The sequence below is a fragment of the Stenotrophomonas sp. STEN054 genome, from assembly GCF_056854535.1.
Genome location: NZ_JBXFWG010000036.1, coordinates 1 through 44,889, shown reverse-complemented (window position 1 = coordinate 44,889; position 44,889 = coordinate 1). Strand labels below are relative to the sequence as shown.

40 protein-coding genes are annotated in these 44,889 nt (G+C 67.9%); 21 read left to right on the top strand and 19 right to left on the bottom strand.

The window, feature by feature from the left end:
* Positions 1 to 326: 326 nt before the first annotated feature.
* From AC1VXD_RS14350 to phbB, 3 genes are read left to right on the top strand one after another with little or no spacing between them, the layout of a single operon-like run.
* Positions 327 to 1,463: an OprO/OprP family phosphate-selective porin gene (locus tag AC1VXD_RS14350; protein WP_482992603.1), complete on the top strand. Its 1,137-nt coding sequence runs from the start codon at positions 327 to 329 to the stop codon at positions 1,461 to 1,463.
* A 60-nt stretch (positions 1,464 to 1,523) separates the two neighbouring features.
* Positions 1,524 to 2,852 (top strand): CitMHS family transporter, encoded by a 1,329-nt coding sequence (locus tag AC1VXD_RS14345; RefSeq protein ID WP_482992602.1) that lies wholly within the window; start codon positions 1,524 to 1,526, stop codon positions 2,850 to 2,852.
* 25 nt (positions 2,853 to 2,877) lie between these two features.
* Positions 2,878 to 3,618, top strand: coding sequence for an acetoacetyl-CoA reductase (gene phbB / locus AC1VXD_RS14340; RefSeq protein ID WP_482992600.1), 741 nt, complete (start codon positions 2,878 to 2,880; stop codon positions 3,616 to 3,618).
* 104 nt (positions 3,619 to 3,722) lie between these two features.
* Here phbB and AC1VXD_RS14335 read toward each other — a convergent pair whose 3' ends face one another.
* The 3 genes from AC1VXD_RS14335 to rsgA all read right to left on the bottom strand — a co-directional run bounded on the left by AC1VXD_RS14335 (position 3,723) and on the right by rsgA (position 8,946).
* The gene (locus tag AC1VXD_RS14335; protein ID WP_482992599.1) at positions 3,723 to 6,011 is read right to left on the bottom strand and encodes a TonB-dependent receptor; all 2,289 of its coding nucleotides are present in this window, start codon (positions 6,009 to 6,011) and stop codon (positions 3,723 to 3,725) included.
* A gap of 469 nt (positions 6,012 to 6,480) precedes the next feature.
* A complete protein-coding gene (locus tag AC1VXD_RS14330) occupies positions 6,481 to 7,734 on the bottom strand; it encodes a flavohemoglobin expression-modulating QEGLA motif protein (protein ID WP_482992598.1) in 1,254 nt (417 codons plus the stop codon).
* A gap of 102 nt (positions 7,735 to 7,836) precedes the next feature.
* Positions 7,837 to 8,946, bottom strand: a complete 1,110-nt coding sequence (gene rsgA / locus AC1VXD_RS14325; RefSeq protein WP_482992601.1) for a ribosome small subunit-dependent GTPase A — start codon at positions 8,944 to 8,946, stop codon at positions 7,837 to 7,839.
* 113 nt (positions 8,947 to 9,059) lie between these two features.
* Here rsgA and AC1VXD_RS14320 point away from each other — a divergent pair, with 113 nt between their 5' ends.
* Genes AC1VXD_RS14320 through AC1VXD_RS14310 form a run of 3 tightly spaced genes read left to right on the top strand, consistent with a single transcriptional unit; the run spans position 9,060 to position 11,677 of the window.
* Positions 9,060 to 10,334: a pyridoxal phosphate-dependent aminotransferase gene (locus tag AC1VXD_RS14320; RefSeq protein WP_482992597.1), complete on the top strand. Its 1,275-nt coding sequence runs from the start codon at positions 9,060 to 9,062 to the stop codon at positions 10,332 to 10,334.
* Between the two features lie 2 nt (positions 10,335 to 10,336).
* Positions 10,337 to 10,954: an SGNH/GDSL hydrolase family protein gene (locus tag AC1VXD_RS14315; RefSeq protein ID WP_482992596.1), complete on the top strand. Its 618-nt coding sequence runs from the start codon at positions 10,337 to 10,339 to the stop codon at positions 10,952 to 10,954.
* Positions 10,955 to 10,957: 3 nt separating this feature from the next.
* A complete protein-coding gene (locus tag AC1VXD_RS14310; RefSeq protein ID WP_482992595.1) occupies positions 10,958 to 11,677 on the top strand; it encodes a methyltransferase domain-containing protein in 720 nt (239 codons plus the stop codon).
* 130 nt (positions 11,678 to 11,807) lie between these two features.
* On the opposite strand, the gene AC1VXD_RS14305 is transcribed toward AC1VXD_RS14310, so the two are convergent.
* Positions 11,808 to 12,587: a polysaccharide deacetylase family protein gene (locus AC1VXD_RS14305; RefSeq protein WP_482992594.1), complete on the bottom strand. Its 780-nt coding sequence runs from the start codon at positions 12,585 to 12,587 to the stop codon at positions 11,808 to 11,810.
* A gap of 60 nt (positions 12,588 to 12,647) precedes the next feature.
* Here AC1VXD_RS14305 and grxD point away from each other — a divergent pair, with 60 nt between their 5' ends.
* Entirely contained in the window at positions 12,648 to 13,574 is a 927-nt protein-coding gene (grxD, locus tag AC1VXD_RS14300; protein WP_108769965.1) for a Grx4 family monothiol glutaredoxin, read from the top strand.
* A gap of 138 nt (positions 13,575 to 13,712) precedes the next feature.
* On the opposite strand, the gene AC1VXD_RS14295 is transcribed toward grxD, so the two are convergent.
* From AC1VXD_RS14295 to AC1VXD_RS14285, 3 genes are all read right to left on the bottom strand, one after another.
* On the bottom strand, positions 13,713 to 14,252 hold the full coding sequence (locus AC1VXD_RS14295; RefSeq protein ID WP_482992593.1) for a DUF924 family protein: 540 nt from the start codon (positions 14,250 to 14,252) through the stop codon (positions 13,713 to 13,715).
* A 43-nt stretch (positions 14,253 to 14,295) separates the two neighbouring features.
* A complete protein-coding gene (locus AC1VXD_RS14290; protein ID WP_482992592.1) occupies positions 14,296 to 15,072 on the bottom strand; it encodes an AMP nucleosidase in 777 nt (258 codons plus the stop codon).
* Between the two features lie 151 nt (positions 15,073 to 15,223).
* Positions 15,224 to 18,613 carry an autotransporter domain-containing protein gene (locus AC1VXD_RS14285; protein WP_482992591.1) on the bottom strand — a complete coding sequence of 1,130 codons (3,390 nt, stop codon included), beginning with the start codon at positions 18,611 to 18,613 and terminating at the stop codon, positions 15,224 to 15,226.
* 248 nt (positions 18,614 to 18,861) lie between these two features.
* On the opposite strand from AC1VXD_RS14285, the gene AC1VXD_RS14280 reads away from it, so the two are divergent.
* The 6 genes from AC1VXD_RS14280 (at position 18,862) to AC1VXD_RS14255 (ending at position 24,188) form a co-directional block, all read left to right on the top strand.
* Positions 18,862 to 20,268: an amidohydrolase gene (locus AC1VXD_RS14280; RefSeq protein ID WP_482992590.1), complete on the top strand. Its 1,407-nt coding sequence runs from the start codon at positions 18,862 to 18,864 to the stop codon at positions 20,266 to 20,268.
* The gene (locus tag AC1VXD_RS14275) at positions 20,268 to 21,530 is read left to right on the top strand and encodes an amidohydrolase family protein (protein WP_482992589.1); all 1,263 of its coding nucleotides are present in this window, start codon (positions 20,268 to 20,270) and stop codon (positions 21,528 to 21,530) included. The genes AC1VXD_RS14280 and AC1VXD_RS14275 overlap by 1 nt, the downstream gene beginning before the upstream one ends.
* 18 nt (positions 21,531 to 21,548) lie before the next feature.
* Positions 21,549 to 22,181, top strand: coding sequence for a DsbA family protein (locus AC1VXD_RS14270; protein ID WP_482992588.1), 633 nt, complete (start codon positions 21,549 to 21,551; stop codon positions 22,179 to 22,181).
* A gap of 92 nt (positions 22,182 to 22,273) precedes the next feature.
* Positions 22,274 to 23,215: a DegV family protein gene (locus tag AC1VXD_RS14265; protein ID WP_482992587.1), complete on the top strand. Its 942-nt coding sequence runs from the start codon at positions 22,274 to 22,276 to the stop codon at positions 23,213 to 23,215.
* A 69-nt stretch (positions 23,216 to 23,284) separates the two neighbouring features.
* Positions 23,285 to 23,623 (top strand): hypothetical protein, encoded by a 339-nt coding sequence (locus AC1VXD_RS14260; RefSeq protein WP_324809724.1) that lies wholly within the window; start codon positions 23,285 to 23,287, stop codon positions 23,621 to 23,623.
* Between the two features lie 190 nt (positions 23,624 to 23,813).
* Positions 23,814 to 24,188: a DUF3916 domain-containing protein gene (locus tag AC1VXD_RS14255; RefSeq protein ID WP_482992586.1), complete on the top strand. Its 375-nt coding sequence runs from the start codon at positions 23,814 to 23,816 to the stop codon at positions 24,186 to 24,188.
* 294 nt (positions 24,189 to 24,482) lie between these two features.
* Here AC1VXD_RS14255 and AC1VXD_RS14250 read toward each other — a convergent pair whose 3' ends face one another.
* The 4 genes from AC1VXD_RS14250 to AC1VXD_RS14235 form a co-directional block, all read right to left on the bottom strand.
* Positions 24,483 to 25,895 (bottom strand): efflux transporter outer membrane subunit, encoded by a 1,413-nt coding sequence (locus AC1VXD_RS14250; RefSeq protein ID WP_482992585.1) that lies wholly within the window; start codon positions 25,893 to 25,895, stop codon positions 24,483 to 24,485.
* Positions 25,892 to 26,929 carry an HlyD family secretion protein gene (locus AC1VXD_RS14245; RefSeq protein ID WP_482992584.1) on the bottom strand — a complete coding sequence of 346 codons (1,038 nt, stop codon included), beginning with the start codon at positions 26,927 to 26,929 and terminating at the stop codon, positions 25,892 to 25,894. Before AC1VXD_RS14245 ends, AC1VXD_RS14250 begins: the two co-directional genes overlap by 4 nt.
* Before the next feature lie 23 nt (positions 26,930 to 26,952).
* A complete protein-coding gene (locus AC1VXD_RS14240) occupies positions 26,953 to 28,467 on the bottom strand; it encodes an MFS transporter (RefSeq protein ID WP_482992583.1) in 1,515 nt (504 codons plus the stop codon).
* Between the two features lie 238 nt (positions 28,468 to 28,705).
* Positions 28,706 to 29,611 carry a LysR family transcriptional regulator gene (locus AC1VXD_RS14235; RefSeq protein WP_482992582.1) on the bottom strand — a complete coding sequence of 302 codons (906 nt, stop codon included), beginning with the start codon at positions 29,609 to 29,611 and terminating at the stop codon, positions 28,706 to 28,708.
* Positions 29,612 to 29,750: 139 nt separating this feature from the next.
* Here AC1VXD_RS14235 and AC1VXD_RS14230 point away from each other — a divergent pair, with 139 nt between their 5' ends.
* Positions 29,751 to 30,194 carry a universal stress protein gene (locus tag AC1VXD_RS14230; protein ID WP_482992581.1) on the top strand — a complete coding sequence of 148 codons (444 nt, stop codon included), beginning with the start codon at positions 29,751 to 29,753 and terminating at the stop codon, positions 30,192 to 30,194.
* A 45-nt stretch (positions 30,195 to 30,239) separates the two neighbouring features.
* Here AC1VXD_RS14230 and AC1VXD_RS14225 read toward each other — a convergent pair whose 3' ends face one another.
* Entirely contained in the window at positions 30,240 to 31,685 is a 1,446-nt protein-coding gene (locus AC1VXD_RS14225; protein ID WP_482992580.1) for a GGDEF domain-containing protein, read from the bottom strand.
* Between the two features lie 196 nt (positions 31,686 to 31,881).
* On the opposite strand from AC1VXD_RS14225, the gene AC1VXD_RS14220 reads away from it, so the two are divergent.
* Complete coding sequence (locus tag AC1VXD_RS14220) at positions 31,882 to 32,742, top strand: PA4780 family RIO1-like protein kinase (protein WP_482992579.1); 861 nt, start codon at positions 31,882 to 31,884, stop codon at positions 32,740 to 32,742.
* A gap of 75 nt (positions 32,743 to 32,817) precedes the next feature.
* On the opposite strand, the gene fghA is transcribed toward AC1VXD_RS14220, so the two are convergent.
* From fghA to AC1VXD_RS14205, 3 genes are read right to left on the bottom strand one after another with little or no spacing between them, the layout of a single operon-like run.
* Positions 32,818 to 33,648, bottom strand: a complete 831-nt coding sequence (fghA, locus tag AC1VXD_RS14215) for an S-formylglutathione hydrolase (RefSeq protein ID WP_482992578.1) — start codon at positions 33,646 to 33,648, stop codon at positions 32,818 to 32,820.
* A gap of 48 nt (positions 33,649 to 33,696) precedes the next feature.
* A complete protein-coding gene (locus AC1VXD_RS14210) occupies positions 33,697 to 34,806 on the bottom strand; it encodes an S-(hydroxymethyl)glutathione dehydrogenase/class III alcohol dehydrogenase (RefSeq protein WP_482992577.1) in 1,110 nt (369 codons plus the stop codon).
* 59 nt (positions 34,807 to 34,865) lie between these two features.
* Positions 34,866 to 35,141, bottom strand: a complete 276-nt coding sequence (locus AC1VXD_RS14205; RefSeq protein WP_079223297.1) for a metal/formaldehyde-sensitive transcriptional repressor — start codon at positions 35,139 to 35,141, stop codon at positions 34,866 to 34,868.
* Positions 35,142 to 35,329: 188 nt separating this feature from the next.
* Here AC1VXD_RS14205 and AC1VXD_RS14200 point away from each other — a divergent pair, with 188 nt between their 5' ends.
* Positions 35,330 to 35,749, top strand: coding sequence for an Imm70 family immunity protein (locus AC1VXD_RS14200; RefSeq protein ID WP_482992576.1), 420 nt, complete (start codon positions 35,330 to 35,332; stop codon positions 35,747 to 35,749).
* Positions 35,750 to 35,767: 18 nt separating this feature from the next.
* On the opposite strand, the gene AC1VXD_RS14195 is transcribed toward AC1VXD_RS14200, so the two are convergent.
* Positions 35,768 to 36,676, bottom strand: coding sequence for a LysR family transcriptional regulator (locus tag AC1VXD_RS14195; protein WP_482992575.1), 909 nt, complete (start codon positions 36,674 to 36,676; stop codon positions 35,768 to 35,770).
* 128 nt (positions 36,677 to 36,804) lie between these two features.
* On the opposite strand from AC1VXD_RS14195, the gene AC1VXD_RS14190 reads away from it, so the two are divergent.
* The gene (locus AC1VXD_RS14190; RefSeq protein ID WP_482992574.1) at positions 36,805 to 37,908 is read left to right on the top strand and encodes an alkene reductase; all 1,104 of its coding nucleotides are present in this window, start codon (positions 36,805 to 36,807) and stop codon (positions 37,906 to 37,908) included.
* 102 nt (positions 37,909 to 38,010) lie between these two features.
* Here the strand turns inward: AC1VXD_RS14190 and AC1VXD_RS14185 are convergent, their stop codons facing one another.
* On the bottom strand, positions 38,011 to 38,688 hold the full coding sequence (locus AC1VXD_RS14185) for an SMI1/KNR4 family protein (RefSeq protein ID WP_482992573.1): 678 nt from the start codon (positions 38,686 to 38,688) through the stop codon (positions 38,011 to 38,013).
* Between the two features lie 87 nt (positions 38,689 to 38,775).
* Between AC1VXD_RS14185 and AC1VXD_RS14180 the strand changes: the two genes are divergently transcribed.
* Positions 38,776 to 39,219, top strand: coding sequence for a VOC family protein (locus AC1VXD_RS14180; protein WP_482992572.1), 444 nt, complete (start codon positions 38,776 to 38,778; stop codon positions 39,217 to 39,219).
* A 48-nt stretch (positions 39,220 to 39,267) separates the two neighbouring features.
* On the opposite strand, the gene AC1VXD_RS14175 is transcribed toward AC1VXD_RS14180, so the two are convergent.
* Positions 39,268 to 40,152, bottom strand: coding sequence for a LysR family transcriptional regulator (locus tag AC1VXD_RS14175; RefSeq protein WP_482992571.1), 885 nt, complete (start codon positions 40,150 to 40,152; stop codon positions 39,268 to 39,270).
* A gap of 104 nt (positions 40,153 to 40,256) precedes the next feature.
* Here AC1VXD_RS14175 and AC1VXD_RS14170 point away from each other — a divergent pair, with 104 nt between their 5' ends.
* Complete coding sequence (locus tag AC1VXD_RS14170; protein WP_108769985.1) at positions 40,257 to 41,309, top strand: NAD(P)-dependent alcohol dehydrogenase; 1,053 nt, start codon at positions 40,257 to 40,259, stop codon at positions 41,307 to 41,309.
* A gap of 89 nt (positions 41,310 to 41,398) precedes the next feature.
* Here AC1VXD_RS14170 and AC1VXD_RS14165 read toward each other — a convergent pair whose 3' ends face one another.
* Entirely contained in the window at positions 41,399 to 42,763 is a 1,365-nt protein-coding gene (locus AC1VXD_RS14165) for a glutamate--cysteine ligase (protein ID WP_482992570.1), read from the bottom strand.
* Positions 42,764 to 42,914: 151 nt separating this feature from the next.
* Here AC1VXD_RS14165 and AC1VXD_RS14160 point away from each other — a divergent pair, with 151 nt between their 5' ends.
* A complete protein-coding gene (locus tag AC1VXD_RS14160) occupies positions 42,915 to 43,619 on the top strand; it encodes a VIT1/CCC1 transporter family protein (RefSeq protein ID WP_482992569.1) in 705 nt (234 codons plus the stop codon).
* Positions 43,616 to 44,440 carry a helix-turn-helix transcriptional regulator gene (locus AC1VXD_RS14155; RefSeq protein ID WP_482992568.1) on the top strand — a complete coding sequence of 275 codons (825 nt, stop codon included), beginning with the start codon at positions 43,616 to 43,618 and terminating at the stop codon, positions 44,438 to 44,440. The genes AC1VXD_RS14160 and AC1VXD_RS14155 overlap by 4 nt, the downstream gene beginning before the upstream one ends.
* The last annotated feature ends 449 nt before the right edge of the window (positions 44,441 to 44,889 follow it).

The window sequence follows — 44,889 nt, the reverse complement described above, 5'->3', positions numbered from 1 at the left end:
GGGCCCGTGTGGGGGATCGGGGGCCGCTGCGCGGGGGGCCCCGGGGGGCGGGGCGCCGAGGGGTTGGGGGGGGCTTGGCGCGGCGCTACCGGAGGGCGCGGCGCCGACGCATCCCGGGGCACCGCCGCAGTGGTAGCGCCGGGCCATGCCCGGCGAGCGCAGCGGCTCGCTTTACGCTGCACCGCACAAACCGCTGACAGGACGATGACAGCTACCGCAAACCAGACTGCGGCCGCGCACCATCCGGTGCCCACGATTGCCGCGCGCCCGGCGCGCACCTGGGAGGGTTTGTGGAACTGAAGTTTGCCTGGCAGCGCCCCGCCGCCATGATGGCCCTGGCTGCGCTGGCCGCGCCGGCCTTTGCTGAAGACGACCGGCCGGTCACCGCCACCGTCGGCGGCCGCCTGCACCTGGATTTCGCCACGTTCGACAACGACGACCGTGGCACCCCGAACAAGGACGATACCGAGATCCGCCGCGCCTGGGTGGACGTGTCGGGCAAGTTCTTCGTGGTCGACTACAAGGCCGAAGCGGACTTTTCCGGCGACCGCGTCGAGGCCAAGGACGTCTACCTCAGCCGCAGCTTCGGCAAGGCCGGCAAGCTGACGATCGGCCAGTTCAAGCAGTATTTCTCGCTGGATGACCGCACCAGCTCCAACTACGGCAGCTTCCTGGAGCGCGGCAACGCCGGCACCACGCTGGCGCCACTGTACCGCCTGGGCGCGTCCTGGCAGGCCAATCCGGGTGATTTCACTTGGGCGGCCAGCCTCTACAGCCTGGAAAGCATCGATGCCTGGCAGGTGAAGGGCCGCGCCGCCGGTGGCCGCGTCACCTGGGCCCCCTCGGCCAGCGACGGCGACGTGCTGCACCTGGGCCTGTCGCTGGCCCATGAGGCCTACGACAACCCCGGCAGCAACGGCACCCCCGGCCTGAAGATCCGCCCGCGCCCGGCCGGCCACCTGTCCGACGAAAGCCGCCTGACCCTGGTCGACTTTTCCGCCGGCCGCGATACCGACGTCAACAAGTGGTCGCTGGAATACGCGCAGGTGCGCGGCCCGCTGTCCTGGCAGGGCGAGTTCAGCGGCGCCACCTTCGACGACGGCGCCCAGCGCGGCGAGGTGATGGCCGCCTACGGCATGCTCAGCTGGTTCGTCACCGGCGAAAGCAAGGCCTACGACCGCAAGACCGGCCGCTTCGCACGGGTCAAGGACATCCGCCACAAGGCCGGTGCCTTCGAAGTGGCGCTGCGCTACGACCAGATGTGGGGTGCGCAGCACCTCGATGGCGCGCCGGACCTGCGCCGCGGCAGCACCGCTGCATGGACGCTGGGCGGCAACTGGTACCTGCGCGACAACCTGCGCTTCATGCTCGACGTGATCGAAAGCCGCAACCGCGACCGCCTGGCCGGGGTGACGCTGGACCGCACGCGCGCGGTCACCGGCCGCCTGCAGTTCGACTTCTGAGCCACGCACTCCCTCCCCCTCCCCCCTCTTCAACCGCAGTACGCAAGGAGTCCGCAGATGATGCTGAGCATCCTCGGCTTTGGCATGGTCATTACGTTCATGTACTTGATCATGAGCAAACGACTGTCGCCGCTGGTCGCCCTGATCACCATCCCGATCATCTTCGCCCTGCTCGGCGGATTTGGCGCCAACATCGATGAAATGATGCTGGAAGGCATCAAGAAGATCGCGCCGACCGGCGTGATGCTGATGTTCGCCATCCTCTACTTCGGCGTGATGATCGATGCGGGCCTGTTCGACCCGCTGGTGCGCATCATCCTGCGCTTCGTCAAGGGTGATCCGATGAAGATCGTGCTCGGCACCGCCGTGCTGGCGATGCTGATCTCGCTCGACGGCGATGGCTCGACCACCTACATGATCACCGTCTCGGCGATGCTGCCGCTGTACCAGCGCCTGGGCATGAACGCGCTGAACATGACCTGCGTGACCATCCTCGCCGGCGGCGTGATGAACCTGACCCCGTGGGGCGGCCCGACTGCACGCGCAGCCACCGCGCTGCACGTGGATCCGGCCGATGTGTTCGTGCCGCTGATCCCGTCGATGGTGATCGCCTGTGCCGGCGTGCTGCTGCTGGCCTGGTACCTGGGCATGAAGGAACGCCGCCGCCTGGGCGTGGTCACCCTGCCGCAGGGTGGCAGCTGGATGGACAACAGCGTGTCCGATGACAACAACGCGCTGCCGTCGGTGGAAGACGCCGAGGACATCAAGCGGCCGAAGCTGCTGTGGGTGAACCTGGCACTGACCCTGGCCCTGATGGGTGCACTGATCGCCGGCGTGCTGCCGATGCCGGTGCTGTTCATGGTCGGCTTCGCCATCGCCCTGGTCATCAACTACCCGAACCTGGCCGAACAGCGCCGCCGCGTGGTCAACCACGCCGGCAACGTGCTGTCGGTGGTCGCGTTGATCTTCGCCGCGGGCATCTTCACCGGCATCCTCAACAATACCGGCATGGTCGAGGCGATGTCGCACAGCTTCCTGGCGATCATTCCGGAATCGTGGGGCCCGTACCTGGCCGTCATCACCGCCATCGCGTCGATGCCGTTCACCTTCTTCATGTCCAACGACGCCTTCTACTTCGGCGTGCTGCCGATCCTGTCCGAGGCTGCCGGCACCTACGGCATCACCCCGGTGGAGATGGCCCGCGCGTCGCTGGCCGGGCAGCCGGTGCACCTGCTCAGTCCGCTGGTGCCCTCCACCTACCTGCTGGTGGGCCTGGCCAAGGTCGAATTCGCCGACCACCAGAAGTTCACCCTGAAGTGGGCGATCGCCATCTCGCTGCTGTTGATGGTCGGCGGCCTGCTGTTCGGCCTGTATCCCTTCGCATCCTGACCCGGACACCAAGGAGCCTTCTGCAATGACGCTTCGAATCGCTTACGTCACCAGCGGCATGGGCAGTGTCGGCACTGCCATCTGCCAGAGCCTGGCCCGTTCCGGCCACACCGTGGTCGCCGGCTGCGCCCCGAACTCGCCACGCAAGGCCAACTGGCTGCGCGAACAGCGCGGACAGGGCTTCGACTTCATCGCCTCCGAAGGCAACGCCACCGACTGGGCCTCGACCACGGCGGCGTTCGCCAAGGTGCGTGCCGAGGTCGGCGAGGTGGACGTGCTGGTCAACAACTCCGGCGGCAGCCGTGACCTGTTGTTCCGGCAGATGACGGTGGAGGACTGGAATGCAGTGATCGCCTCCAACCTCAACGCGCTGTTCAACCTGACCAAGCAGGTGGTCGACGGCATGGCCACGCGTGGCTGGGGCCGCATCGTCAACATCGGTTCGGTCAGCGCGCACAAGGGCCAGATCGGCCAGGTGAACTACGCGACGGCGAAGGCGGCGATGCACGGTTTCAGCCGTGCGCTGGCCGCCGAAGTCGCCTCGCGCGGCGTCACCGTGAACACCTTGTCGCCGGGCTACATCGCCAGCCAGGCGATCAGCAGCTTCCCGCCGGACGTGCTGGACCGGTTGGCCGCCTCGGTACCGGTGCGTCGCCTGGGCCGGCCGGAAGAAGTCGCCGGCCTGGTGGCCTGGCTGGCCTCGGACGAAGCCTCGTATGTGACCGGTGCGGATTACCCGGTGAATGGTGGGTTGTACATGGGTTGAGGGATATCCACGCATGGCGTGGATCTACCGGTTCATGCACGTGGCGTGGATCTACCGGGTTCCAGTAGATCCACGCCATGCGTGGATGCTCGAACGCAGGCGTATCAGAAGTCCGCCGCCACCGTCATGAACACCTGGCGCGGTGCGCTGGCATGGATGGCGTAGCGCGTGCCGTTCGGGTCGGTCGGCGCGAACGAACTCAGCTGACCCGCATACCGCTTGTTGGTCAGGTTGGTCGCGTTCAACGACACGCGGATGTTGCGCAGGCCCATGCCCGGCCCGAAGTCATGACCGGCGCCCGCATCGAAGGTGGTCACGCCCGGCACCGACTGGTCGTTGGTGTAGGTGTAATAGCGCTTGCCGGTGTACTTGGCGCGCAGGCTGGCGAAGAAGCCATCGCGGTTCCAGCTGATTTCGCTGGACGCCATGCGCTGCGGCGTGTCCACGGTGATCTTGCCGGCCACCGGCACGATCTCGCCACCCGAGGTGTAGTTGTCCTCATAGGTGGTCTTGTTCCAGGACAGCGCGTTGTACCACTGCAGGCCGTCGATCGGCTTGAGGATGAAGGTCAGCTCCGCGCCGTGGCTCTTCACCGAACCCACGTTGATGAAGCGGGTAACACACTCCGGGCGCGTGCCGACTTCAATGCTCGAGCACGGGTTGAGCGACAGCAGGCGGTTGTCGAACGTCACGTTGTAGGCGGCGATGGACGCCTGGTACTTCTCGCCAAAGGTACGGAAGCCGGCTTCCAGGCTCTTGGACTTTTCCGGTTCCAGCCCGGCGCTGGCCGCGAACGATTCCGGCGAGACCTGCAGCGGGCCACCGCTGCCGCCACCGACGAAAGCGGCGATGTTCTCGGCATACGAAGCGAACAGCTCGTTGTTGGCATTGAGCTTGAAGCCCACGCCGACCTGCGGCAGCACCGGTTCCTTGGCGGTCAGCGTGCCCGAAGCGATGCGGGTTTCCACGCCGCCCTTGGCGGTGGCGCGCATGCGCGTTTCCGGGCTCTTCAGGCCCACGTCCACGGTCAGGCGCTGGTCGAGGAAGCGCATGCGGTCCTGCACGTAGAACTGCTGCGTGCGGATGTCGAAGTCCTGGTTGAACAGCAGGCGGTCCGGGTTCTTCAGGTACAGATCATCGAGGAACGGGCCGCTGATGTAATAGAAATTGCGCGACACGTTGTGGTCGTTCTGTTCGTACCACAGGCCGGCTTCCAGCTCGTGGATGCCCACCTGCCACAACAGCGCGGCAGTCAGGCCGTCGCGGTTGATGGTGTAGTTGGTGCTACGGATGGAGATCGGCAGCATCTGGTCGGTGCCCGGGTAGGACGGCTGGCCCGGCGCCCACCAGTGACCCTGGCCACGGTTGTCGTGGTGGTAGGCCACCAGCTTCAGGCGGCCCTGCTCGCCCAGGCGCAGGTCGGCGTCGACCGAGTACAGGTTGTCATCACGCAGCGCGCGGCTCTGGTAGTAGGCATCGTCGATGCTGTTGACGCCGCCACTGAACTGGCACTTGGCCGGATCACGCGTGCCCGGCGCGCAGTAGGCGGCGGCGACGGCGCGATCCCAGTCCGGTGCGTAGATGTTCCAGTCCCAGCCCAGGCCGCGGTCCAGCATGGCCTTCGACAGGTAGGCGTAGTTGGCCTGGCTGGCGCGCGAGGTGGCCACGAACGCGCCGAAGCGATGGTCGCCTACGTTCCACACGGCCTTGGCGTTGAACTGGCGGGTGGTCTGGTTCTGGTACGGCGCGGCCCACATGTCCTGGTCCTGGTGCACGCCGGAGACATAGGCCGAGAAGCCGTTGATGTCGCCCGTATCCACGCGCAGGTAGCCGCGGCGCTGGTTGTTGTCGCCGGCGGTGACGCTGGCACGGCCGCCGAGTTCAGTGGACGGGTCCATCGAGAAGTACTGGATGGTGCCGCCGAGGTTGCTGGTGGAGGCCACCCCCAGCGAACCGATGCCCTGCGACAGTTCGGCGCCGGCGAGGTTCTCGGCGATCAACGCGCGGGCGATGCTCAGGCCGTTGTAGTTGCCGTAGCTGTTGTCGCCCAGCGGGATGCCGTCGAGCGTGTAGCCGAGGCGGCTCTTGTCGAAGCCGCGCAGGCTGATGGTCTGCGATTCTTCGTTGGCGCCGAAGGCATCGTTGGACTGCACCGACACGCCGGGCAGGCGGTCGAGGATCTTCTGGCCACTGGTGCCCGGCGGCAGCACCTGCTTGTCGGCGGCGGTGATGCGCTGCACCTGCCGGGTTTCGCCTTGGCCGATGACGGACACGGTATCGAGCGTCTGTGCGCTCAGCGCGGCGTCAGCGGTGGCATCGGTGGTTTCAGCGGCATGGGCGCTGGCGGCGGAAAGCGCGATCGCGACGGCGATCGTGAGGTGTCGGGTCTGCATGAGGATCCATTGCATGGGGGGAGTCCGCCGCGACTCGGCACGGCGCGCCGCCACTATGCGAATGGAAGATGAAATGTTCTTTACGAAGTGACGCGGGTGTTGCGGGCAGTGACGCGCGTCTCGTTCGTGGGGTCTTGTCGGCAGGGCTGCGCCCTGCACCCGCTCGATGCAACGTCAACGTCAACGGCGAGAGCGGCTATCCGTGGGATGGCGGGGTGGGTCCGGTTGCGGGGGACGCTGCAAGTACGTCCATGTAAGCTCGGTCGCCGCATCCATGCGGCTCACGCCCCCGCAACCGGACCCACCCCGCCTTCGACAGATTCACGCGGCTGTTGGAACCTGCTGCTGATGGTGGGTGCCGACCGCTGGTCGGCACGGGGTCGGATCCCGTTGCTTCGCAACGGGCTCTGACCCCGGTTCTGTTTTTGATTTTTGCGACTGTATTCGGTGGGGCTTCCACCAACACCTTTTACTCCGGCGCCAGCTGGTCCATCCGGATGCGGTTGGCGAACAGCGAGAACGCCAACATGCCCGCCAGGCCATTCGCCCTGCTCACCCAGTGCGGCAGCCAGCGCGGTGGCTTCAGTACGCCGCTCTCGAACAATGGTGCGAAGGCGATCGCATCGGTCAGGCTCATCTTGCCGGCGAACAACCAGCGGCAGATCTGCAGGCGATCCTCGGCCAGCATGTGGCGGAAGAACGTGTGCACCGACACCAGCCCGCGCAGGTACACCGTGTCCTTGGTGAAGGCCAGCCCGCCGCTCGGTGGCACGCCGCGGAACACGCGCTGCGCCGAGGCGAAGCTTTCCTCCGGGTTCTGCCCGGCATCGCAGAAGTAGCGGTACACCTCGATGAAATCCGCACCTTCGCGCGCCATCGCGATGGCTTCGGTGCGCAAGCTGATGCGTTTGAGGCGCTCGATGTCGATGCTGCCGGTGATCTGCTCGGCAAACGTGGCCAGGCCTTCCTGGGTGGCGGTCACCCGTGGCGAGGACAGCGCCAGGCTCGGCAGCACCGGTTGTTCGCGGCCGTTCAAGGCGGTCAGTGAATGCACCAGCGCTTCGTGGTGGAACAGCTGCGCACGGTCGTAGGCGCTGAAGCGTGCACTGGTGCGGAGGCGGATGCGGGTCGGGCCGGCGGCAGCCTTGGACACCAGCTCCGGGTCCAGCTGGACTTGGATGATGCGCGATTCGAAGAAACCATCGAGGTCGTTCTGCAGCTGCAGCTGCAGGGCGATGGCGGAGACGGGCACCTGTTCTTCCGGGGCCAGCAGTTCGCTGTCGAGCTCGCTGGCAATCTGGATGAAGTGGCGGGCGGCCTCGCGCGTGCTCGGGCCGTTCCCGGGCAATGGCTGCTCCGGCGCACCGAACAGCTGCACGGAACAGCGATCGACAGCCGCCGTGCCCAAGCCTTCCAGCAACTGCGCGGCCAGGTCCCAGCTCTGCGCGGACTGCTGCACGTAATGGCCCAGCGGATGGCTGGGATCACACTCGGCGGCGATGGCGGCCAGCGCGCGGCGTTCCTCGCTGAAGTCCAGTTTCGGATAGTCCACCTTCGGCAGCACCGGCTGGCCGCGGGCCACGCTGTCCAGAAACGGTGCCTGCACCGTTGCCGGCCAACTGGTCAGCCCCAGCAGACGGATGCCGCCCACGGCCTCGACCAGTCGCGCGTCGAGCGCCGCATGGTGGGCCACGTCATGGTCCAGCGTCGCGGTCGTTTCCATGGGCGGACTATAGCGCCCTGCCGTGTCCGGCGCTGCGCGCCGCCGTCCGAGCATCGGCTCGGGCGCTACAGGAAATGACTCCGCCGCGGACCCGCTGCTGTGCTACCGCCGGCGGTTCTTGCTCGCCGGGCGGAACTGCTGGCCCTTGCCCTTCTTGCCGCCGCGCTCCTGTGCGGTCTCGGCCTGGCGCACGGCCAGCTTGGCAGCGGCAGCCGCCACTTCTTCCTTCAGCTTGAAGTAGTTCTGCAGCCGGCTCTCTTCGATCTCACCGGCATCGATGGCCGCGCGCACGGCACAGCCCGGTTCCTGCTGGTGCATGCAGTCGTTGAAGCGGCACTGCGCCGCCAACGCTTCGATATCGGCGAAACCGCCTTCGGCCAGCGTCTCTTCGCCGGTCGGCTTCAGCTCGCGCATACCCGGCGTATCGATCAGGCACGCACCCATCGGCAGCGGCATCAGCGCGCGGTGGGTGGTGGTGTGGCGGCCGCGCGAATCGTTGGCGCGCACCGCGTTGGTCTTCATCCGCTGCTCGCCCAGCAGGGTATTGGTCAGCGTGGATTTGCCGGCACCGGACGAACCGACCAGCACCACCGTGCGGCCCGGGCCCAGCCACGGTTCCAGCACGGACACGCTGCCGGCATCCAGGCCATTGATCGCGTGCAGCGCGATACCCTGCATCTCCAGCTCCTCGAGCACCGCCAGCGCGTCTTCGCTGTACTCGGTCTGGTCGGCCTTGGTCAGCACCACCACCGGCTCGGCACCGCCACCGCCGACCAGCAGCAGGTAGCGCTCGATGCGGCGCGGGTTGAAGTCGGCATCCAGGCCACAGACGATGAACACCGTATCGATGTTGGCCGCGATCACCTGCTGGTGGTAATGCTCGCCGGCAGCGCCACGCTTGATGGCGGTACGCCGCGGCAGCAAAGCGACGATGCGGATGCCGTCCAGCAGCACCCAGTCGCCCACTGCCGGCCTTTCATGGCTGGGGAAGCGCGGACGCTGCCATTCCGGCAGCGACTCGGCCTTGATCGAGGCCTCCGGGCCATCGGCCACCACGTAGTGGGTGCGGTGCTGTTCGATCACCCGCGCCGGACGGGCCTGCGGGTGCTCGGCCATCGCGGCCTGCCAGTCGGCCTGCTGCGGCGGGCCCGGCCAGGGCCAGCCGATGGTCTGCAGTGCGTTGAAATCGGGGGTCTGGGTCATCGCCGTCATTCTAACCGGCCCGATGCCCTGCCAGCCCAACAACGGCAGGCCCTGGGGCCTTGCCATGCACTGCAGCAATTCCGGTAGGATGGAAACCCCACGCCTTTTGACGGCCCAGCCCCATGTCCCCCCCCTCGCACAAGCCCCTGGCCACCCGCGAGCGCCTTTCCGAAGTGCGCTACGAGATCCGCGGAGAGCTGGCCCGGCGAGCGCGGGAGCTGGAGGCGCAGGGCCGCAGGCTGATCAAGCTGAACATCGGCAACCCGGGCAACTTCGGCTTCCGTGCGCCGGCACACCTGCAGCACGCCATCGCCGATGACATGGGCCGCACCGATCCCTATACCCACCAGCAGGGCCTGCCGGTGGCCCGCGAAGCCATCGCCGCCGCCTATGCACGCCGTGGTGCGCCCGATGCGCACCCGGACCGCGTGTTCATCGGCAACGGCGTCAGCGAGCTGATCGACCTGTCGCTGCGCGCCCTGCTGAACCCGGGCGACGAAGTGCTGGTGCCCTCGCCGGACTACCCGCTGTGGTCGGCCGCGGCCATCCTCAACGACGGCCGCCCGGTGTACTACCGCTGCGCGCCGGAGAACGGCTTCCAGCCCGACCCGACCGAGATCGAGACGCTGGTGTCCTCGCGCACCCGCGCCATCGTGCTGATCAACCCGAACAACCCCAGCGGCGCCAGCTACCCGCGCGAGCTGCTGGAGCGCGTGGTCGAGATCGCCCGCCGCCACAACCTGCTGCTGCTGGTCGACGAGATCTACGACCAGATCCTGTACGGCGACGCGGTGTTCCAGCCGGTCGCGCCGCTGGCCGGCGATCATCCGTGCCTGACCTTCAGTGGCCTGAGCAAGGTGCACCGCGCCTGCGGCTGGCGCGTGGGCTGGGCCCACCTCACCGGCGACGATGCGCGCCTGGGTGAGTTCCGCGCAGCGCTCGATCTGCTCAGCGCGCTGCGCCTGTGCGCCAATGTGCCGGGCCAGTACGCCATCGACGCCGCGGTGAATGGCCCGGACACCATTTCCGAACTGTGCGCCCCCGGCGGCCGCCTGTATGAAACCCGCCGCGCGGTGATCGAGGCCTGCAACGCCAGCGAGCACCTGTCGCTGGTCGCCCCAGCCGGCGCGCTGTACGCGTTCCCGGCCGTGGTCGGTGCCGCCGCCAAGGGCTTCGACGATCACAACTTCGCGCTGGACCTGATGAATGACGAGGGCGTGCTGGTCGTGCCGGGCTCGAGCTTCAATGTGCCCTACCGCCACCACTTCCGCGTGACCCTGCTGCCGGAGGCCTCGGTGATGCGCGATGTGTTCGCGCGCATCGACCGCGTGCTGGCCCGCCGCGCCGAAGACGCCACCAAGGTCGTGCCGCTGAAGCCGCGCCGCTCGGTGGCCTGAGCGTGGCGCTGTCCTATCTGGCGCTGGGCGATTCGTACACCATCGGCGAAGCGGTCGCGGTCGAAGGCCGCTGGCCGCACCAGCTGGCTGCCGCGCTGCGTGCGCAGGGCGTGTGCTTGGCCGACCCGCAGACCATCGCCACCACCGGCTGGACCACCGATGAGCTCGACGCGGGCATCGATGCGGCCGCACCACAAGGTCCGTTTGCCTTCGTCAGCCTGCTGATCGGGGTCAACAACCAGTACCGCGGGCGCCCGCTGAACGAATACCGCCACCAGTTCGAGGCGCTGCTGCAGCGTGCGATCGGCTTTGCCGGTGGCGATGCCGGACGCGTGCTGGTGCTGTCCTTCCCCGACTGGGGCGCGACCCCGTTCGGTGCCGGCAGCGGCCGTGACCTGGCCCGCATCGGGATCGAGACCGACGAATTCAACGGCGCCGCCAAGGTCATCAGCACCCAGCAGGGTGTGGCCTTCGTCGACATCACCGACATCAGCCGCGCGCATGGCGCCGACCCGACGATGATCGCCGAGGACGGCCTGCATCCCTCCACGCGGATGTATGCGTTGTGGGCCGGACGCGCCCTGCCCGTGGCCACGCGCCTGCTGCAGCGAACGGACTGAGCGATGGAGGGCCTGCCAGGGAACGGCACACCACTGAACTGTTCGCCGCTGGAGCGCGGCCAGGCACGGGCCATCGCCGAGGCGTTCCGGCCGATGCAGGCCTGGGGCAACCGCCGCGACTACTACTACACGCGCGGCAAGCTGGGCAGCGATCCGCTGTACGACGGCGTGCTGCAGCACCTCCCCGACGATGGCCTGCCGCTGCTCGATCTGGGCTGCGGGCTGGGCCTGTTCGCCCACGTACTGCGCCAGCGCGGCCGCGGCCAGCCCTACCTGGGCGTGGACGTGGATGCGGGCAAGATCGCCCGCGCGCAACGGGCCGGTGGCGACCTGGAGGATGTGAGGTTCGACTGCCTGGACGTGCAGGCGCCCCTGCCTGCGCAGGCCGGGCACGTGCTGCTGCTGGACGTGCTGCAGTACCTGGATGTGCAGCCGCAGCTGGACCTGCTGAAAGCGGCCAGCGCGCGGGTGGCGCCCGGCGGCAGCCTGCTGCTGCGCACGCCACTGGCCACCGGCGGCCGCCGCGACCGCACCACGCGCGTGGCTGATCGTCTGGCCTGGCTGGTCGGCTGGATGGGTACGCGGCCGCGGCATTACCCCGACCCGGCACTGCTGCGGGCGACGCTGGCCGGGGCCGGATTGCAGGTGGGCGAGGTGCGGCCGCTGCACGGGCGCACGCCGTTCAACAGCTGGCTGCTGGTAGCGCAGCGATCCCCTGTGTAGAGCCGAGCCCATGCTCGGCTGCCTTTACGGCGCGTTGCGCCGCCGCCCGAGCGTAGGCTCGGGCGCTACAGGTGGTCCCACCGCTACGGCGCGTTGCGCCGCCGCCCGGGCATGGACCGGCGCTACCACGCTAGAGGGAGGGCAACCGAGCGTTCAGCCCGCGCTGGTCCAGCACTTGCAGCACGCGCTCGATGATGGCCAGGTTGTGGCCATGTGCGGCACCTTCATGCAGCAACACGATGGCACCGGGCTGCAGGTCCGGCAGCAGGCGCGCCATCACGCCGTCGGGCGTGCAGCCCACGCCGTCATAGCCGCGCGCGGTCCAGCCCACCCGCACCAGCCCCAGCGCGGCCAGCACCGGCGCCACGAACGGGTTGGTCATGCCCACCACCGAGCGGTACCAGCGCGTCGGGCGGCCGCTGACCGCCTGCAGGGCCTGGTGGCAGCCTTCGATCTCGGCACGCATCGCCGCCGGGCCCAGCCGCCAGAAGCGGGTCTGCGGGTGGGTATGGCTGTGGTTCCCGAGGTCGTGGCCGCGACGCAGGATCTCTTCCACCAGGGCCGGATGCGCCAATGCGCGCTCGCCAACCAGGAAGAAGGTCGCCTTCGCCTGGTGCCGGTCGAGCAGATCCAGCAGCGCCGGGGTCTCCTCGCTGGGACCATCGTCGATGGTCAGCCAGACACTGTTCCCCGCATCGGGCAGGCGGTCCAGCACCGGCGTGTAGAAGCGGCTGTTGGGCAGGAACACCGGCACCATGAACAGTGCGTGGCTGACCACCATCAGCGGAAGCCCCCAGTGCCAGCCGGCCAGCACCCAGACCAGGATCACCGCTACCTGCGACGCCACCAGCCAGTGCAGCCAGCGCCACGGCCGGGTCGGGTTGCGATGCAATGTTCCTGCGTTGGTCATGCCCCATGATGCCATGGGGCGTAGAATGAGTGATTCGAATTTACGGACCCTACATTGCCCATGTCCCTCGATCCCGCCCTGCGTTCGCGCATCGAATCCCTCCTCAACGACAACCGCGTCGTGCTGTTCATGAAGGGCCAGCCGTCGATGCCGCAGTGCGGCTTCTCGGCCAAGGCCGTGGGCGCCCTGCAGGACCTGGGCGTCGATTTCGCCCACGTCAACGTGCTGGCCGACCAGGAAATCCGTGAAGGCATCAAGGCCTATGGCGACTGGCCGACCATCCCGCAGCTGTACATCGACGGCGAACTGGTCGGTGGCAGCGACATCATCCTGCAGATGGCCGCCAGCGGCGAACTGAGCACCGTGCTCGGCCTGGCCGCACCGGACCGCACCCCGCCGCGCATCACCGTCACCCCGGCCGCGGTCGAAATGCTGAAGGGCGCGCTGGCCGATGCTCCGGGCGCTTCGCTGCAGCTGACCATCGATGCGCGTTTCCAGCCGAACTTCCAGCTGGCCCCGCACGATGACAGCGCGATCGCCGCCGAATCCAACGGCCTGCGCGTGCAGTTCGACCTGTCCAGCGCGCGCCGCGCCGACGGCATCACCATCGACTGGGTCGATGACATCCGCGGCAAGGGCCTGGCCATCGACAACCCGAACGCGCCCAAGCCGGTGCAGGAAATCAGCGTGCGTGACGCCGACGACCTGGTGCGTGCCGGCAACGTGACCCTGGTCGACGTGCGCCCGGCCGACGAACGCGCCATCGCCGCGGTCGGCGTGCCGTTCAAGAGCTTCGACGGCAACGGCCGCGCCGAGCTGGAAGGCCTGCCCAAGGACACCCCGCTGGCCTTCCTGTGCCACCACGGTGGCCGCAGCGCGCAGGCTGCCGAGCAGTTCCGCACCTTGGGCTTCACCAAGGTGTTCAACGTCACCGGCGGCATCGACGCCTGGTCGGACGAAGTGGACAACGGCGTGCCGAAGTACTGATCGGCCAGCCCACGGGCACGAAAAACGCCGGCAGACGCCGGCGTTTTTTTTATCCACGCATGGGGTGGATCTACTGGCCGCAACGCGCGGCAGCGTTCCGGGCAGATCCACGCCATGCGTGGATGGCGCGGTCTCCGGCTACCCCGCAAACCCGCCTTCGGCGAGGAAATCCAGTTCTTCCGGGCTGGGAATGCGGCCCAGCACTGCGTTGCGGTGCGGGAAGCGGCCGAAGCGGCGGATGACGTCGCGGTGGACTTCGGCGTACTGCAGGTATTCCTTGTCGCCCAGCACGTCGAACATGGCGACCGAACGATCCTGGTCGAACGGATCTTCGGAATGCTCGAACGGCAGGTAGATGAAGGCGCGCAGCTTGGGCACCAGCTGCAGGTCCAGGCCTTCCTCGATGGCGCGCATGGCGTAATGCCGGGCCAGGCCATCGGTGGCGAAGGAATGGGCGGTACCGCGGAAGCAGTTGCGCGGGAACTGGTCCAGCAGCAGCATCAGCGCCAGCGCGCCTTCGGAACTGCCCAGCCAGTGTTCGCGCCCACGCGACGCCGCCGCGTAGTGCTCCTCCAGGAACCGCTCGCGGAACCGCGCGTCGAACGCGTCATCGCGGGCGAACCACTTCGACGGGCCCGCCTCGCTCCAGAATTCCACCACTTGCGCGGCAACGTCCATCACCTGCTCTCCAGGGCCAGCGCGCGGCGCCAGACCATCATCATCATTCGTCAAAGCGCAGGTGGCGGACCGACTTGCCGTTGCGCCGAATAAGCTTAAGCGCCTCGATACCGATCTGGATATGGTTTTCCACGAACTGGGAGCTGACCTTGGCATCGGAGGCCTCGGTCTTGACCCCGTCGGGAATCATCGGTTGGTCGGACACCAGCAACAGGGCCCCGCTGGGGATGTGGTTGGCGAAGCCGGCAGCGAACACCGTGGCCGTTTCCATGTCGATGGCCATGCAGCGCATCGCCCGCAGCCGTTCCTTGAAGGCCTCATCATGCTCCCAGACCCGGCGGTTGGTCGTGTAGACCGTGCCGGTCCAGTAGTCGTGGCCGAGGTCGCGGATCATCGTGGACACCGCCCGCTGCAGGGCGAAGGCCGGCAGCGCCGGCACTTCCGGCGGCAGGTAGTCGCCCGAGGTGCCCTCGCCGCGGATGGCGGCGATCGGCAGCACCAGGTCGCCCAGCTGGTTCTTGCGCTTGAGCCCCCCGCATTTGCCCAGGAACAGCACGGCCTTGGGCATCACCGCCGACAGCAGGTCCATGATGATGGCGGCATTGGGGCTGCCCATGCCGAAGTTGATCATGGTGATGTCGTCGAAGGTGGCGCTGGCCATCGGCCGGTCCAGGCCGACGATGGGCACCCCGGTCAGCTCGGCGAAGGTATGCAGGTAGCCGCCGAAGTTGGTCAGCAGGATGTGCTGGCCGAACTGGTCCAGGGGCACGCCGGTATAGCGTGGCAGCCAGTTGTCGACGATTTCCTGCTTGCTCTTCATGGCGCATCCGCGACGGCGTGGGGCCGCCATTGTAGGCGCGTGCCCGCCGGCCTTCACCTGCCCCGGCAACAAAGAAGGGCGGCCCTGCGGCCGCCCTCCCGGGGGTTCCCGGCACGTCCTGCCCGGGAACCGTCACTGCCGCGCCGGGCGCTTAGAAGCGCACCGACCAGCGCAGGTTGGCGCCATGGTCACGGCTCTCATCACCGTACTGGCCGCTGTAGCCCAGTTCCAGCTGCTGGCGCTCGGTCAGCCAGGCCGACAGGCCCAGCTCGGCCACCACCGCACTGTCGGCGATCGGCGCACCGCTGACCACGAACGCGTCGCTGCCGCTGGCGAAGGCCAGCGTTGCCGACGGGTCACGGTCACCGCTGGCCCGGCGGTAGCCCACCCCACCGGTCACGTGCAGCCAGCTGTCCTGCTGGAACGAGGCCTTCAGGCCCTTGTCGAAGCGCACACCGGCCGTGGCCACGGTGGTACGGGCATCGTCGACCCGGCCCTGCAGGGCGGCGGCACCGCCATGCTCGTCGATGTGCTTGGTGTCCACTTCCACGCGGGCCACCTGCAGGTACGGCTCCAGGCCGGCTTCACGGCCACCGAAGCGGTAGGCCGCTTCGATGAACGCCTGGCGGGTGCGAGCGTCGTAGCGGGCGCTCAGCGTGTCGGTGTAGCCGGAGAACGCCAGCTCGCGGGTGCTGTCCACGTCGTGGTTGCTCACCGCCAGGCCGCCACGCAGGCCGAACCCGCCCCAGTTGTGGCTGGCGTACGCGCCGAAGTGGGTGTTGTCGATCTTCGAGCGCGCACGACGGCCCTGCTGCTGCTTGACGTCGGTACGGCCGGTACCGGCCAGCACGCCCACCTGCCAGCCGACGAACTCGCGGTCCACGCCGACCAGCAGGCCGTTGTTGTTGGCCTGGGTGCGGGCGGTGTTGGCGTTGCCGTCCAGGGTGGTGCTGCCGCCGATGGCCTGCACCCAGACGCCGGTTGCATCGGCATCGCTGGCGCCCGGTGCGGTGGCACCGGCACGGCGCGACAGCGCGGCATCACGCACGTTCCGGCTGCTTTCCACCAGCGCGGCCGCGGTGGCTGCGTGCAGCTCGCCGCTGAGGCCGTCCAGCGCCGCACCCACCTGTTCCGGGAACAGCAGGGTCAGCGGACGCGGCAGGCCCTGGCCAACGGCCAAGGTATCGGCCACGCCGGCCACGGCGCGCTGGTTGGCGGTGGTGGCAGCGGTGGCCAGTGCGGCGCCGCGGGCCACCTCGATCCGGGCACCGGAAGCGCCGTAGACCAGGCTGAACTGCATGAACGGCGAGAACGCGCTGAAATCGGTGGTCGCGAACTGGCCGATCGTGCCGCCATCGGCCTGCAGGAAGTTGAACTGCTCGCCCAGGTAGTAGGTGCCCGCTTCCGGCAGTGCCACCAGCGAGCCGCCGAGGGTGGCGGTGCCGGTGACGTGCAGCAGGTCGCTACGGCTGCCCGGGGCCAGTTCGGCCTGGTAGATGCCGCTGGCAGTCTGCACGTAGTCACCGTTGATGGTCAGCGTGCCGATCGAATTGCCCGGCGCGATGATGCCGGACACGGTGGTGTCGCCCAGCTCGCCCACGCCCTTCAGCGTGCCCTTGGCGCCGACGAAGGTCTGGCCACCGGTCTGCACGCCGTTGAACGAGACCACGCCGCCGGACACGCTCAGGTCCGAGCCGTCCAGCACGCCGGTGCGGGTGACGACGCTGACGCCACCGTTGGCATTCAGCGCGGTGCTTTCCAGCGTGCCGTTCAGCACCAGGCTGCCACCGTTCACTTCGACGGCGCTGGTCAGCGCGTTGACGCCGTCCAGCTCCAGCACGCCCTCGCGCACCACGGCGCCGTTGAAGCTGTTGTCGCCGCTCAGGCGCAGCCAGCCGATGCCGCTCTTGGTCAGCTTGCCCGGGCCGCCGATGTCATTGGTCCAGTCGTCCCATGCATCGCCTTCCCACACCTTCAGGCCACCGGCCTTCTGGTTCATCACCACGTCGGTGTCCACGCGCAGCGAGCCATAGCCCTCGACCGCCTTGGCCAGGTCCATCAGGCCCCAGCCGTAGACATCGTCCACGCCCTCGGCACCGAGGTCGGTGGCGGTGGTCAGCAGCACGTCGCGCACCTGCGCGCTGTCCAGGTACGGGAAGCGCTCGAACAGCAGGCCCAGTGCACCGGTCACGTGCGGGGCCGCCATCGAGGTGCCGCTCATGTCAGCGTAGGCCGAGGTCGGATCCTGGTTCAGGACTTCCAGCACCAGGTTGCCGTTGTCGTCGTACAGGTCGCCTTCCAGCACCGAATCGTCGCCGTACACGGTGGAGGTGATGTTTGAACCGGGTGCGGCCAGGCACCAGTTGGCGGCCAGGCCGCAACGCATCGAGCGGTTGCTCAGTTCCAGGTCTTCATTGACGTTGACCACGGCCAGCCAGTACGGCTCGATATCGGCGATGGCGCGCGGCAGCGAAGCGAACATGCCGGCGATCGGCGCTTCTTCGGGCGAAGGATTGACGGCATTGGTGTTGCCGGCTGCCCAGACCTGGATCAGGCCGCTGCTGCGCGAACCTTCGGCCATGGCCGCAAGGCTTTCGGCGAACACCGGATGCGACTGGTAGAAATCCAGGTCTTCAGCGGTCTCCGGCTCGTTGGCCAGGCCCCAGCTGTGGTTGATCGCACGCACGCCCTGTTCGTTCATCTGCGCGTACAGCTGCGGATAGATCGAATCGGCGGCCGAGATCGCGGCCACGGTCTGTTCGTCCAGATACAGGCTGTTGCCGATGCGCACCACCGAAAGGTAGGTGACGCTGTTGGAGAACAGGCGGGCCACGCTCAGGTCGGCACCGAAGGCCACGCCATGGGTGCCGTTGCCATCGCGGTTGGCAGCGATGGTGCCCGACACGTGGGTACCGTGCAGGTTGTAGCTCAGGCCTTCGTAGAAGCCGTTGTTGTTGAGCAGCTGCTCCCAGTCCGGGTCGATCAGCTGGTAGGACACCGCGACCTTGTCGCCATCGCTGACGAAGCAGGCATCCGGGCCGTCCAGCACTTCGCGGCTGCACAGGCTGCCGTCGGCCAGCACGTCAGCTAGGTGGATGCTGCGGTGGTCCTTGCCGGCGAACTCGTCGTGCTCAAGGCCGGTGCCGCTGTCGAACACGCCCAGGCGGATGCCCTTGCCGGTCAGGCCGCGGGCATAGGCGGCATCGGCATTGATCGCGCCCAGGCCCCAGTCGTTGTTGAATTCGGTGGTGCGCCAGCTGGCGGCATCACCGGCCTGGCCCATGATCGGCTCGGCCACGGCATCGCCTGCAGCCGGGGCGAAACCCGATGACGGAACGGCGGTCGAGGCCAGCGACGGGGCGGCGAAGGCAGCCTGCAGGCTGCGCTGCAACTGGTAGCGCGACAGCTCGTCACTGCTGCCCTGGGCCAGGGCCGGCAGCGAGGCGGCCACCAGCAGCGAGCCGACAATGGCCGAAGCCAGCGGCGAGGGCAGGAAGGTGCGGCGCGCAGCGACGGTACGGTACGACGTGAAAACGCTCATCAACAGGTACGTCCTTGAATTCCATGGGAAGTGCGATGCCAGCCCTGCGCGTTGGCACAGGGCTGCCAGCAAGGGGAGAGCCACACGCTGCTGCGTTCGAACACCGCAGGTGTCACCAGAAATTAATGCTTCGTTCACAATTTCTGTATAGGGAAATTCCTACATCCGCCCCTGCCCAACGTCACTTGGCAATCGCCCCCGGCGCCGGATAGCGTCGGTGGATTCACGCGCCTGCCAGGGGAGTCTGCATGCCATCCACGCTGTTGCGCGCCGGGCTTGGCCTGGCGTTGGCCTCACTGAGCACCGCACCGGCGGTGGGCGCGTCGCGCTTCGTCGCCGACCCCTACCCCAGTACCTACCAGGCCCATCCCGATGGCCCGGTGCTGATCCAGAACGCCACCGTGCTGACCGGCACCGGCCAGCGCCTGGAGCATGCCGACGTGCTGCTGCGCGACGGTCGCATCGTCGCCGTCGGCCCGCAGCTGCAGGCCGATGCCGGCATGACCCGCATCGATGCGCAGGGCAAGTGGGTCACCCCGGGCCTGATCGACGTGCATTCGCACCTGGGCGTCTACCCCAGCCCCGGCGTCAGCGCGCACAGCGACGGCAACGAAATGACCGCACCGGTCACCGCCAATGTCTGGGCCGAGCACTCGGTGTGGCCGCAGGACCCAGGCTTCACCGCGGCCCTGGCCGGTGGCGTGACCAGCATGCAGGTGCTGCCCGGCTCGGCCAACCTGGTCGGCGGCCGCGGCGTGGTGCTGAAGAACGTGCCGGCCACCACCTACCAGGCGATGAAATTCCCCGGCGCGCCGTGGGGCCTGAAAATGGCCTGCGGCGAGAACCCGAAGCGCGTCTACGGCGGCAAGGGCACCGCCCCGGCCACGCGCATGGGCAACGTGGCCGGCTACCGCGCCGCCTTCATCGACGCGGCCGCCTACATCGCCAAGAACAGCCCGAAGCCGGCCAAGCGCAAGGGCTGGTTCGGCAGCGACAAGGGCGACAGCGCCGGGGATGCCGGCGGCAAGCGCGACCTCAAGCTGGATACGCTGGCCGGCGCCATCCAGGGCGACATCCGCGTGCACATCCACTGCTACCGCGCCGACGAAATGGCCACCATGCTCGACCTGGCCAAGGAATTCGGCTTCAAGGTGGCCGCCTTCCACCACGGCGTGGAAGCCTACAAGCTGGCCGACCGGCTGGCCGCCGACGGCGTCTGCGGTGCGCTCTGGGCCGACTGGTGGGGCTTCAAGATGGAAGCCTTCGATGGCATCGCCGAGAACATCGCGCTGGTCGACCGGCCGAAGAACAGCTGCGCCATCGTCCATTCCGATTCGCCCGAGGGCATCCAGCGCCTCAACCAGGAGGCGGCCAAGGTGATGGCTGCGGCGCGCCGCGCGCGCATGCCGGACATCACCCCGGAACACGCGATCACGTGGATGACCGCCAACGCCGCCAAGGCGCTGGGCATCGAAGGCCAGACCGGCACCCTGGAGGCCGGCAAGATGGCTGACGTGGTGGTGTGGAACGGCAATCCCTTCAGTTCGTATGCGCTGGCCGAGCAGGTCTTCGTCGATGGCCGGCGGCTGTATGACCGCGCTGCGCCGGCGGCGACGCCGCGTTCGGATTTCCAGCTTGGCCAGGAGATGCGCTGATGGGCACGTTGAACAAGCGTCACCGGGCATGGCCCGGCGTTACCGTGGTTGCGCTGCTGTTGCTGGCAACTGCGGCTTCGGCGCAGGACCTGCTGGTGCGCAACGCCACGGTGCACACCGCCAGCGCGCGCGGCAACCTGCAGAACACCGACGTGCTGGTGCAGGGCGGGCTGATCCGCACGGTCGGCCCCGGCCTGGCGGCACCGGCCGGCGTGGCCGTGGTGGAGGCCAACGGCCGTCCGCTCACTCCGGCCCTGTTCGGCGGCATCACCGAGATCGGCATCGAAGAGGTCTCCGGCGAATCGAGCACCGTGGACAGCACGCTGAAGATCGGCGAGCAGCCGCTGCGCCCGGAATTCGACGTCACCCTTGCCTACAACCCGGCCTCGGTGCTGATTCCCGTGGTGCGCCTGGATGGCATCGGCTTCACCGTGCTGGGCGCAGCCACCGGCGGTGGCTTCGTGGCCGGCCAGGGCGGCGTGATGCGCCTGGATGGCAGCGCCGACCCGATCGGCCCGCGTGCGCTGTTCCTGCGCCTGGGCGCGGCCGCGTCGGAACTGACCGGGCAGTCGCGCGCGGCGCAGTGGATGCTGCTGCAGCAGATGGTGGACGAAGCGCGCGGCCAGGTCGCCGCCGATTCACCGCATGCGCTGCTGACGCCCGCCGGCCGCCGCAGCCTGGCCCGCTACCTGGGCGGCCAGGGCCGCATCGTGGTGGAAGTGGACCGTGCCGCCGACATCCGCCAGCTGCTGCGCTGGGCCGCACGCGAGAAGGTCAAGATCGCCATCGCCGGTGGTGCCGAGGCCTGGCAGATGGCCGCGGAACTGGCCGCAGCACAGGTGCCGGTGTTCGTTGATGCGCTGGGCAACCTGCCGACCAGCTTCGACCAGATCGGCGCCACCTTGGAAAACGCCGCGCGCCTGCAGCGTGCGGGCGTGCCGGTCAGCTTCACCCAGCGCGACGATGCCTCGCACAACGCGCGCAAGATGCGCCAGCTGGCCGGCAACGCGGTGGCCAATGGCCTGCCGTGGGCCGATGGCCTGGCCGGGCTGACCCGGGTGCCGGCACAGGTGCTGGGCGTGGCCGACCAGATCGGCACCATCGAACCGGGCAAGCGCGCCGACCTTGTGCTCTGGGAAGGCGACCCGCTGGATGTGGCGCACTATGCCGAACAGGTCTGGCTGGGTGGGCGCGCGATGCCGATGCGCTCGCGCCAGACCGAACTGCGCGACCGTTACCTGCAGCACAACGCGCAGCCCTGACCTGCGAGGAATCCGCCGATGCCGACCCTGCGCTGGTACTTCGATTTCGTCTCGCCCTATTCCTACCTGCACTGGCAGAAGGTCAAGCAGCTGCCGCAGTTCGCGGCCATCCAGCCGGTGCCGATCGCCTTCGGCGCGGTGCTGCACCACCTGGGCAACCTCGGCCCGGCCGAGATCCCGGCCAAGCGCCGTTTCATCTACCGGCAGCTGCTGTGGACGGCGCAGGCCGAAGGCACGCCGCTGCGCTTCCCGCCCGCCCATCCGTTCAACCCGCTGGCCGCGCTGCGCCTGTGCCTGGCCGCCGGTGGCAACACGCAGGCGGTGGATGTGCTGTTCGACTGGATCTGGCGCGAAGGCAATACCGGGGACAGCGCCGAAACGCTGCGCATACCGGCGGCGCGGCTGGGCATCAACGACGTGCAGGCGGCCTGCGCCGAAGCGGCGGTGAAGGAACAGCTGCGCCGCAATACCGAGGCCGCGATCGACGCTGGCCTGTTCGGCGTGCCGACCCTGTCCATCGACGGCGAACTGTTCTGGGGCAACGATGCGCACCCGATGATGGCCGCCGTGCTGGCCGACCCCGGCCTGCTGCAGCGTCCGGACTGGCAGGCCGTGGTAACGCTTCCAGTGGCGGTGCAGCGCAATCGCTGAACAGGCAATGGCGTGATTCCCTCGCGCGCCCCGGATAAAATTGAGATAGCTTTCACATTCCGAACCTACAACCGCCCTGGAGGGGGAGCCGGATGCGCATCGGAATCGTTGTCGATTCGGCCTGCGACCTGCCGCAGGATTTCATTGCCGCACACAACATCGTGGTGCTGCCGATCACCGTGCGGATCGGCGAAGCGGTGCTGGCCGACCATCGCGACGAGCAGGCGACGCTCAGCTTCCTGCACGCCCACGTGGCCGAGCATGGTGCCGAAGCCGAGACCATCCCCTTCAGCGTCAACCAGATCCGCGATCTGTTCCTGCAGCAGCTGGTGATCGATTACGACCACGTGTTCTGCATGACCATCACCAGGACGCGCAGTCCGATCCACGACAACGCGCTGCAGGCCAGCTTCGCCATCCTCAACGACTACAAGCCGGTGCGCCAGGCGGCGGGCTACAACTCGCCGTTCGCGCTGCGCGTGCTGGATACCCAGAACCTGTTCGCCGCCCAGGCGGTGACCGCGGTGGAGGCGGTGCGGTTGCGCGACAGCGGTGCCAGCGTGCAGCAGATCCGCGAGCGGCTGGAAGAACTGTTCGGCAACGTGCACGGCTACATGGTCACCCGCGACCTGTACTACATGCGCGCCCGCGCTCGCCATAAGGGCGACCGCAGCGTCGGCCTGCTCAGCGCCGCGCTGGGCAGCGCGCTGGACATCAAGCCGGTGCTGCACGGCTACAAGGGCGAGACCGGGCCGGTGGCCAAGATCAAGGGCTTCGACAACGCTGTGCAGAAGCTGTTCGGCGTGGTCGGCCAGCGCGTGCGCAACGGCCTGATGACCCCCACCGTCTGCGTCAGCTACGGCGGCGAGCTGGAGGAACTGCGTGCCCTGCCCGGCTATGCCGCGATGACAGACCTGTGCGCCAGCCACGACGTGGCGGTATACGAGTCGGTGATGAGCCTGACCGGCATGGTCAACGTCGGCAAGGGCGCGGTGACGGTGGGCTTTGCCGATGGGCCGCATCGCTTCGAATAAGCCGCTCTGGCGTACACAAGCATTGCACTGCGGCTGTGCCAGCCTTGCCGCACCTCAAGGAGACGAACCATGCCTGCGCAGTACCACATCAGCCTGCCCGACCCGTCCAAGGCCCGTGGCAACGACCCTGACCTGTCTTTCCATTCGCAGAGCGCCGGCGGTTTCGCCGAGGAGCTGCAGGATGCCCTGCGCAGCGGCACCCTGTTCGAGCGCTGGAAGGCCAAGCAGGCCGACCCGGACGCCGTGGAGCCGCAGTGGGGCGTGACCGACCCGGATGCCACCGTGACCGGCGAGCAGAAGGACCTGCGCATCAACCTTGTGGCCACCACGCGCATCGACAGTGATGTGTTCAAGCAGCGCCTTCGCCTGCTGGCCGGCCACCACTGGGAACTGCGCGACGTGCGTTGAGGCGCCCGCCGACGCCCGTGTCGTGATCGACCCGGTGCCGACGGCTCCGCTCTGGTAGGCCAACCTTGGTTGGCGTCCCTGCAAATGGTTGCCAACCAAGGTTGGCAACTACCGACGACCGACGGGCATGCCCCGGGGCTACCAGCGCACCGTTCCTGCGGCTGGCACACTGCCGGAATGAGAAACAGAGATGCCACCACCAAGCCGGGTGCGCGCGGCGAGAAAAAGCTGCGCGACGCTCCACGCCGACTGCGCAACCTGCAACAGTGGGCAGGCTCCTTCAGCGGTGCGTTCCCCTCCCCAGAAGCCTTGGGCCATGAAGCCCGTTACTGGACTACAAGATTCCCACCCGTGCCGGCCTGATCGAAGGCCCTGCCTCCACACGGGAAATCCAGCGGGCCTGCGCCAATCGCTCATCACCGCGTGCACCAACCTGATTCAGTCACGCCCTGTTTCGCAGGCGGCCGTACGGGTGACCTGCTGCATCGCTTGGCCAGGCCTGTTCGCAAGTGAGATCTGCCTTTATCTGGACGAAGACTATTTCCAAGGGCACGTGGCCAGCTAGCGACCACCATGACGGGTTGGAACAGGAATACTGGTTCCATGGCGAGGTAGCGGACGGGCGTTGATGTACCCGTCGGGTCCACAGTACATGGCCCGGCGCACGACGTGCTCTGGTAGATGCCAACCTTGGTTGGCCCTTCTGCAACGGGCTGCCAACCAAGGTTGGCAACTACCAAGCCGCCGGGCATGGCCCGGCGCTACCGCCACGATGGGTACCGCACCGCCCTGCCCGGTGGGTGCGTATCGCGACCGGCATGGTGGCTAGCGCCGGGCCATGCCCGGCGATTCCATGTCGTTACCAGCCGCCGCCCAGCGCGCGGTACAGCTCCACTCTCGCTATCGCCGCCGTGGCCTGGCTGTTGGCCAGCGCGGCCTGGTTGTCCAGCGCGATGCGCTGGGTGCTCAGCACATCCAGCATGTCGACCACACCAGCCTGGTATTGGCGCCGCGCCGCGCCCAAGGCGGTCTCGCTCTGCGCCACCGCCACCTGCAGCTGCGTCGTGCGCTGCTGCTCGGCCGCGTAGCCATCGATCGCATCGTCCACTTCATGCCAGGCCTGCAGCACCGTCCGCTGGAACTGCAGCGCGGACTGCTGCTGTTGCAGCCGGCTCAGCGCCAGATTTGCCTTCAGCCGCCCACCCTGGAAGATCGGCAGGCTGATCGACTGGCCGATGCTGAAGCGGTGTGCATCCCAGCCATCCAGGTCATCGAGCTGCCTGGCCTGGAAACCCGCATCTTGATTCAAAGTGATGCGCGGCAGGAAGCTGGCCTTGGCCGCGCCGATGTTGGCGGTGGCCGCATGCAGCGCCGCTTCGGCACGGCGGATGTCCGGGCGGCGTTCGGCCAGGTCACTGGGCAGGCCCACGGCCACGTCGGGCAGTGCCGGCCAGTCGCTGCGCACGGCCTGCAGCTGCGCATCCAGTGCCAGCGGCGGCCTGGCCAGCAGGAACGCCAGCGCATTGCGCAGCTGCGACTGCCGGTGCCGCAGCGGCGCGACGCGGGCCTGCAGCGCGGCCACCTGCGCCGCCGCGCTCGATACCTGCAGCGTGCTGGCCACGCCCTGGCGCTGCCGCGCCTCGGTCAGCCGCTGGATGTCAGCGGCAATGCCCAGGTTGTTCTCGGTGATCGCCAGCAGCTGCGAGGTCGCGCGCAGCTGCAGGTAGGAACGGGCGGTTTCGGCCAGCAGCGCGATGCGCACGGCATGGGCATCCTCTTCGGCCATCTGCACGCGCGCGTCGGCGGCTTCCACCTGGCGGCGCACGCGGCCCCACAGGTCCAGCTCCCAGCTCAGGCCGATGCCGGCCTGGAACAGGCCGTAGTCTTCGCGGCCGGCGTTGCCGGACGGATCGCTCAGGCCCACCTCGCTGTTGCGTGCGCGCACGCCGCTGGCGCTGGCCGCCACCGAGGGCAGCCGGTCCGCGGCGCTGATGCCACGCGCCGCGCGGCTCTGCTGCACGCGGTTGGCCGCCAGTTGCAGGTCCAGGTTGGACTGCAGCACCTGCTGCGCAAGCTGGCCCAGCAGCGGATCATCGAAGCCCGCCCACCACGCCGCATCGTCGTCGAGGGTCGCAGTGGCCACGGCGTCACCCTGCCACTGTGCCGGCAGCTGGGCCTGCGGCCGTACGAAGTCCGGGCCCAGGGTGCAGGCCGCCACGGCCAGGCACAGCGCCGCAGTGGTCAGGGTCTTCATCACCTGACGCGCGCTCATGCGCCCTCCCCGCCCTGCAGGTCCACACGCGCTTCCACCGACATGCCGGCGCGCAGCTGCTCCGCCAGTGGCTGGCCCGGCTCCAGCACGATCTTCACTGGGATGCGCTGCACCACCTTGGTGAAGTTGCCGGTGGCGTTCTCCGGCGCGACGGCGGCAAAGGTCACGCCGGTGGCTGGAGCAATGCTGTCGATGTGGCCGTGCAGGCGCGTGCCGGGAAACACGTCCACGGACAGCTCGACCGCCTGGCCGGCGTGCATGCGGGTCATCTGCGTTTCCTGGAAATTGGCGACCACGAAGGCACGCTGCAGCGGCACGATTGCCGCCACCGCGGTTCCCGGGGTCAGGTAGGCGCCGACGCGCACCGCACGGCGGCCGACCACACCGTCAATCGGCGCGCGCAGCTCGGTGTGGGACAGGTCAAGCTCCGCGCGTGCCTGTGCCGCCTCGGCGCGCTGCACCGCGGCCTGTGCGGACTGCACGCCGGCGGCGAGGATGCCGGTGCGCTGGCGGGCGGTGCTCAGTGCGGCCTGCCCCTGCTGCAGGTGCGCATTGGCCACGGCCTGCTTCGACTGCGCCTGCTGGGCGTTCTGCACGGTACCGGCACCATCGCGGGCCAGTTCGCGGTAGCGCTGCTGGTCTGCGCTGGCCAGGGTCAGCTCGGAGCGGCTGACATCGACGCTGGCCCGGGCCTGTTCGATCAGCGAATCCTGCTGGGCCAGCGCAGCGTGCGCATTGGCCAGCTGTGCGCGTGCATTGGCGAGGTCGGCGCGCGCCGCCTGCAGTGCTACCTGGTAATCGCGATCGTCGATGCGGGCCAGCACGTCGCCAGCCTTCACCATCTGGTTGTCCTGCACCTCGACGCTGCTGACAAAGCCAGCCACCTTCGGCGCAACCACGGTGAAATCGGCGTTGACGTAGGCGTTGTCGGTGCGTTGGTAGCGCCCGTCGCGCAGCAGCAGCCAGCCGCCGATGGCCAGCGCCAGCACGCCCACGGCAAGGCCGGTATTGAGGGTTGTCTTGTTGAGGCTCATGGGGAAGTCCTTGCGAAGGGGAGTCAGGCCACGGCACGTGGCGGATGGATACGGGTAGCCCACGGCAGCAGCGGCAGGCAGCCCAGGGCCACCAGCGCGACCAGCCAGTACAGGTCGGCCGAGGTCAGCGCCTGTACCTGGGCGTGCAGGCGTGCGGGCAGATCGGTGCTGGCCGGCAGACACGGCTGGTCGCCCAGGTGGTCCACCAGCGCGGTGGAATGGAAGTGGCGCCGCGACTGCGCGACCGCGTCGAGCACGCCGCCAGCAAACACCGCGGAAAAGCCCTTGACGGTGTTGAACCAGGCCGAGGCATAGGGACCGTCCTGCGGTGCCAGGCCGGTGGTGGCCAGCAGCAGCAGCGGCAGCACCGCCATCGGCTGCGCCACCACCTGCAGCAGCTGCACCCACAGGAAGTTGTCGCGGTTCCACTGCACGTCCAGGTGCGCGCCGATGAAGCAGGCGGCGGCCAGCAGGACCAGCCCCGTCGCCTGCACCCAGCGGCAATCCACCGCACGCTGGTTCATCACGGTGGCCACCAGCGGCAGCGCGATGGCCTGCGGCAGCGCGACCCACAACAGCATCGGTGCGGTCTGCAGCGGTCGGTAACCCTGCACGCTGGCCAGGTAGCCGGACGGAATGGAGATCACCGCCAGCAGCACGAACAGCACGCCGATGCAGGTCACCAGCGAGTAACTGAGATTGCGATGGACCAGCAGCTGCAACTTGAAGAACGGCAGCGGGTGGAACCATTCATTGATGAAGAACAGCACCAGCAGGCCGCCGCCACCGCCCAGCAGCACCGTGATCAGCGGTGAATCGAACCAGTTCAGGCGCGCGCCCTGGGTCAGGCCCAGCACCAGCATGACCAGCGCGGGCAGCCCCAGGGCCAGGCCCACGCCATTGAACTGGGCGAAGCGTTCCAGCCGCAGCGGGTCCTGCGGCAGACCCCAGCCGACCATGGCCATGCCAGCCACGCAGAACGGCACGATGTGCCAGAACGCGAACTGCCAGCCGGCATGCTCGACCCACAGCGCGGCCAGCGGCGTGCCCATGCTGGGTCCGAACGTTGCCGTCAGCGCATAGCCGGCCAGACCGTACAGCTTGATGCCCGGCGGCAGGAAGCGGAGCGCCACGCTCATCAACAGCGGTGGCAGCGCGCCACCAGCGAGGCCCTGCAGCCCGCGCAGCAGCAGGAAAGTCGGCAGGTTCGGCGCCAGCGGGCACAGCACGCCCAGCAGCATGAAGGCGGCGATCATCACCAGGGCGAAGCGGCGCAGCGAAAAGGTCACGGCACACCAGGGTGCGAAGGCCATGGCGCTGACCGACATCGCGCTGTACACGCTGATGATCCAGCTGCCATCGTCGACGCTGAAGCCCATCGCGCCGCGGATATCGGCCAGCGCGACCTTGGTGACGTTTTCGTTGAAGCCCGACAGCAGCACCACCAGCAGCACGCCGCACAGGCCAACGACAATGCGGCGGTCGAACGCGGGGGCGACGGGAGCGGCCGGGGCCCGGGGCATGGCGACCGCGCTCATCGGCGGCGGCCGATCCGTGCAGCGCACGGCAGGTGAAGCGACATGGCGTGCGCTCCGTGAATGTGGGGGAGCGCAGTCTATGCAGGCCCACTGCTGCGAAAAATGGCGTGGATGCGATGCCAGCCGTGCGCCTGACGCACGTATCCGGTAGCTGCCGAACGTTGGTCGGCGCAGGATCCTGGTAGGTGCCGACCGTTGGTCGGCACGCCCTCTGATGCAGCCGAGCGTAGGCTCGGCTCTACAGGTCGGCGTCGCACATCGTCTTGATCGCGCGGCGCAGCCAGCGATGCGCCGGATCGTTGTCCATGCGCGGGTGCCAGGCCTGCACCAGGGCCACCGTGCGCACCGATACCGGCAGCGGGAACATCCGCAGCGGCAGCCCCATGTAGGTGATGCGATCGAGCATGACGCTCGGCATCTGCGGCAGCACCAGATCCGACGATGCCGCCGCGAAGATCGCGCCATGGAAGGTGGGGATCACCATCGCCACCCGTCGGCTCAGGCCGAGCTGCGCCAGCTCATCATCGATCGGACCGTGGGCGATGCCGCGCCGCGAAACGGAGATGTGGTCGCAGGCAGCGAAACGCTCGGCGGTGATGTCCCCGTCGAACAGCGGATGATCCTCGCGCGCCGCACCCAGCAGCGCCGTGGTGAACAGGTTCTGCACCTTGGTCTCCGGCGCGTGCTTGCCGGCGGTGCTGATGAACAGGTCTATCCGGCCCTGCACCATCGCATCATCATCGGTATCGCCTTCGGGCATGAAGCGCAGCGTGCAGCGCGGCGCCTGCTGCCGGAACACCTCGCGCAGGCGGCCGCCGTAGCTGCCGATGAACACATCGTTGGCGCGGATGCTGAAGGTGTGTTCCAAGGTCTGGATGTCCACTTCGCGGCCGTCGTGGAACACACGGTGGGCCTGCTCGATCACGTCGCGCACCTGTTCGCGCAGTTCCAGCGCGCGCGGGGTCGGTGCCAGGCCGCGGCCGGCGCGTACCAGCACCGGGTCGCCCAGCGCGTCGCGGATCCGCCCCAAGGTACGGCTCATGGCCGGGGCACTGAGGTTCATGCGGCGTGCCGCCCCGGCGACGCTGCCTTCGTCCAACAGGACATCCAGGGCGAGCAGCAGGTTCAGGTCAGGCAGGGGCATGGCAGTCTCCAACAGTTGGAGTGACTCTACGACACCCTTGATCAAAGTCGATTGCATCCGGTGCAGGTATTGCCTGCGCCGCACGGCATGGGTGCACGGCGCGGCATGGGCGACCATACCCCCTGCCAAGGAGTCCCCCATGTTCACAACCCTGCTGGTCGCCCTCGACGGCGGCCCCCAGCACGACATCCTGCTGGACCTGGTCACCCGCGTCGCCGGACCACGCAGCCGCCTTCACCTGCTGTGCGTGATCGACCCGGAGTTCGCCCTGTCCGCCGATGCCAGCGATGCCGACCGCCGCGAGTACCCCGCCGCCGAACGCCAGCGGGCGAAGGCCGAAGGCCTGCTGCAGGACGCCATCGCACAGCTGCGCCAGCGTGGGGTGGACGCCCGTCCGCTGCTGCCGGCAGGCGATCCCGCCAAGGTGATCAGCACCCAGGCGCGCGAGCTGGGCGCCGACCTGATCGTGATCGGCCATCGCCAGCTGTCACGGCTGCAGCGCCTGCTGGACAGCTCGGTGGCGCAGTGGACGCTCGACCACGCGCCCTGCCCGGTGCTGGTGGAGACGCGCGGCGAGCGTTGAGATACCCGCCAGGCATGGCCCGGCGCTGCCGATCCAGCGTCCACATCAGCAGTCGATCACGCCTTCCTCGCCGCTCTCGTCGTCCAGCACCCGCGCGTGCAGGGTCACCTGGTTGCGGCCGGCGCGCTTGGCAGCGTACAGCCCGGCATCGGCATCAGCCAGCAGCTGGTCGGCGCTGGCCGTGGCCGGCGGGTGCAGGTAGGCAACACCAATGCTGATGCTGACCGGACCTTCAGGCAGGCTCAGTGCCTCCACCGCCATGCGCAGCCGCTCGGCCAGCGCCAGCACGCCCGACAGCGGACTGCCCGGCACGATCACCGCGAATTCCTCGCCGCCATAGCGCGCCACGCTGTCGGCGGCGCGCCCGGCGGTGGCCTGCAGCACCGCCGCTACCGCGCGCAGGCAGCGGTCGCCGGCCGGGTGGCCGTGCTGGTCGTTGAACGCCTTGAAGTGGTCGATGTCCACCAGCAGCAGCGCCAGCTCGGTGCCGCTGCGGCGGGCGCGGTTCCACTCGGCCTGCAGCACGGTGTCGAATTGCCGCCGGTTGGCCACGCCGGTCAGGCCGTCCTGGCGCGCCAGCTGGTCGAGGGTGGCCTGACCTTCCAGCAGATCAATCTGCAGCAGGGTGCTGCGCAGGCCGAAGCCCAGCGTGGCCACCACGAACCCGGCCAACGCCAGCGGCCGCGCGTGGTCCACCACCAGGGTGCCGACCACCAGCAGCAGCAACGGGAGGATCATCGGCCCACCGGCCTGCACCAGCCGCGACAGGCGCGGGTGCAGCACCCGCCCCGGCACCGGGGACTGGCGCAGTGCCAGCACCGCCAGCAGCAGGAACGGCACGTCGATCAGCAGGTCGTTGTAGGCACCGAAGGACTGCTCGGCGGTGTAATGGTTGATGTAGTACGCCACCATCAGGTAGCCCAGCGCATACAGCGCCAGCGCTCGGAAGAACGCACGACGCTCGGACACGTCGCCGGCCAGCCAGCGCACCACGGCAAAAGCAGCGATACACAGGTTCTGGATATCGAACATGTGCTGCATGTTGGCCATCGCCTGATCATCGACATCGATGCGGTCGGCGAAGGACTGGGTGTGCACGAAGAAGAGCACGCCCAGCAGGGCGGCCATCAGCCCATCGATGAGGCTGATGGTCCAGCGCTCGCGGCGTGCCCGGGCCAGGATGAAGACCAGCGGCACGCCGTACAGCACGTACAGCAGCAAGCTGGCGCTGGGGGTGATGTTGGAGCGGCCGGCGCTGAGCGCATCCACCATGTTGAAGCCCATGCCACCGGCCCACAGCAGCAGGGCCAGCGCGGTGGCACGCCAGCCCAGCGCCGCACGGTCGCGCTGGGCCCGCCACAGGCACGCGGCCGCGGCCAGCAACGGTGCCGCGGTCAGGAAGGCGAATGACCCGCCACCGGCCGTCCCAGGCCAGAACGCCACGACCAACCCGTGACACAGCACGTACAGCAGCGCCAGCACGACCGGCATGCACTTCCCCCATCCGTAAGGCCGTATGCGCGCACCATAGCGCAGCCCGCGGCCACTGCGGCGTGATCCGCTTTGGAAAAAGCGGATCGGCGACGCTCGTGGGCCCGCCGGGAAGCCGCTGGGCTGCCGCGGCCTGTAAAATGCGCAGATCCCCCCAACCTGGCGAGCGCGTCCGCGCCGGCCGCCCCGAGATCCCGTGAAAACCCCCGAAGCACTGCGCGCGCTGATCGACGACGGCGTGATCGATGAAGTACTACGCCCGCTCAAGAGCGGCAAGGAAGCGGCCGTGTACGTGGTACGCAGCGGCGACGACGTGCGCTGCGCGAAGGTCTACAAGGACATGGCCCAGCGCAGCTTCCAGCAGCGCGTGCAGTACCAGGAAGGGCGCAAAGTGCGCGGCAGCCGCGAAGCGCGTGCGGTGGGCAAGGCCAGCAAGTACGGCCGCAAGCAGCAGGAAGCGGCCTGGAAGAACACCGAGGTGGACGCGCTGTACCTGCTGCGCGATGCCGGCGTGCGCGTGCCCGAGCCGTACGGTTACTACCACGGCGTGCTGGTGATGGAGCTGGTCACCGATGCCGACGGGTTCTCCGCCGCCCGCCTGGGCGAGGTGGAGCTGGAACCGGAGCAGGCCCGCCAGTTCCACCAGACCCTGGTCCGGCAGGTGGTGCGCATGCTGTGCTGCGGCCTGATCCATGGCGATCTCTCGCCGTACAACGTGCTTGTCGGTCCCGATGGCCCGGTGGTGATCGATTTCCCCCAGGTGGTCAGTGCAGGCGGCAACAACGCCGCACGCAGCATGCTGCTGCGGGATGTGAACAACCTCACCGCCTACCTGGGCCGCTTTGCACCCGAACTGCTGGACACCTGGTACGGCGAGGAAATGTGGGCGCTGTTCGAGGCTGGCAGCCTGCTGCCGGACAGTGGACTCACCGGCACCTTCGTGCACGATGAATCCACCATCGACCTGGACAGCGTGCGCCATGCCATCAACGATGCGCGCGAAGAAGCCCTGATCCGCCAGCAGGGCCGTGAGGCGGCGGAAGAAGACGACCTGTAGCCGCCTGCTTCCGTAGAGCCGAGCCCACGCTCGGCTGCTCGGGTGCCCAGCCGAGCATGGGCTCGGCTCTACAAATCAGGCCTTCAGCGCGCGGGCGTGGTGGGCGACGTGCTCGCCGATGAAGCTGGCGATGAAGTAATAGCTGTGGTCATACCCCGGCTGCAGCCGCAGGGTCAGCGGGTGGCCAACGGCATCGCAGGCCTGCTGCAGGCGTTCGGGCTGCAGCTGGTTCTGCAGGAACTCATCGGCATCGCCCTGGTCGACCAGCAGCGGCAGGCGCTCGCTGGCGGTGGCCACCAGCGCGGTGGCATCCCACTGCGCCCACTCGGCCGGGTTGTCGCCCAGGTAGGCAGTGAACGCCTTGTGGCCCCACGGCACCTGGCTCGGCGCCACGATCGGCGAGAACGCCGAGACGCTGCGGTAGCGGCCCGGGTTGCGCAGCGCCAGCACCAGCGCACCGTGCCCACCCATCGAATGGCCACTGATCGCGCGCGCATCGCTGGCCGGGAAGTTCGCTTCGATCAGCGTCGGCAGTTCGTGCACCACGTAGTCGTGCATGCGGTAGTGCTTCGCCCACGGCTGTTCGGTGGCGTTGAGATAGAAGCCCGCGCCCTTGCCCAGGTCGTAGCCTTCGGCATCGGCCACGTCATCGCCTCGCGGGCTGGTGTCCGGCGCCACCAGGATGACGCCATGCTCGGCGGCGTAGCGCTGCGCGCCAGCCTTGGTGATGACGTTCTGCTCGGTGCAGGTCAGTCCGCTCAGCCAGTACAGCACCGGCAGTGTCTGCGTGGCCGCCTGCGGCGGCAGGTACACGGCGAACTGCATGTCGCAGCCCAGCGTGGTCGAGTGATGGCGGTAGACGTCCTGCCAGCCGCCGAAACAGGCGCGGTGTTCGATGCGTTCCATGGAGTGCTCCCAGCGGCGGCAGGCACGCGGCCTGCCGCCTGGCGTGATTCAGAAGTGGACGACCGAGCGGATCGACTTGCCTTCATGCATCAGGTCGAAGGCTTCGTTGATCTTGTCCAGGTCCATGGTGTGGGTGACGAACGGGGCCAGTTCGATATCGCCCTTCATCGCGTCTTCCACCATGCCCGGCAGCTGGCTGCGGCCCTTCACGCCGCCGAAGGCGGTGCCCATCCACTTGCGGCCGGTGACCAGCTGGAACGGACGGGTGGAGATCTCCTGGCCGGCACCGGCCACGCCGATCACCACGCTCTGGCCCCAGCCACGGTGCGCGCATTCCAGCGCCGCACGCATCACGCTGGTGTTGCCGATGCACTCGAAGCTGTGGTCCACGCCCCAGGTGGTCATTTCAACGATGACCTGCTGGATCGGCTTGTCGAAGTCCTTCGGGTTGATGCAGTCGGTGGCACCGAATTCGCGGGCCAGCTCGAACTTGGACGGGTTGGTGTCCACCGCGATGATGCGGCCGGCCTTGGCCTGGCGCGCACCCTGGATGACCGCCAGGCCGATGCCGCCCAGGCCGAACACGGCCACGCTGTCGCCTTCCTGCACCTTGGCGGTGTTGTGAACCGCGCCGATGCCGGTGGTGACACCGCAGCCGAGCAGGCAGACGTGTTCCGGGTTCGCTTCCGGATTGATCCTGGCCAGCGAGACCTCGGCCACGACCGTGTACTCGCTGAAGGTCGAGCAGCCCATGTAGTGGTAGATCGGCTCGCCGTTGTAGCTGAAGCGGCTGGTGCCGTCGGGCATCACACCCTTGCCCTGGGTGGCACGCACCGACACGCACAGGTTGGTCTTGCCGCTCTTGCAGAACAGGCACTCGCCGCACTCGGCGGTGTACAGCGGAATCACGTGGTCGCCCGGCTTGACGCTGGTCACGCCCTCGCCCACTTCCACCACGATGCCGGCGCCTTCATGGCCCAGCACCACCGGGAACAGGCCTTCCGGATCATCGCCGGACAGGGTGAACGCATCGGTGTGGCAGACACCGGTGTGGGTGATCTTGACCAGCACTTCGCCGGCCTTCGGCGGGGCGACGTCGATCTCGACGATCTGCAGCGGCTGGCCGGGACCAAAGGCGACGGCGGCACGGGATTTCATGGCGGACTCTCCAAAAGACAGGCAGTAACAGGATGGGCGGCGCTATGTTGCGCCGTTGTTTATTTCAGGTATGAGCGGATCAGCCCGCTCATCTCGCGCACGCGTTCGGCGCGTTGCTCATCGGATGTGGCCGGCTGGCCGAATTCCTCGCGCAGGTGGGCTTCCATCACCTCGGACATCAGCCCGTTGACCGCGCCACGGATGGCCGCGATCTGCTGCAGCACCGGCCCGCAGTCGGCGCCGGCCTCCAGCGCGCGGTCCAACGCATCGCACTGGCCGCGGATGCGGCGCACGCGGGCGAGGACCTTCTTCTTTTCTTCGGGGGAATGCGGCATGGCGGGCCACCTGCGGAACTATACTGGGGGATAGTATACAGGAGGACCCAGCCTGACGCTATTGGCTCGCTTGCCGCCTGCGATGACCTGCCCGTGCGCCTTGGAATATCAATGACTTATGAAGAGCCTCGATTGCACTGCGGACGCAGCTGCCAATCTGTCACCTTGGACACATGTCGGAGCGTCGAATGGGCGTTGGCATTGAACTGGGAAGCATCACCGATGAAATCGGCAGCGACGCGTTTCTTTATGCCTTTTTCTCCACCATAACCGGCAACCTGGAACCTGCCGGCTGGGTAACCCGCTTCCCGATCATCATGCACACGCTTTACGGTGGAACGCTGCCGCAGAAGGATGCTGCTGGCGCACTTGCCGAGATCTGGACCATCCGCAATGAACTCGCCGATCTGTCTCCCCAAAGGATCATCTGGTCGTTCGAAGACCGGACGTTGCAACCGCCATGGTCAAGCAACATCTCGACTGGCATCAGCAACCTTGCGGATTACTTTGTCACCGCGGACGGTCGGGACCTCACCATGCTTTTGATTGAGGTCCTGGAAGAACTGGCTGGCGGGGGCAAAGCGAGCGCGCGGATCGTCAGCTACTAAGCTTCATCGAAGACGCGTTCAATCGAACGCGCCTGCCGCGGCCAGCCGGGTCAGTTCATCCACCACGAAGCGCACTTTGGGCCGCAGGTGGCGGGTCGGCGGCCACAGCGCGTGGATCTCGATGTGCCGCTGCATGCAGTCATCCAGCACCGACTGCAGCGCCCCGGACTGCAGGTGCCGGCGGACCAGCGAGACCGGCATCTGGCAGATGCCGAGCCCGGCAATGGCACCATCGATCACCGCATCACCGTCGTTGAGCTGGTAGGTGCCACTGGGAACGAAGGGCGCATGCTCGCCTTCCGGCCCGATCCGCCAGGCCACCGGCTGCCCGTGCCGGAACCCCACGATGCTGCGGTGCGCACGCAGGTCCTCGATGGTCTGTGGCACGCCGTGCGCCTGGAGGTAGGACGGCGCGGCGCAGGTGACCAGGCGTTGGCTGCCCAGCCGGCGTGCCACCAGGTGCTCGGCCTGCTGCAGGCCACCAAAGCGGATCAGCAGGTCGATGCCTTCCTCGATCGGGTCGACGAAATGGTCGGTGAAGGTCACCGTCAGCTGCAGGTCCGGGTACTGCTGGCAGAGCTTCAGCAGCACCGGCATCACCACCAGGCGGCCGAAAGACGAGGGCATGTCGATGCGCAGGCGTCCGCTGGGCAGATGCGCGGCCGACCCCAGGCAGGCCTCGGCGGCGGAGATCTCATCCAGCGCGGCCGCACACGAGGCGTAGTAGGCCTCACCGTCGGTGGTCAGCGAGATTCGCCGGGTGGTGCGGTGGAACAGGCGCACGCCCAGCCGCGCCTCCAGCCGGGCGATGGCCTTGCCCACCGCCGAGCGCGAGATGCCCAGCGCTTCGGCCGCCTCGGTGAAGGTGCCGGCGCGCGCCGTGGTGACGAAGGTCACCAGGCCATTCAAGGATTCCACGGGCAGCATCTGCAGCCTCCATTGGGGACACGATGTCCCACCAAGAGGGAAATCGAAGCTCTTTATGTGCTTCGATGTCAACTCCATCCTGTGTACATGGCGCCACGGGCGCCCTCCCCCACACCGAGATGACCGAGATGACCGACCTGCTGTTCCGCCCCTTCGACCTGGCGGGTACCCCGCTGCACAACCGCATCGCCATGGCGCCGATGACCCGTGCCCGCAACCCGGGCGCCGTGGCCAACGAGCTGACCGCGCAGTACTACCGTCAGCGCGCCAGCGCCGGCCTGATCATCAGCGAAGGCACGCCGGTCTCGCCGCAGGGCCAGGGCTACATCGACGTGCCGGGCGTCTGGTCGGCCGAACAGGTGGCGGGCTGGAAGCTGGTGACCGACGCGGTCCACGCCGCGGAGGGCACGATCTTCGCCCAGCTGTGGCACGTCGGCCGCATGTCGCACAGCTCGCTGCAGCCCGACGGCGGCCAGCCGGTCAGCGCCGGTACGCGTGCGGTCGGCAGCGACCCGCGCAACTTTGCCTTCGTGTACCTTGATGACGGCAGCCGCGGCCGCGTCGATCCGACCCCGCCGCGCGCCCTGCGCACCGATGAAGTGCCGGGCATCGTCAGCGACTTCGTGCGTGGCGCGGAAAATGCCATCGCCGCCGGCTTCGACGGCATCGAACTGCACGCCGCCAACGGCTATCTGTTCGAGCAGTTCCTCAACCCGCTCACCAACGATCGGCAGGACCTCTACGGTGGTTCGCTGCGCAACCGCGCACGGCTGATCCTGGACACCGTCGATGCGCTGGCAGCAGGCATCGGCGCGCATCGCGTCGGCGTGCGCCTGGCACCGAACAGCCAGGTCTTCGACATGCCGGCGTATGCCGAAAACGAGGCAAGCTACCTGTACCTGGCCGAAGAACTGGGCAAGCGCGGGCTGGCCTACGTGCATCTGAATGACAACTACCTGCGCGGCGAGCGCGCCATCGGCGAAGACTTCCTGAAGGCCTTCAAGCAGGCCTACGGCGGCACGGTGCTGCTGGCCGGCGGCATGACCCGTGAGTACGCCCTGCGCCTGGTCGACGATGGCACGATCGACATCGCCGCCTTCGGCCAGCCGTTCATCGCCAACCCGGATCTGGTCGAGCGCCTGCAGCAGGACATCGCGCTGGCCGCGCCGGATCGCGACACCTACTACGGTGGTGGCCGCGAGGGCTATCTGGATTACCCGGCAGCAAGCTGATCGAGCATGGGGTCGGAGCCCTTTCCAACGGAAAGGGTTCTGACCGTTGGTTCGGCCAAGAAGGGGTCAGAGCCGCGCTGCGCGCGGATCCGACCCCGGCCTTCAAGCGCCCTCGCGCACGTAAGCGAACGACTCGTCCAGCCGCGGGAAGCCGATCACCTGCTTCACCAGCGCCTGCGCTTCCTCGTCGCTGATCCGCCCTGCGGCGATGTCATCGGTGCGGGCAAACAAGGCCTCCAGCGCCCTCCCCTGGTCGTCGCGCAACCAGCCGCGATGGCTGCCCAGCCAAGCCTGCAGGTTGGCGGCCAGATCACCTTCGACCAGCGTCGTGTACTCCGCTTCCAGTTCCGCCACCGCCTCGACCATCTTGCGGAACAGGAAGTCCTGCAGGTTGGCGGCCAGCACGTCGGCACGGTCGTCGTCGTGGCAAACCAGCAGCACCGGCGCTTCGGCGAACCCCGGCGCATTGGTCCAGAAGCAATAGGTATCGCCGCCACCACTGCGCGCGAACGGCAGCAACTGCAGGTCCTTGCGCAGCGGGTTGTAGTGGTCCTCGGCAGTCAGGTCTTCCCACGCTTCGCGCAGTTCGCTCCGTTCGATCGGCTCGAACTCATTGGCGTGCAGCAGCAGTGGCGGCTGCGCCAGCAGGGTGGGAAACACTTCGCGGAACCACGGGTTGCCCAATGCACCCCAGTCGCTGCGCCCTTCGGCGGCGATCTGATGAAACAGCGGCGGAAAGGCCTGGCCGGTGGCCTGTTCGATATCGGAAAGCGTGCTCATGGAGGTCCCTGTCGAAAGCAGCCACCTACCTTGCCTGAATTCACCCGGCACATGAATCCGCAGCCTGCTCCAGCAGGTCTAGACTGCGTGCAACCGGCCGCCGCAGATCCCTGCCATGGACTCCCTGCCCGCACCTTCATCGTCAACATCGATGTGCCCGACCTGGCCGCTGCCGAAGCGTTCTACGTTGCGGCCTTCGGCCTGCGCGTCGGCCGCCGGCTGGGGACCAACGCGCTTGAACTGCTCGGTGGTCCCACCCCGCTGTACCTGCTGCAGAGTGATGCGGGCAGCGTGGCCACCGACGAAGGCGACGTGCGCGATTACGAGCGGCATTGGACGCCGCTGCACCTGGATTGGGTGGTGGAAGACATCAACGTCGCGTTGTCACGCGCAGTGGCCGCCGGCGCGGTCATCGAACTGCCGGTGAGCAAACGCCGCTGGGGACGGCTGGCAGTGCTGGCCGATCCGTTCGGGCATGGGTTCTGCCTGATCCAGTTCGTCGGCCTGGGGTATGACGCGCTGGTGGAGTGAGTGACCACACGGGTGGGTGCCGACCGTTGGTCGGCACTGCATCCCGCCTCACTCCCGCAGCATATCCACGAACGCGCGCAACGCCGACGACATCTGCCGCTGCTTCGGGTAATACAGCACGAAGCCGGGAAACGGCTCGCTCCAGTCCTGCAGCACCGCCACCATCCGCCCGGCCTCGATATGCGGGCGCGCGGCATCTTCCAGCACGTAGGCCAGGCCGAAACCATCGAGCACCGCGCGGATGATGGTGGTCTGCTCGCTCAGCGTCAGCCGCCCGCGCACGTCGATTTCCAGCGACTGCCCATCGCGATCGAACTGCCACTTGTACAGGTGCCCGCTGGCGAAACGGAAGCGGATGCATTCGTGCTGCAGCAGGTCGCGCGGGTGCTGCGGCGCCGGGTGCTGGCCCAGGTACTCCGGCGAGGCCACGATCATGCCATGCAGGGCCGGTCCCAACGGCACCGCCACCATGTCCTCGGGCACGAACTCATGCAGGCGCACGCCGGCATCGAAGCCGTCGGCGACGATGTCGACCAGCCCGTCGTTTTCGGTCAGCTCCAGCCGCACATCCGGATGCGCGCGCAGGAAGCGGGTCAGCCGCGGCCCGAGCTGGGTCGGTACCGCAGCACGCGCCGCGTTGATGCGCAGCAGCCCGGTCGGGCTGTCCCTGAACTGGTTCATCTCTTCCAGCGCGTCGTGCACCTGGCCCAGCGCCGGCTGCAGCCTGTCCAGCAGGCGCTGCCCGGCCTCGGTCAGGGCCACGCTGCGGGTGGTGCGGTGAAACAGCCCCACGCCCAGCCGCTCTTCCAGCGCGCGGATCGCATAGCTCACCGCCGAGGTCGACAGGGTCAGTTCGCCGCCGGCCTTGCGGAAGCTGCGGTGGCGGGCCACGGCAGCGAAGGCGGCCAGGTGGGAGAGATTGTCAGAGGCCATTGTGCAGTGTGCCTTGATGAATCATGCCGATATCCGGGCTTTGTACCCCGGTACGAGGGGCGTATTGTAAAGCGCCTTTCGACAAACCCCGCCAAGGATTCCCCATGTCCCTCGCCCATGGTTATGCGGTACGCACCAACACCGCCCCGCTCGAGCCCTTCACCTTCGAACGTCGCGCCGTCGGCGCCAACGACATCCGCATCGAAGTGCTGTACAGCGGCATCTGCCATTCCGACCTGCACCAGGCCCGCGACGATTGGGGCGGCGCCGAGTACCCGATGGTGCCGGGCCACGAGATCATCGGCCGCGTGGTCGAAGTCGGCCCGTCCGTCACCACCCTGAAGGTCGGCGACTTCGCCGGCGTCGGCTGCATGGTCGATTCCTGCCGCCACTGCGATGCCTGCGACCACGACCTGGAGCAGTACTGCGAAAAGGGCCCGACCTACACCTACAACAGCCACGACCGCAACACCGGCGAGCTGACCATGGGCGGTTACTCCGACCACATCGTGGTCGAGCAGCGCTTCGTGGTGAAGGTCTCTGAAAAGCTGGACCTGAAGGCCGCCGCGCCGCTGCTGTGCGCCGGCATCACCACCTACTCGCCGCTGCGCCACTGGAAGGTCGGCCCGGGCCAGAAGGTGGGCGTGATCGGCCTGGGTGGCCTCGGCCACATGGGCGTGAAGTTCGCCAAGGCGATGGGCGCCACCGTGGTGATGATCACCACCACCCCGGAAAAGGGTGCCGATGCCAAGCGCCTGGGCGCCGACGAAGTGCTGGTCTCGCGCGACGCGGAGCAGATGAAGGCCCACGCCAACAGCTTCGACTTCCTGCTCAACACGGTGCCGGTCAGCCATGACACCAACCCGTACATGAGCCTGCTCAAGCGCGATGCAACCATGTGCCTGGTCGGCGTCATCACCGAACTGGACCCGCCGCTGATGGGTGGTACGGTCATCTTCGGCCGCAAGCACGTCACCGGCTCGGCCATCGGCGGCATGGCCGAAACCCAGGAAATGATGGACTTCTGTGCCGAGCACGGCATCGTCAGCGATGTGGAAGTGATCAATATCAAGGACGTGAACCAGGCCTGGGAGCGCATGGCGAAGAACGATGTGCGCTATCGCTTCGTGATCGACATGGCCACCATCAAGGCCTGATCGCTGCGCCGATGGAATGAAGAAACCCCGGCGTTGCCGGGGTTTCTTCTGCGCGCGCTACCCGCCGGGCCATGCCCGGCGGGCGCACTTCAGTACGCGAATTCCTTGAACACCGGATCGACGTCGCCGTGCCAGCGGCCATGGAACAGCGCCAGCTTGCGCTCGGCCGGGGTCAGGCCCGATTCGACGATCTCCTGCAGCACGTCCAGGAACTTGCTTTCGTCCTGGCCATCGGCATTGCGCGCACCGCGGCGCTTGAGGCCTTCCACGGAAATCTTCACTGCTTCGCGGGCCAGGTCGCGCACGGTGCCGTTGCGGAACGGCAGGCCCATGGCGTACTTCGGCACGCCGTCGCGCAGCGCGTGGCGCTCGGCCAGGCTGAAATCGCGCACCAGATCCCAGGCGGCATCCAGCGCGGTGTCGTCGTACAGCAGGCCGACCCAGAATGCCGGCAGCGCACACAGGCGGCTCCACGGGCCACCGTCGGCACCGCGCATTTCCAGGTACTTCTTCAGGCGTACTTCCGGGAAGGCGGTGGTCATGTGGTCCGACCAGTCGCGCAGCGTCGGCAGCGCACCCGGCAGCACCGGCAGCTTGCCCTGCATGAAATCGCGGAAGCTCTGCCCGCTGGCGTCGTGGTAGATGCCATCGCGGTAGGAGAAGTACATCGGCACGTCGAGCAGGTAATCGACATAGCGCTCGTAGCCGAAGCCATCCTCGAACACGAAGTCAAGCATGCCGGTACGGTCGGCGTCGGTGTCGGTCCAGATATGCGAGCGGTAGCTCAGGTAGCCATTCGGCTTGCCTTCGGTGAACGGCGAATCGGCGAACAGCGCGGTGGCGATCGGCTGCAGCGCCAGCGACACTCGGAACTTCTTCACCATGTCCGCTTCGGTGGCGTAATCCAGGTTGACCTGCACGGTGGAGGTGCGGGTCATCATGTCCAGGCCGAGCGAACCGACCTTGGGCATGTAGAAACGCATGATCCTGTAACGGCCCTTGGGCATCCACGGCATTTCATCGCGCGTCCACTTCGGCTGGAAGCCCATGCCGAGGAAGCCGAGCTGCAGTTCGCCGGCCACCTGCGCCACTTCGTTCAAGTGGGTGCCGGTTTCCACGCAGGTCTGGTGGATGGTTTCCAGCGCCGCGCCGGACAGTTCCAGCTGGCCAGCCGGCTCCAGCGTCACCGAGGCGTTGTCACGCAGCAGGGCGATGGTGTTGCCGTTCTCCTGCACCGGCTCCCAGCCGAAGCGGGTCAGCCCGTTGAGCAGGGCTTCGATGCCGCGCTCGCCTTCGAAAGTCGGCGGGCGAAGGTCGTCCAGGCGGAACCCGAACTTCTCGTGTTCGGTACCAATGCGCCACTGCGCACGGGGCTTTTCGCCGGAGGCAAGCACCTCGACCAGCTCCGAGCGGTCGGTAATGGGCGTATCGGCGACGTGGCTGGGGCTCGACAAGGGGAGGACTCGCTGGACAGTGGCAGGGGATGTGGGGCTGGGGGCCTTCCATCGCAAGGGCGCACTATAGCGTGGCGGCCCTTCACAGCATGCGACGGTGACGGGTTTCAGCATCCTACCGACGACCTCTTGACCCCCGTACACTCAGGCCATGAGCCGCCATTCACGACACCCGGAACTGCACCGCGCCGACCGCGTCGGCTGGCTGCGCGCGGCCGTGCTGGGGGCCAACGACGGCATCGTCTCGGTCGCCGGCCTGGTGGTCGGCGTGGCCGCCAGCGGTGCCTCGGCCAGCACGATCCTGGCCACCGGCGTGGCCGGTACCGTGGCCGGTGCGATGTCGATGGCCGCGGGCGAGTACGTTTCCGTGCAGACCCAGGCCGACACCGAAGCGGCCGACCTGGCAATGGAGATGCGCGAGCTGGACGAGGATCCGCACAGCGAGCTGGACGAGCTGACGGCCATCTATCGCCATCGCGGCCTGGAGCCGGCATTGGCCCGGCAGGTGGCTGAGCAACTCACGGCGCATGACGCTCTGGGTGCACACGCCCGCGACGAACTCGGCATCACCGACACCCTGCGCGCGCGTCCGCTGCAGGCAGCGCTCGCCTCGGCCGGTGCGTTTACCTGTGGCGCCGCGCTGCCGGTGCTGACCGCCCTGTTCTCCAGCGCGGAGAAGGTCACCGTAACCACCACCGCCAGCACCCTGATCGGCCTGTGCATGACCGGCGCGATGGCCGCCCGTGCCGGAGGCGCGCCGCCGGTACGCGGTGCTGTGCGGGTGTTGTTCTGGGGCGCGCTGGCGATGGCCGCCGCCGCGGGCATCGGCAAGCTGCTGGGAGCCCACCTGTCATGACCACGATGCTGCCCCCTGACATTGCTCTGCTGGCCGAGATGGCCAGCCTGGCCGGCTGCGACCGTGCTGAAGGCTACGCCTGCATCACTGCGCGCCGCGAGCACGGTGCCAGTTCCGTGGAGATACCGCAGCCGCAGTTCGTCATCCTGCTGGAAGGCAGCAAGCAGGTGCGCACCGCGCACCAGTCGCTGACTGCCCACGCGGGTGACATGCTGCTGTTCACCCAGCGCTGCCGGATCGATGTGGTCAACACGCGCGACGCGGGCACCGGCCGCTACCTCGGCGCCATCGTGCCGCTGTGTGCGGAAGTACTGAGCGCAGCGCGCACGCTGTGGAGCGAAGCACTGCCTGCGCCCGGCGATGCGATCGCGCAGCCGCGGCTGATCGACCACGGCACGGTGCTGCGGCGCTGGCGCCAGGCACTGCAGGACGGGCATTACAGCGAAGCGCGACTGGCCTTGGCCGAACTGGTGCTGGCCTGGTGCCGGCAGGGCCACGGCAATCTGCTGCTGCCGCAGGCCCCAAGCCTGGGTGAGCAGATCCGCGACCGCATCGCGGCCGAACCGGCGCGTGACTGGCAGTCGCGCGATGTGGAAGACCAGTTCGCGCTGAGCGGCGCGACCCTGCGCCGCCGCCTCGCCGCCGAACGCACCAGCCTGCGCCAGCTGTTGACCGAGGCACGGCTGGCGCACGGCATGACGCTGCTGTACACGACCGATCTACCACTGAAGACAGTGGCCGCCCGCGCGGGGTATCGCTCGGCGGCGAGTTTCAGCAAGCGGTTTGCGGAGCAGTACGGGCTGGCGCCGACAGACATCTAGGGTGGGTTCGGCAGGGCTTGCAGCCCTGCACCTGCTCAATGCAACGGCCAAAGCCAGAGCGGCATTCCGTGGGATGGCGGGGCGGTGTGGGTGGGCAGGACACGCCGTAAACCCATCCCTGGGGGCTCGATGGCGCCATCCATGGCGCCTGCGGTCCTGCCCACCCACACCGCCCCACCTTCGACAGTTGGCCGGCGGCCCAGTAGATCCACGCCATGCGTGGATGAATCTCAATCGGAATCGAATATTTCGAATTGAAATCGAAATGCATCCACGCATGGCGTGGATCTACTGTGTCGACCAAGGTCGACACCCACCAGGGCAGAACGCCGTTCCGACAGATCGCGGAGAACTGTCGAAGGCGGGGTGGGTCCGGTTGAGGGGGCGTGAGCGCCATGGATGGCGCGACCGAGGCTACATGGACGTATTCACGCCGTGCCCCTCAACCG

Bases quoted from the DNA above. Each gene is read 5' to 3' on its own strand.
- AC1VXD_RS14285 (WP_482992591.1), bottom strand. From the start codon at position 18,613: ATGAGCGTTTTCACGTCGTACCGTACCGTCGCTGCGCGCCGCACCTTC.
- rsgA (WP_482992601.1), bottom strand. From the start codon at position 8,946: ATGACGGCGATGACCCAGACCCCCGATTTCAACGCACTGCAGACCATC.
- AC1VXD_RS14345 (WP_482992602.1), top strand. From the start codon at position 1,524: ATGCTGAGCATCCTCGGCTTTGGCATGGTCATTACGTTCATGTACTTG.
- AC1VXD_RS14320 (WP_482992597.1), top strand. From the start codon at position 9,060: ATGTCCCCCCCCTCGCACAAGCCCCTGGCCACCCGCGAGCGCCTTTCC.
- AC1VXD_RS14210 (WP_482992577.1), bottom strand. From the start codon at position 34,806: ATGAAATCCCGTGCCGCCGTCGCCTTTGGTCCCGGCCAGCCGCTGCAG.
- AC1VXD_RS14205 (WP_079223297.1), bottom strand. From the start codon at position 35,141: ATGCCGCATTCCCCCGAAGAAAAGAAGAAGGTCCTCGCCCGCGTGCGC.
- AC1VXD_RS14350 (WP_482992603.1), top strand. From the start codon at position 327: ATGATGGCCCTGGCTGCGCTGGCCGCGCCGGCCTTTGCTGAAGACGAC.
- AC1VXD_RS14290 (WP_482992592.1), bottom strand. From the start codon at position 15,072: ATGAAGAGCAAGCAGGAAATCGTCGACAACTGGCTGCCACGCTATACC.
- AC1VXD_RS14305 (WP_482992594.1), bottom strand. From the start codon at position 12,587: ATGACCAACGCAGGAACATTGCATCGCAACCCGACCCGGCCGTGGCGC.
- phbB (WP_482992600.1), top strand. From the start codon at position 2,878: ATGACGCTTCGAATCGCTTACGTCACCAGCGGCATGGGCAGTGTCGGC.
- AC1VXD_RS14255 (WP_482992586.1), top strand. From the start codon at position 23,814: ATGCCACCACCAAGCCGGGTGCGCGCGGCGAGAAAAAGCTGCGCGACG.
- AC1VXD_RS14265 (WP_482992587.1), top strand. From the start codon at position 22,274: ATGCGCATCGGAATCGTTGTCGATTCGGCCTGCGACCTGCCGCAGGAT.
- AC1VXD_RS14240 (WP_482992583.1), bottom strand. From the start codon at position 28,467: ATGAGCGCGGTCGCCATGCCCCGGGCCCCGGCCGCTCCCGTCGCCCCC.
- AC1VXD_RS14175 (WP_482992571.1), bottom strand. From the start codon at position 40,152: ATGGCCTCTGACAATCTCTCCCACCTGGCCGCCTTCGCTGCCGTGGCC.
- AC1VXD_RS14280 (WP_482992590.1), top strand. From the start codon at position 18,862: ATGCCATCCACGCTGTTGCGCGCCGGGCTTGGCCTGGCGTTGGCCTCA.
- AC1VXD_RS14195 (WP_482992575.1), bottom strand. From the start codon at position 36,676: ATGCTGCCCGTGGAATCCTTGAATGGCCTGGTGACCTTCGTCACCACG.
- AC1VXD_RS14200 (WP_482992576.1), top strand. From the start codon at position 35,330: ATGGGCGTTGGCATTGAACTGGGAAGCATCACCGATGAAATCGGCAGC.
- AC1VXD_RS14295 (WP_482992593.1), bottom strand. From the start codon at position 14,252: ATGGACGTTGCCGCGCAAGTGGTGGAATTCTGGAGCGAGGCGGGCCCG.
- AC1VXD_RS14260 (WP_324809724.1), top strand. From the start codon at position 23,285: ATGCCTGCGCAGTACCACATCAGCCTGCCCGACCCGTCCAAGGCCCGT.
- AC1VXD_RS14230 (WP_482992581.1), top strand. From the start codon at position 29,751: ATGTTCACAACCCTGCTGGTCGCCCTCGACGGCGGCCCCCAGCACGAC.
- grxD (WP_108769965.1), top strand. From the start codon at position 12,648: ATGTCCCTCGATCCCGCCCTGCGTTCGCGCATCGAATCCCTCCTCAAC.
- AC1VXD_RS14245 (WP_482992584.1), bottom strand. From the start codon at position 26,929: ATGAGCCTCAACAAGACAACCCTCAATACCGGCCTTGCCGTGGGCGTG.
- AC1VXD_RS14310 (WP_482992595.1), top strand. From the start codon at position 10,958: ATGGAGGGCCTGCCAGGGAACGGCACACCACTGAACTGTTCGCCGCTG.
- AC1VXD_RS14170 (WP_108769985.1), top strand. From the start codon at position 40,257: ATGTCCCTCGCCCATGGTTATGCGGTACGCACCAACACCGCCCCGCTC.
- AC1VXD_RS14160 (WP_482992569.1), top strand. From the start codon at position 42,915: ATGAGCCGCCATTCACGACACCCGGAACTGCACCGCGCCGACCGCGTC.
- AC1VXD_RS14270 (WP_482992588.1), top strand. From the start codon at position 21,549: ATGCCGACCCTGCGCTGGTACTTCGATTTCGTCTCGCCCTATTCCTAC.
- fghA (WP_482992578.1), bottom strand. From the start codon at position 33,648: ATGGAACGCATCGAACACCGCGCCTGTTTCGGCGGCTGGCAGGACGTC.
- AC1VXD_RS14225 (WP_482992580.1), bottom strand. From the start codon at position 31,685: ATGCCGGTCGTGCTGGCGCTGCTGTACGTGCTGTGTCACGGGTTGGTC.
- AC1VXD_RS14235 (WP_482992582.1), bottom strand. From the start codon at position 29,611: ATGCCCCTGCCTGACCTGAACCTGCTGCTCGCCCTGGATGTCCTGTTG.
- AC1VXD_RS14330 (WP_482992598.1), bottom strand. From the start codon at position 7,734: ATGGAAACGACCGCGACGCTGGACCATGACGTGGCCCACCATGCGGCG.
- AC1VXD_RS14190 (WP_482992574.1), top strand. From the start codon at position 36,805: ATGACCGACCTGCTGTTCCGCCCCTTCGACCTGGCGGGTACCCCGCTG.
- AC1VXD_RS14275 (WP_482992589.1), top strand. From the start codon at position 20,268: ATGGGCACGTTGAACAAGCGTCACCGGGCATGGCCCGGCGTTACCGTG.
- AC1VXD_RS14250 (WP_482992585.1), bottom strand. From the start codon at position 25,895: ATGAGCGCGCGTCAGGTGATGAAGACCCTGACCACTGCGGCGCTGTGC.
- AC1VXD_RS14185 (WP_482992573.1), bottom strand. From the start codon at position 38,688: ATGAGCACGCTTTCCGATATCGAACAGGCCACCGGCCAGGCCTTTCCG.
- AC1VXD_RS14335 (WP_482992599.1), bottom strand. From the start codon at position 6,011: ATGCAGACCCGACACCTCACGATCGCCGTCGCGATCGCGCTTTCCGCC.
- AC1VXD_RS14155 (WP_482992568.1), top strand. From the start codon at position 43,616: ATGACCACGATGCTGCCCCCTGACATTGCTCTGCTGGCCGAGATGGCC.